The 57,671-nt window shown below is 70.5% G+C and carries 44 protein-coding genes (2 of these 44 running past the window's edge); 15 read left to right on the forward strand and 29 right to left on the reverse strand.

The genetic code is table 11. From position 1 onward, the window contains the following. Positions 1-1,614, reverse strand: partial view of a glycogen debranching N-terminal domain-containing protein gene (locus ABZT02_RS05560; RefSeq protein WP_356014478.1) — the 5' portion only. 381 nt of this gene lie to the left of the window's left edge; the window shows 1,614 of its 1,995 coding nt (coding positions 1-1,614); its start codon is at positions 1,612-1,614; the stop codon falls past the left edge of the window. Between the two features lie 599 nt (positions 1,615-2,213). Then, positions 2,214-3,956 carry a DUF4192 family protein gene (locus ABZT02_RS05565; RefSeq protein WP_356014479.1) on the reverse strand — a complete coding sequence of 581 codons (1,743 nt, stop codon included), beginning with the start codon at positions 3,954-3,956 and terminating at the stop codon, positions 2,214-2,216. A 141-nt stretch (positions 3,957-4,097) separates the two neighbouring features. On the opposite strand from ABZT02_RS05565, the gene ABZT02_RS05570 reads away from it, so the two are divergent. Further along, a complete protein-coding gene (locus tag ABZT02_RS05570; protein WP_356014481.1) occupies positions 4,098-6,269 on the forward strand; it encodes a RecQ family ATP-dependent DNA helicase in 2,172 nt (723 codons plus the stop codon). Positions 6,270-6,563: 294 nt separating this feature from the next. Continuing rightward, positions 6,564-7,196 carry a hypothetical protein gene (locus ABZT02_RS05575; RefSeq protein WP_306975458.1) on the forward strand — a complete coding sequence of 211 codons (633 nt, stop codon included), beginning with the start codon at positions 6,564-6,566 and terminating at the stop codon, positions 7,194-7,196. Between the two features lie 216 nt (positions 7,197-7,412). Here the strand turns inward: ABZT02_RS05575 and ABZT02_RS05580 are convergent, their stop codons facing one another. From ABZT02_RS05580 to ABZT02_RS05590, 3 genes are all read right to left on the reverse strand, one after another. Next, a complete protein-coding gene (locus ABZT02_RS05580) occupies positions 7,413-8,057 on the reverse strand; it encodes a hypothetical protein (protein WP_356014485.1) in 645 nt (214 codons plus the stop codon). Positions 8,058-8,125: 68 nt separating this feature from the next. Then, on the reverse strand, positions 8,126-8,827 hold the full coding sequence (locus ABZT02_RS05585; RefSeq protein ID WP_356014487.1) for a ribonuclease HII: 702 nt from the start codon (positions 8,825-8,827) through the stop codon (positions 8,126-8,128). Positions 8,828-8,909: 82 nt separating this feature from the next. Then, complete coding sequence (locus ABZT02_RS05590; RefSeq protein WP_356014489.1) at positions 8,910-9,533, reverse strand: TetR/AcrR family transcriptional regulator; 624 nt, start codon at positions 9,531-9,533, stop codon at positions 8,910-8,912. Positions 9,534-9,723: 190 nt separating this feature from the next. Between ABZT02_RS05590 and ABZT02_RS05595 the strand changes: the two genes are divergently transcribed. Further along, entirely contained in the window at positions 9,724-11,271 is a 1,548-nt protein-coding gene (locus tag ABZT02_RS05595; protein ID WP_356014491.1) for an MFS transporter, read from the forward strand. 279 nt (positions 11,272-11,550) lie between these two features. On the opposite strand, the gene ABZT02_RS05600 is transcribed toward ABZT02_RS05595, so the two are convergent. From ABZT02_RS05600 to ABZT02_RS05610, 3 genes are all read right to left on the reverse strand, one after another. Next, on the reverse strand, positions 11,551-12,456 hold the full coding sequence (locus ABZT02_RS05600; RefSeq protein ID WP_356014492.1) for an ADP-ribosylglycohydrolase family protein: 906 nt from the start codon (positions 12,454-12,456) through the stop codon (positions 11,551-11,553). A gap of 12 nt (positions 12,457-12,468) precedes the next feature. Next, positions 12,469-13,128, reverse strand: a complete 660-nt coding sequence (locus tag ABZT02_RS05605) for a histidine phosphatase family protein (protein ID WP_356014493.1) — start codon at positions 13,126-13,128, stop codon at positions 12,469-12,471. Between the two features lie 119 nt (positions 13,129-13,247). Then, entirely contained in the window at positions 13,248-13,853 is a 606-nt protein-coding gene (locus ABZT02_RS05610) for a YdbC family protein (protein WP_351990707.1), read from the reverse strand. A 148-nt stretch (positions 13,854-14,001) separates the two neighbouring features. On the opposite strand from ABZT02_RS05610, the gene ABZT02_RS05615 reads away from it, so the two are divergent. Then, entirely contained in the window at positions 14,002-14,526 is a 525-nt protein-coding gene (locus ABZT02_RS05615; protein ID WP_356014494.1) for a TerD family protein, read from the forward strand. A 4-nt stretch (positions 14,527-14,530) separates the two neighbouring features. Here the strand turns inward: ABZT02_RS05615 and ABZT02_RS05620 are convergent, their stop codons facing one another. The 3 genes from ABZT02_RS05620 to nrdR all read right to left on the reverse strand — a co-directional run bounded on the left by ABZT02_RS05620 (position 14,531) and on the right by nrdR (position 19,031). Next, on the reverse strand, positions 14,531-15,238 hold the full coding sequence (locus ABZT02_RS05620) for a DUF6215 domain-containing protein (RefSeq protein ID WP_356014495.1): 708 nt from the start codon (positions 15,236-15,238) through the stop codon (positions 14,531-14,533). A 142-nt stretch (positions 15,239-15,380) separates the two neighbouring features. Next, entirely contained in the window at positions 15,381-18,290 is a 2,910-nt protein-coding gene (locus tag ABZT02_RS05625; RefSeq protein WP_356014497.1) for a vitamin B12-dependent ribonucleotide reductase, read from the reverse strand. Between the two features lie 162 nt (positions 18,291-18,452). Beyond that, positions 18,453-19,031 (reverse strand): transcriptional regulator NrdR, encoded by a 579-nt coding sequence (gene nrdR / locus ABZT02_RS05630; protein ID WP_356014499.1) that lies wholly within the window; start codon positions 19,029-19,031, stop codon positions 18,453-18,455. Between the two features lie 562 nt (positions 19,032-19,593). Between nrdR and lexA the strand changes: the two genes are divergently transcribed. Next, positions 19,594-20,373 carry a transcriptional repressor LexA gene (gene lexA / locus ABZT02_RS05635; protein ID WP_356014500.1) on the forward strand — a complete coding sequence of 260 codons (780 nt, stop codon included), beginning with the start codon at positions 19,594-19,596 and terminating at the stop codon, positions 20,371-20,373. Positions 20,374-20,515: 142 nt separating this feature from the next. On the opposite strand, the gene ABZT02_RS05640 is transcribed toward lexA, so the two are convergent. The 4 genes from ABZT02_RS05640 to ABZT02_RS05655 all read right to left on the reverse strand — a co-directional run bounded on the left by ABZT02_RS05640 (position 20,516) and on the right by ABZT02_RS05655 (position 27,846). Further along, positions 20,516-22,534 carry an ATP-dependent DNA helicase gene (locus ABZT02_RS05640; RefSeq protein WP_356014502.1) on the reverse strand — a complete coding sequence of 673 codons (2,019 nt, stop codon included), beginning with the start codon at positions 22,532-22,534 and terminating at the stop codon, positions 20,516-20,518. Positions 22,535-22,846: 312 nt separating this feature from the next. Continuing rightward, a complete protein-coding gene (locus tag ABZT02_RS05645; RefSeq protein WP_356014504.1) occupies positions 22,847-23,695 on the reverse strand; it encodes a GNAT family N-acetyltransferase in 849 nt (282 codons plus the stop codon). A 39-nt stretch (positions 23,696-23,734) separates the two neighbouring features. Beyond that, a complete protein-coding gene (locus ABZT02_RS05650) occupies positions 23,735-25,591 on the reverse strand; it encodes an IucA/IucC family protein (RefSeq protein ID WP_356014609.1) in 1,857 nt (618 codons plus the stop codon). A 725-nt stretch (positions 25,592-26,316) separates the two neighbouring features. After that, a complete protein-coding gene (locus tag ABZT02_RS05655) occupies positions 26,317-27,846 on the reverse strand; it encodes a diaminobutyrate--2-oxoglutarate transaminase family protein (RefSeq protein WP_356014611.1) in 1,530 nt (509 codons plus the stop codon). Between the two features lie 424 nt (positions 27,847-28,270). Between ABZT02_RS05655 and ABZT02_RS05660 the strand changes: the two genes are divergently transcribed. Next, complete coding sequence (locus ABZT02_RS05660; protein WP_356014507.1) at positions 28,271-29,500, forward strand: hypothetical protein; 1,230 nt, start codon at positions 28,271-28,273, stop codon at positions 29,498-29,500. Positions 29,501-29,613: 113 nt separating this feature from the next. Here ABZT02_RS05660 and hflX read toward each other — a convergent pair whose 3' ends face one another. From hflX to miaA, 6 genes are all read right to left on the reverse strand, one after another. Next, positions 29,614-31,125 carry a GTPase HflX gene (hflX, locus tag ABZT02_RS05665; RefSeq protein ID WP_356014509.1) on the reverse strand — a complete coding sequence of 504 codons (1,512 nt, stop codon included), beginning with the start codon at positions 31,123-31,125 and terminating at the stop codon, positions 29,614-29,616. Between the two features lie 134 nt (positions 31,126-31,259). Next, entirely contained in the window at positions 31,260-32,813 is a 1,554-nt protein-coding gene (locus ABZT02_RS05670) for a M1 family metallopeptidase (protein ID WP_356014510.1), read from the reverse strand. A gap of 518 nt (positions 32,814-33,331) precedes the next feature. Beyond that, positions 33,332-35,581 carry an HD domain-containing protein gene (locus ABZT02_RS05675; RefSeq protein ID WP_356014512.1) on the reverse strand — a complete coding sequence of 750 codons (2,250 nt, stop codon included), beginning with the start codon at positions 35,579-35,581 and terminating at the stop codon, positions 33,332-33,334. Positions 35,582-35,868: 287 nt separating this feature from the next. Beyond that, the gene (gene dapF / locus ABZT02_RS05680) at positions 35,869-36,738 is read right to left on the reverse strand and encodes a diaminopimelate epimerase (protein WP_356014514.1); all 870 of its coding nucleotides are present in this window, start codon (positions 36,736-36,738) and stop codon (positions 35,869-35,871) included. 85 nt (positions 36,739-36,823) lie between these two features. Next, positions 36,824-37,327 carry a hypothetical protein gene (locus ABZT02_RS05685; RefSeq protein WP_356014613.1) on the reverse strand — a complete coding sequence of 168 codons (504 nt, stop codon included), beginning with the start codon at positions 37,325-37,327 and terminating at the stop codon, positions 36,824-36,826. A 108-nt stretch (positions 37,328-37,435) separates the two neighbouring features. Next, positions 37,436-38,374, reverse strand: coding sequence for a tRNA (adenosine(37)-N6)-dimethylallyltransferase MiaA (miaA, locus tag ABZT02_RS05690; protein ID WP_356014516.1), 939 nt, complete (start codon positions 38,372-38,374; stop codon positions 37,436-37,438). Between the two features lie 183 nt (positions 38,375-38,557). Between miaA and ABZT02_RS05695 the strand changes: the two genes are divergently transcribed. Then, on the forward strand, positions 38,558-38,881 hold the full coding sequence (locus tag ABZT02_RS05695; RefSeq protein ID WP_356014517.1) for a hypothetical protein: 324 nt from the start codon (positions 38,558-38,560) through the stop codon (positions 38,879-38,881). 24 nt (positions 38,882-38,905) lie between these two features. Continuing rightward, positions 38,906-39,175, forward strand: a complete 270-nt coding sequence (locus ABZT02_RS05700; protein WP_356014519.1) for an antitoxin — start codon at positions 38,906-38,908, stop codon at positions 39,173-39,175. A 122-nt stretch (positions 39,176-39,297) separates the two neighbouring features. Here the strand turns inward: ABZT02_RS05700 and ABZT02_RS05705 are convergent, their stop codons facing one another. From ABZT02_RS05705 to miaB, 3 genes are read right to left on the reverse strand one after another with little or no spacing between them, the layout of a single operon-like run. After that, positions 39,298-40,011 (reverse strand): class III extradiol dioxygenase subunit B-like domain-containing protein, encoded by a 714-nt coding sequence (locus ABZT02_RS05705; protein ID WP_356014521.1) that lies wholly within the window; start codon positions 40,009-40,011, stop codon positions 39,298-39,300. 10 nt (positions 40,012-40,021) lie between these two features. Further along, complete coding sequence (locus tag ABZT02_RS05710) at positions 40,022-40,318, reverse strand: hypothetical protein (protein ID WP_356014523.1); 297 nt, start codon at positions 40,316-40,318, stop codon at positions 40,022-40,024. Positions 40,319-40,354: 36 nt separating this feature from the next. Next, positions 40,355-41,881 (reverse strand): tRNA (N6-isopentenyl adenosine(37)-C2)-methylthiotransferase MiaB, encoded by a 1,527-nt coding sequence (miaB, locus tag ABZT02_RS05715; protein ID WP_356014525.1) that lies wholly within the window; start codon positions 41,879-41,881, stop codon positions 40,355-40,357. Between the two features lie 1,286 nt (positions 41,882-43,167). On the opposite strand from miaB, the gene argG reads away from it, so the two are divergent. Beyond that, positions 43,168-44,622: an argininosuccinate synthase gene (gene argG / locus ABZT02_RS05720; protein WP_356014527.1), complete on the forward strand. Its 1,455-nt coding sequence runs from the start codon at positions 43,168-43,170 to the stop codon at positions 44,620-44,622. A 70-nt stretch (positions 44,623-44,692) separates the two neighbouring features. Here argG and rutA read toward each other — a convergent pair whose 3' ends face one another. Then, on the reverse strand, positions 44,693-45,766 hold the full coding sequence (gene rutA, locus ABZT02_RS05725; protein WP_356014615.1) for a pyrimidine utilization protein A: 1,074 nt from the start codon (positions 45,764-45,766) through the stop codon (positions 44,693-44,695). A gap of 169 nt (positions 45,767-45,935) precedes the next feature. Between rutA and ABZT02_RS05730 the strand changes: the two genes are divergently transcribed. After that, the gene (locus tag ABZT02_RS05730) at positions 45,936-48,824 is read left to right on the forward strand and encodes a SpoIIE family protein phosphatase (protein ID WP_356014529.1); all 2,889 of its coding nucleotides are present in this window, start codon (positions 45,936-45,938) and stop codon (positions 48,822-48,824) included. Positions 48,825-49,006: 182 nt separating this feature from the next. Then, on the forward strand, positions 49,007-49,450 hold the full coding sequence (locus ABZT02_RS05735; protein ID WP_356014531.1) for a hypothetical protein: 444 nt from the start codon (positions 49,007-49,009) through the stop codon (positions 49,448-49,450). Here ABZT02_RS05735 and ABZT02_RS05740 read toward each other — a convergent pair. Both ABZT02_RS05740 and ABZT02_RS05745 read right to left on the reverse strand, forming a co-directional pair. Continuing rightward, entirely contained in the window at positions 49,437-50,090 is a 654-nt protein-coding gene (locus ABZT02_RS05740; RefSeq protein ID WP_356014534.1) for a response regulator transcription factor, read from the reverse strand. The two genes, ABZT02_RS05735 and ABZT02_RS05740, sit on opposite strands and share 14 nt — an antisense overlap. Continuing rightward, on the reverse strand, positions 50,090-51,037 hold the full coding sequence (locus ABZT02_RS05745) for a HAMP domain-containing sensor histidine kinase (RefSeq protein ID WP_356014536.1): 948 nt from the start codon (positions 51,035-51,037) through the stop codon (positions 50,090-50,092). Before ABZT02_RS05745 ends, ABZT02_RS05740 begins: the two co-directional genes overlap by 1 nt. A 197-nt stretch (positions 51,038-51,234) precedes the next feature. Here ABZT02_RS05745 and ABZT02_RS05750 point away from each other — a divergent pair, with 197 nt between their 5' ends. The 3 genes from ABZT02_RS05750 (at position 51,235) to ABZT02_RS05760 (ending at position 54,377) form a co-directional block, all read left to right on the forward strand. Beyond that, positions 51,235-51,720, forward strand: coding sequence for a TrkA C-terminal domain-containing protein (locus tag ABZT02_RS05750; protein WP_356014538.1), 486 nt, complete (start codon positions 51,235-51,237; stop codon positions 51,718-51,720). Between the two features lie 4 nt (positions 51,721-51,724). Continuing rightward, positions 51,725-52,939: a cation:proton antiporter gene (locus ABZT02_RS05755; RefSeq protein ID WP_356014540.1), complete on the forward strand. Its 1,215-nt coding sequence runs from the start codon at positions 51,725-51,727 to the stop codon at positions 52,937-52,939. A gap of 442 nt (positions 52,940-53,381) precedes the next feature. Beyond that, entirely contained in the window at positions 53,382-54,377 is a 996-nt protein-coding gene (locus ABZT02_RS05760; RefSeq protein WP_356014542.1) for a TAXI family TRAP transporter solute-binding subunit, read from the forward strand. Here ABZT02_RS05760 and ABZT02_RS05765 read toward each other — a convergent pair. Continuing rightward, positions 54,367-55,749: a HAMP domain-containing sensor histidine kinase gene (locus ABZT02_RS05765; protein ID WP_356014544.1), complete on the reverse strand. Its 1,383-nt coding sequence runs from the start codon at positions 55,747-55,749 to the stop codon at positions 54,367-54,369. The two genes, ABZT02_RS05760 and ABZT02_RS05765, sit on opposite strands and share 11 nt — an antisense overlap. 425 nt (positions 55,750-56,174) lie before the next feature. Further along, positions 56,175-56,861: a response regulator transcription factor gene (locus ABZT02_RS05770; protein WP_356014546.1), complete on the reverse strand. Its 687-nt coding sequence runs from the start codon at positions 56,859-56,861 to the stop codon at positions 56,175-56,177. A gap of 301 nt (positions 56,862-57,162) precedes the next feature. Between ABZT02_RS05770 and ABZT02_RS05775 the strand changes: the two genes are divergently transcribed. Continuing rightward, positions 57,163-57,671: the 5' portion of an amino acid ABC transporter ATP-binding protein gene (locus ABZT02_RS05775; RefSeq protein ID WP_356014548.1), read on the forward strand. 268 nt of this gene lie beyond the right edge of the window; 509 of the gene's 777 nt are visible here — the first part of the coding sequence; its start codon is at positions 57,163-57,165; the stop codon falls past the right edge of the window.

The raw sequence follows: 57,671 nt of genomic DNA on the forward strand, positions 1-57,671 counted from the left end.
CAGGCCCGCGACGGCGATCGCGCTCTCGTGAACTCTCACGGCACCGGTGCGATGGCCGAACGGGTTGTAACCCGCCTCCTTCGTGCCCAGTCCGCGCAGCCCCCACCCCGAATCCATGGCCGGGCTGCCGAGGAGCCGGGCGAGCTGCTCGGTCTGCACCCTGTCGAGCAGGCCGGGTGCCTGTTCACCCCCGCCGAGCAGTCCGGTGTCCAGGAGGTGGACAGCCGCGGCGCCAAGGTACGGCAGGAGGCGCCCGTCGGGAGCCCGCGCGGCCGTCGGCCGGCCACCGCTGCGGTCTTCGACCCAGAAGTCCTCACGGAAGGCTCTGCGCAGTTCGCGGGCCCACTGCCGCAGCGCCGCCCCGCCCGGTCTGTCGAACGCGTCCAACAGGTCGGCGCCGAGGACGGCTGCGCGATGCGCATGTGCCTGTGTCTCGCAGCGGACGGGGCCGCCGGGCTGTGGGTCGCACAGATAGGGCTCCTCCCCCACGGCCGACCGCAGCCAGCCCAGACACCGCTCGGCTGTCGGGAGCAGCTCTTCCGTCTCCGGTCGCGAGAGTCCCCACCGGAAGGCCTCCGCGAGGAGGGCGGGGAAGAGCAGGGTTGCCGCGGTGCCCGTACAACCGGCTGCAAGGTGAGCGCCCGCGTCCCGGCGCGGCCCGGGAATCATGCCGGACTGCGCTGTCTGCCCGCGGAGCTGGGTGCGCGCGAGGGTGCGGAGCGTCCCCGCCGCGAGGCGGGTGCCCAGTGGCAGCGTCATACGGGCCCCGACGAGCGCGTCGGCCGGGGCCAGGCCGCAGCGCCAGGGGGCTCCGGCCGCGAGGTGGGTGTCGGTGGGGTGTGCCGGGTCTCGCAGCAGCAAGGACTGGAGGTCGTCGATGCTTGTGTGCAGGAGCGGCTGGATTGCGGGGTGGTCTCCCGTGGCGCGGGCGCAAGCCAGGGGGCTGGTCGCCGCCCGCCCCACAGCTCGCACGGGGCCCGCGCCCTCCAGACGCACGCACAGTTCCAGACCGGCCGTGCCTCCTGGCGGCAGGTCGAACTCCCAGCGCAACAGGCCTGCCGATGCGAGTGCGTCGGTGGGCGGTGGGTCGGCCGTGACCGACGCCCCGCCGGCCGCGCAGGACCAGCGCAGGCCGGAGTCGTGGACGATTGCGGGCAGTTCGGGGCCCGCTCGGCCCGACGCGATCGCGCCCAAGTCCGCCAGGTCCGTACCGAGCGCCACCTCCACCGGCAGTCGCAGTGGGCGGGCGGCGGCGCTGTGCAGCATGATGCGTTCCGTCCCGTCCGCGTGGCGGGTCCGCTCCACGACGACGTCAGGGTCCGGGCCTCCGCCCGGGGAAACCCGCGCTGTGGCCACGAAACGGGCGCGATCCGCCGCGGTCGTCCGTGCCTGGACCGCGAGTGGCTCACGGCCGGCGATCCGGATCTGACACCGGGAGAGCACGCGTCGGCCCGCGCGGTAGAAGCCTTCCAGCCCTTGGCCGGTCAACTGGCCTTGATCCGTGGAGATGGCGAGGCCGGGAAGCGCCAGGGAGATGATGACCGAGTGCGCCGGGGGGAGAGCAGCTGGGCCTCGGGGGCCCGAGGAAGCGTTTTGCAGTGGCCTGGACGGCATGGGTGAAGGCGGGCGACCAGGACGATTCGCCGTTGAAGGTGGAGTCCGGCCCTGCCTCATCGGTGTGGACGAGCGGGGGACGGAGCCCGCCGACGGAGACGACTCACGATCCCACGACGGAGACGACTCACGGTCCGAGGACAGCGAGGAAGGGGCGTCCTTCCCGTCCTGTTCCGGAGTTGGGTTCGTGCGGTGTTCCGCCGCCGTCGAGATGTGGTGGGTGCCGCTCGGGAACCTCGGCTCAGGCATGCCGGTGTCCGTGGCTCGCGGCGGACCGGCGCTTCCTTTCCATGCCGTCGTCGGCGCGCCGAGGGTGGGGCGGCCGTCGCCGGTGGAGGACGGAGTCGGCTGATGCAAGGTGCGCTTCCTCTGCGCTCTGTGCGGCTCGGGTGTGTTCGGCGCCCGGTGCGGGGGCTCCTGAAGGGCATGGGCGATGCGGCGGTACGGTCCGGTAGGGGTTCCGCCACTCAGGTGAACGGGACGGGCCTGTTCGGGGTCACGCCCGCGGGCCCGGAAGCCGACCGAATGGCGGCGGCCCGCATCCGCCACCCGACGGCACAGGTGGGACCATCCGCCCGCGACTCGCCTCCAGTGGCCACTCATCCCTCCTCCTCGGTGGCACCGCCCCCGGGCCGGGTGCTTTCGGTTCGGCGCGCGTCGCTCTTGCCCGTGGAGCGGCGGACGGCACCGGGACGGGTACCGCGGGCCGGCCGGGAGCGTGGGCGGGATTCCTCGGCACCGGGCTGTCGTCCCTCCGCGGCCTGCGGACGGGCATCGGCGCGAGCGCCGGGACGCACCCGCTTGCGTCGGCGCGAGGCCGTGGGCGGTGGCGTCGGCAGCAGCGTCCGGTCGGCGCCGGAGGGGCACGGTGGCAGCGCGCCTTCGGCCCGGGACGGGCACGCAGCCACCGCGTCCTTGGCATTGCCGGGCGGTTCCATGGTTCCGTCGGAACTGGGCGAGGACACCGCCTGACTCCCTCCAGGACCCGCCGTGTCCGGCCCCATCAGATGCTCGGCCGTCTCCCCGTCGGCGGGCTGAGCGGCCTCCGAGCGCCCGTGTGCCTCACGCCCCACGCGTTCCGCGCGCAGGCAGCGGCGGATGGATTCCGGGTCGAGTCCCTCGTTGCATGCCTGGTGCAGGAGCCGGGCGAAGAGATAGCTGGGATCCGCGCCCAGGGCCATGGCCAGCGCCTCCCTGGCCTCGATCTCGTCGCCGGTGGACCAGGCGACCCATCCGGCGAGGGTGAGCGGTGCCGCCGCGTGCTCGCCATAGGGTCCGACGCACCGGCGGGCCAACGCACGCCACAGACGCAGGGCCGGTCCGGCCTCCTCGGCCTCCATCCACTCGGCCGCGCGGTCCCTGGTCGTGCGGTCCTGCAGACCGAGGATCAGGACCGCGGCGTCGTCGTGCCCCAGCAGTTCGTCGTCACGCAGGTCTGCCTGGAGCGAACCCAGCACGGGGGCTGCCTCGGCGAAGCGTGTCATCGTGCGCCTGGCCAGCCGCAGCGTCTCCTCGGCCACGTCCACCCGGCTCGCCTGGTCGAGCATCCTGGGAACCAGGGCCATGCCGGCGGTGTCCAGAGCGACTTCCTGTTCCAGCGCGGCCGCGGTCTCCCAGGGCTGCAGCCTGGCCCGCAGCTCGCGCAGTGTGCCGCGCACCTGCAGTCCCGCGTATGTGGCCGCGGCGGCGAGCACCGAGGTGCCGGGCAGCCCCATCGGGCGTCCCTCCACGGGGCAGCATTCCTCGCTCGGACAGCAGTACGACCAGTAGCGGCCGTCGGAGATGCACAACGCCTCGATCACAGGAACGTCGAGCCGGCCGCACTCCGTGCGCAGCAGCCCGGCGAGCGGGGCGAGCCGCGCCGTGATCTGCCTGCCCGTCTCACCGGGCCCCGGTTCCTGGCAGAGGTAGGCCACCATCTGCTCGGGGCGGCCGCCCCTGCGCTCGCTGCCGGTGATCAGTCCGTGCGCCAGCTGCCGGGCCACGGCCGGCCAGTCGTCCTTGTTCGCGGGAATGCCCAGCCGGGCCCGCCCTCCGAACCGGCCGCGGCCGCCCCGGTCGTGCAGGGCGACAAGGACAATGCTGTCCTCGGGCCGGTACCCGAGCAGGTAGGGCACGGCATCGGCCAGTTCGCCCGGCGTCCGCAGGGTGACTTGGTGTTCGGCGCCATGTGCGTCGAATCCGACCCGGTCGCCGATCCCCGGACTTTCGTTGTCCCGCCCGTCACCCTTCCGTCCGTCGTTGCCGTTCCGTCCGTCGTCGCCCTTTCGTCCGTCGTCGCCGTTCCGTCCGCGGTTGTTGCTGTTTGCGGCGGGTCCCGTCGTTTCGCTGTGATTCGTCATGTGCAGACGATCTCGCGGATCTTGATATTCCGGTTGGGCCTGTGGATAAGTCCGATCAGGGCCACGACAAGCACCGTCCCGTCGTCCACAGCCGGGCCGCCGCCCAGTCCCGTTGTCGGAGGCGTCCTGTTGTATGGGGGCATGACGCACACGAGCAAGACGGAGTTGCGCGAGGCTGCCGACAGGATCCTCGTCCGGCTCGTCGGGGACGGCACCGGATCGGCGCGGCTGCGCGAGGACCAGTGGCGGGCGATCGAGGCGCTGGTCGCCGACAAGCGCCGGGCCCTGGTCGTACAGCGCACGGGCTGGGGCAAATCCGCGGTGTATTTCGTGGCGACCGCCCTGCTGCGCGAGCGCGGCGCCGGGCCGACCGTGATCGTCTCTCCGCTGCTCGCGCTCATGCGCAACCAGGTCGAGGCCGCCGCGCGTGCCGGCATCCACGCCCGGACCATCAACTCCTCCAACCCGGAGGAGTGGGAGACCATCCGCGCCGAGGTCGCCGCGGGCACCGTCGACGTGCTGCTCGTGAGCCCCGAACGGCTCAACAACCCGGACTTCCGCGACAACGTCCTGCCCGAACTGTCTGCCGCCACCGGTCTTCTCGTCGTCGACGAGGCGCACTGCATCTCCGACTGGGGCCACGACTTCCGTCCCGACTACCGTCGGTTGCGCACCATGCTGACCGACCTCCCACGCGGGGTGCCGGTGCTGGCCACCACCGCCACGGCCAATGCCCGCGTCACCGCGGACGTGGCGGAGCAGCTGGGTACCGGCACCGACTCGGACGCACTGGTCCTGCGCGGCCCGCTCGACCGCGAGAGCCTGAGCCTCGGTGTGCTCCGACTGCCCGACGCGGCCCACCGGCTGGCCTGGCTCGCCGATCATCTGGACGACCTGCCGGGCTCCGGCATCATCTACACGCTGACGGTGGCCGCCGCCGAGGAGATCACCGCCTTCCTGCGGCAGTGCGGACACACCGTCACCTCGTACACGGGAAAGACGGAGAACGCCGAACGCCAGCAGGCCGAGGAAGCCCTCCTCGCGAACAAGGTCAAGGCGCTGGTGGCCACCTCCGCGCTCGGCATGGGGTTCGACAAGCCCGACCTCGGCTTCGTCGTCCATGTCGGCTCGCCCTCCTCCCCCATCGCCTACTACCAGCAGGTCGGGCGGGCCGGACGCGGTGTCGAGCACGCCGAGGTGCTGCTGCTGCCCGGCCGTGAGGACGAGGCGATCTGGTCCTACTTCGCCTCCGTCGCGTTCCCGCCCGAAGAAGCCGTACGACGCACTCTGGACGCCCTCGCGGGGGCGGACCGGCCGCTGTCGCTGCCCGCGCTCGAACCGCTGGTGGAGCTGAACCGCACCCGCTTGGAGATCATGCTCAAGGTGCTGGACGTGGACGGCGCGGTCCACCGGGTCAAGGGTGGCTGGATCGCCACCGGAGTGCCGTGGTCGTACGACACCGAGCGCTATGCCTGGGTCGCCAAGCAGCGCGCCACCGAACAGCAGGCCATGCGCGACTACGCCACCACTACGGGCTGCCGTATGGAGTTCCTGAGGCGACAGTTGGACGACGAGCAAGCTGCTCCCTGCGGCCGTTGCGACAACTGCGCCGGACCCCGTTTCACCGCCGACATCTCGCCTGCCGCCCTGGACACGGCGGGCGGCTCGCTCTCCCGCGCCGGTGTCGTCGTGGAGCCGCGCCGCATGTGGCCCACGGGCCTCCCCGCCATCGGCGTCGACCTGAAGGGCCGTATTCCGCCCGGCGAACAGGCTTTGCCGGGCCGGGCTCTCGGGCGGATGTCGGACATCGGCTGGGGCAACCGCCTGCGTCCGCTGCTCGCACCTCAGACTCCGGACGCTCCCGCCCCCGACGACGTGGCGAACGCCGTCGTAACCGTGTTGGCCGACTGGGCCAAGTCGCCCGACGGCTGGGCCTCCGGAGCCCCGGACGCACCTGCCCGCCCTGTCGGGGTGGTCACCGTTCCCTCGCGCAGCCGGCCCCAGTTGGTCCACTCGCTGGGGAGCCGGATCTCCGCCGTCGGCCGCCTCCCGTTCCTGGGGTCTTTGGCGTACACGGACCACTCCGACGATCTTTCCCTGCCACGTTCCAACAGCGCTCAGCGACTGCGGGCCCTGCATGGGGCACTCGTCGTGCCTCCGCCCCTGCGGGAGGCGCTGCAGGCAGCCGCTGGGCCCGTTTTGCTCGTCGACGACATGACCGAGACCGGCTGGACCCTCGCGGTCGCCGCCCGGCTGCTGTTGCGGTCGGGTGCCCAGGGGGTCTTGCCTCTGGTGCTGGCGGTACGCGGCTGAGCAGGCGCCGGAGGCGACGACGCTCTACGCGCGCGTACGAACGAGGCCCCAAACCGCCGGGCTCGGAGGTCCCGGGCGTCGCCCGGTAAAACACTGGGTAGGGATATAAGCCACGAAGCATCTGATTCGGGTCGGCGAGCCCAATTGCTCGTTGCCGCAACCAAGTTCGACAGGAAGAATTGAGGTCCGCTCCCCGCACGGCCTCGTCCGTTGACCGGTAGGGCTCTGCTGCGGTGCGCGCTCCCCCGAATCCGACCCCGCCCGCCGTATGGGCGCGTAGCCGAAGGGAGGACCGTGACCTTCGGATTCGCTCCGTCCTCCGCGGCGTCCACGTCGTCAACCGACCTGTCCGCCGCATCCGCCAACCCTCTGGCCCGTCTGCTCGAACCCGCCGAGTGGGCCGAGGCCGGCATCCCGCTGCTGCGCAACCCGCGCGAGGTCGTGAGCGGGCTGCACTCGCGGCACCGTCCCAAACCGGCGACCGCGATCGTGGCCGTCCTCGACCCGGACGAACGGCTGCGGGCGAGCGCCTCGTTCACGCGCCGCCCGGCACCGGCCGATGGCTGGATGTTCCGGAACACGCTGCTGGCCCAGCTGCGCCGGGTGATCCCGCACGATCTGCGGCGCCGCACTCCCGTGCGCACCGCCGTGCTGCTCTACTGCCGTGAGGGCGACGCACGTTGGACGGAGGAGGACGGGGCCTGGATGTGGGGTCTGCGTGACGCCTGCACCCTGCACGGGCTGCGCTGCGGGGCGTACATCACGCTGACGCGTGACGGGTGGCAGGTGCTCGGCGAGGGACGCGGCGGACGCCGACCGAACGCGGACTCCGCACCGGAGCCCTTCGCCACGTCTGAGTCACCGCCGCTGCTGCCGCGCACCGGCGGAGCCGCCTCGGAGGTCCTGCGCCGCGTGGCGGCTCGCTGAAGCCGAGTCCGTCCCGAGGACCCTTCTTCGGCCGTACGTCCGTGACGTACGGCCTACGAAGTGGTAGCGCGTCGGGCGCGCATGTTCCTTGCCCCGGCATGGTGCGAAGTGCGAGCCGGACGTCCGGCTCGGAGGTGGATATGCCGAAGGACTCGCCGTGCAGGTGCCGCGCGGGCGGCACCTGTCCACACCCCCGGGATGTCTTCCGAAACCGAGTCAGACGCCGACGCCCAGTACCGAGTTGATCTGCTGCGGGTCGCCGCAGACGATCAGCAGGGCACCGGCCCGGGCGTGTGCCAGCGGCAGGCCTTCGGCGACAGCCGCGACAGAACCGCCGTTGACGGCGACCACGACCACCGGACGGGACGCGACACGCGAGGCCGCGGTGGCGTCCGCGTAGAACACGTCGTCACCGGCGTCGTGCTGGGCCCAGTAGGCGGCTTCACCGAAGGACAGCTCATGGGCGGCCCACGGATGCTGTTCGCCGGTGGTGATCACCAGCACTTCACCGGGGGGACGGCCCGACTCCAGCAGGAGGTCTACGGCTTCCTCGGCAGCGTCGAGCGCACCGGCGGCCGAGGCCGGGATGAGCTGGATCTGCGGGGCCGCCGAGACCGGAGTCGGGGCGGAGGCAGGGGCTGTGGGGCCCGGCACTGCGGGCTTGGCCACGGCCACGTCATGCGGCGTCCGCTGCACCGGCGGCGCGGGCCGCAGCGGGCCGGGACGACCGGGACGCGGCGGAGCCACGGGGCGTGGACCGGGTACGGGACGGGGGGTCGGCGCGGTGCGGCCGCTGGCCGGAGTGGCGCGGGGACCCTGGGCACTCTCGTGAATCTGAGGCTCCTCGGGAATGAGAGGCATGGGCTGATGTTTATCAAACGTTGGTGCGGCTCGCGTCAGCGGGTGGCACATCAGTGCGAGCGGAATCGTCAGAAATCGAACCCGAGCTGGCCCTCGATCTCCGGAACGCTTCCGTCCGCCCAGCTGCGGGCCTTCTTGAGGTGCCGCCACTGAGGCAGCGCATCAAGATACGCCCACGACAACCGGTGGTACGGGGTGGGGCCCCGAACCTCCAGCGCGGCCTTGTGCACGGGCGACGGATACCCGGCGTTGGCCGCGAAACCGAAGTCTGCATGGTCGACACCCAGTTCGGCCATCATTTTGTCGCGCTGAACCTTTGCGATCACCGAGGCCGCAGCGACCGCCACACAGGATTGGTCGCCCTTGATCACGGTCCGGACGTTCCAGGGCGTTCCGAGATAGTCGTGCTTCCCGTCGAGGATCACCGCGTCCGGACGGACCGGGAGTGCCTCCAGGGCGCGCACGGCGGCGATCCGCAGGGCGGCCGTCATTCCGAGGGCGTCGATCTCTTCGTGACTCGCGTGCCCCAGGGCGTACGACGTCACCCACGTCCGCAGTTCCTCTGCGAGTTCGGTACGGCGTTTGACGCTGAGCAGCTTGGAGTCGGTGAGGCCTTGGGGCGGTCGGCGCAGTCCGGTGACCGCCGCGCAGACGGTGACAGGGCCGGCCCAGGCACCTCGCCCCACCTCGTCGACACCGGCGATGATCTTCGCTCCGGTCGTGGCACGAAGAGAGCGCTCGACAGTGTGAGTAGGCGGTTCGTACGGCATGGCGCCCTTAGCGTACGCCGCTCGGATCGCCCTGCGACACCCCGGTTTCTCCGGACGGCGTCGAGACGTCCACGAAGAGCACTCACGGTCCGCTCGACCGCAGCAGCGGCAGCACGAACTGGTCGATCATCTCTTCGATATCCCGGTCACCCCATTCGCTGCCGCGCATCTTGGAGCGATACATCATCATGGCTGGGATGGCGTCGAAGACATAGTCGTTCGCCGCGTCTGGGCGCACCTCACCTCGCTCTATTCCACGGGTGATGATCTCGCGAAGCAGCTCGACACTCGGCTCCACGACCCCGTGAAAGATCACGGCATGGAAGCGCTCCGCCTGAGCCTGGTCGCATTCGTGAATGACAGAACGCAGTGCGAAGCCGGGGCGCGAGAACATCGCCTCGCGCGCCTGACGGCACAGTTGGAGCAGATCTTCGCGCACACCTCCAAGATCGGGGGCCTCCTCGAAACGCGGCAGTCCGGCCCGAAGTGCGTCCGCGACGAGGTCCTCCTTGGACGGCCAGCGGCGATAGACGGCGGCCTTGCCGGTCTGGGCCCTTGCGGCGACGCCCTCCATCGTGAGGCCGTTCCAGCCGACCGTGCCGAGCTGCTCCAGCGCGGCGTCGAGGATCGCACGCTCCAGCACGGCGCCGCGCCTACGGAGGGAGGCCGTCCGAGCGGGGGCGGCCGTCCAGCGCGAGGTAACCATCTGTGTGTCTCCAGCGAACGGGGAAGCGGGGGGGATTGCGGGGAGGGGTGGGGCACCGCGCGGCAACTCAGGGGGATACGCCGCGCGCCAACAAACTTAAGTGAACGCTTGCGTTCACTACTGGGGACTCACTACCGTTGACGCAACAGTGAACGCGACCGTTCACTAAAGCGCTTGTGGGGGACCCATAGTGACAACCTCTCAATTGATCAAGGATCAGAAACCAGGTGTGGCCCGCCGGGAAGGGCGACCTGGCATCGCGCTCGCCGTCATCGCCGCCTGCCAACTCATGGTGGTACTCGACGCGACGATTGTGAACATCGCGCTGCCGCACATTCAAGACGCTCTCAAGTTCAGCACCACCGACCTCACATGGGTCGTCAGCGCCTACACGCTCACCTTCGGCGGCCTGCTGCTTCTGGGTGGCCGTGCGGGTGACATCCTCGGGCGTCGCCGGGTCTTCATGGCCGGCATTCTGCTGTTCACCTTCGCCTCTCTGCTCGGCGGTCTCGCCCAGGAGCCCTGGCAGCTGCTGGCCGCCCGTGTCCTGCAAGGAGTGGGGGGCGCGATCGCGTCGCCGACGTCGCTGGCACTGATCACCACCACGTTTCCCGAGGGTCCCGAGCGGAACCGGGCCTTCGGTGTCTTCGCCGCCGTCTCCGCGGGCGGCGGTGCCATAGGCCTGCTGGCCGGAGGCATGCTCACCGAGTGGCTCGACTGGCGATGGGTGCTCTTCGTCAACGTGCCGATCGGCGTGCTGATCGCCATCCTCACCCCGCTGTACATCAGCGAGTCCGAACGGCACGGCGGCCGCTTCGACGTCGCGGGCGCGCTGACCTCCACGGGAGGCATGGCCCTGCTGGTCTACGGCTTCATCCGCGCCGCCGACGAGGGCTGGCGGGACAGCCTGACCATCGGGTCCTTCGGCGTCGCCGTGGTGCTCCTGCTCGCCTTCGCGTTCATCGAGTCGCGCGCCAAGGAGCCGATCACCCCCTTGCGGATGTTCGCCGACCGCAACCGCTCGGGCACGTACGTGATCATGCTGAGTCTCGCTGCCGCGATGTTCGGCATGTTCTTCTACATCGTGCTCTTCGTCCAGAACGTCCTGGACTACACCCCGATCGAGGCCGGTCTCGCCTTCCTGCCCGTGACCGTCGTCATCGCGCTGGGCGCGGGCCTGTCGCAGCGGTTCCTGCCGGTGCTCGGCCCCAAGCCGTTCATGCTCGCCGGATCGGCGCTCGCGGTGACCGGGCTCGCCTGGCAGGCCCTGATCAGCTCCGACAGCTCCTACGTCGGCGGAGTTCTCGGCCCCATGCTGATCTTCGGCTTCGGCATGGGCCTGAACTTCGTGACGCTGACGATCACCGCGGTCTCCGGCGTCGCCCAGCACGAGGCCGGCGCGGCCTCCGGGCTGCTCAACACCACGCAGCAGGTAGGCGGTTCGCTCGGCTTGTCCATCCTGACGACGGTGTTCGGGTCGGCCAGCAAGGACGAGGCGGAGAAGCAGCTGCCGCATTTCATGGCTGACGGTTCGGCGGAGCAGAAGGCGGAGTTCGCCAAGACGCACCAACTGCCCGCCCCGTGGGGACACGAGGTGCTCGCTCAGGGCATCTCCTCGGGCTTCGTCGCGGCTGCCTCGATGGCCGTACTCGCCCTGGTCAGCGCCTGGTTGGTGATCAAGGTCCGCAAGAGCGACCTGGAGGCGCTCGCCGGCACGGCGGGCCCGGGTCTCGGCTGATGGAGCCGGGCTCACGATGAGCCGCGGAGGACCGGACCGGGTCCGGAGGATCGACGGCGAGGACGACGGTCCGGTCATCCGCACCAGAAGAACCGCGCGCACCAGGGCGAACAGCGGCAACCAGCCCATGACCGCACCACGCCCCTCTCAGTGCCTTCTGCGTGCCCCGGCCCATCCGTCGCACGGCAACTGTCACGACAACGAGCACCCGATTACGCAGAGTTCCCAACAGGCACGGAGAGTTTCGACATTGTGATCAGGGGGCCGCCCCCGGGGCTTCTACTCCGACACCTGCAACCACTCCGGAAACGCCTCGGTGCGTTCCACCCACTTGGCGGGCGGAGCTCCGACCTTCCCGCCGGCGATCACACCGCCGACGATGGCGCAGGTCGTGTCGACGTCGCCGCCGACCTGCGCGGTTGTCCAGAACGCCTCTTCGTAGTCGCCCAGCGACCGGGCGGCGGACCAGATCGCGAACGGCACGGTGTCGTGGGCCGTCGTGCGGCGCCCGCAGCCCAGCACGGCCGCGACGGTGGAGGCGTCGCCGTAGTCGAGCATGTCGCGGGCTCGCCGCAGTCCCGCGGCCACGGCACTCTTCGGGACGAGTGCGATGACGCCGTCCAGAAGCGCACCGGGACTGGGCGGACCGTCGGGGGCGGCGGCCAGCGCGGCGGCCGCGGCGACGGCCATGGCGCCGACGACGGCCTCACGGTGCTGATGCGTGGGATACGCCGAGATCTCCGCCTGGTGGGTCGCCTGCTCCGGGTCGTCCGCGTAGAAGGCCCCGAGGGGCGGGATGCGCATCGCGGCACCATTGCCCCAGGAACCCTGCCCGTTGAAGAGGGCCGCGGCGAGCTCACGCCAGTCACCGCCCTCGCGGACCAGCCGCAGCAGCCGGTTGACCGCGGGGCCGTAGCCCCGGTCGAAATCGTGGTGTTCGGCGAAGGAGTGGGCCAGGGCGTCCTGGTCGATGCGGTGGTGGCCGGCCAGGACGGCCACCACGGAGCAGGCCATCTCGGTGTCGTCCGTCCACTGCCAGTGGCCGGGCGGCAACTCGCGGTTCTTCAGCAGGGGGTAGTTCACCGGCACGAAGAACTGAGAGCCCAGCGCGTCTCCCACGGCAAGGCCGCGCAGACTGGCCAGGGCGCGGCTCAGCCGCCCGTCGGATGAGGAGTCAGCGGTCATCGGTCTGCCACTCTAATCAGTGATCCCGTACGGTTCCGGCTCTCGCCAGCGCTGGAAGGGCCGGTCAAGGGCGTACTTGCCGTCGTCCCCGAGAACGAGCATCCGCATCTCCGCGTTCCCCGGATTCGACAGCGACTCGAATTCGGCGACCGTCCAGTGGAACCAGCGCATGCAGAACAGCCGCATGGCCAGGCCGTGCGTCACGATCAGGACGTTCGGCGGATGGTCGGGCGCCTCGAAGCTGCGGAACAGGCTCTCCAGGAAGCCGCCGACCCGGTCGTACACGTCGGCCCCGGACTCGCCCTGGGCGAAGCGGTAGAAGAAGTGCCCGTAGGCGTCGCGGTACGCCTTCTGGAGACGTACGTCGTCGCGGTCCTGCCAGTTCCCCCAGTCCTGCTCCCGGAGCCGGGGTTCCTCGCGCACCCGTATGAGCTCGGGGTCCAGGTGGAAGGCGCGAAGGGTCTGGTGTGTACGGCGGTACGGAGAGACGTACACACTGACCTGTTCGCGGCCCAGCACCTCCCGCAGCCGTTTTCCGGTCTCCTCCGCCTGCCGCCAGCCCCGTTCCGTCAGGGCCAGGGCATGGTCGGGCTCGCGTTCGTACACGGTGTCATCAACATTGCCCGTTGACTCCCCGTGCCGGACAAGGACGATTCGCCGTGGTCGTGCCATGCCAAGACCCTAGATCGGGTGGGGCCGTATCCAGCACTCGTACGGGCTCCATACGGCGTAGGTCACACATTTCCCGCACCATCGGCCACCCAGAGGCGCACGCATGGTGAGTACGGATTTCAAACCGTCCACGCCGGTTCAAGGTCCAGGATGTCGCCCGTGAGCGCGGCGACATCGGCCTCGGTCTGGGCTCTCAGGGCGAGCCGCTCCACACGTTCGGTGCGGTACTTGCCGTGCTCGGCGGCCGACCGCCACATCGAGAGCACGAGGAACTCGTTCCCAGGGGCCTCGCCGAACAGGCCGCGAATCATGCCGGGCGAGCCGGCCATGGCCGGATTCCAGACTTTCTCCTGCATGAGAGTGAAGTGCTCCGCGCGCTCCTCATGGACGCGGCAGTGCGCGAACCGCACCAGGTCGGCGTCGGTGAAGCGAGGCTCGAAGCCCGTCTTCACATCGAAGCGGTAGTCGAACAGCTTGACCTGGATGTCCTTGAACGTGCCTGACTGGGCCGCCGCGAGCCGGTCGTGGGAACGCGCCATGAAGGAGTCGTAGAAGGAACGGCTCTCCCAGAAGGAGAAGATGTGCGCCACACCCTGCCGCCCCCGGCTCCAGCCTCCGCCCTGTCCCCGAAACCCCGGCTCTCCCAGAAGCCCCGCCCACTTTCGCTGCCCCCGCTCGAAGCCGCGGCGGTCCACCACGGTGCAGCGAATCCACTTGACCAGCACCGCGCCATGGTAAGGCCACGGAGCGTGGCGCCGGTCACGCTCGGCGGCGAAGGTGACCCACGAGTGACAGACTCGCGTGGCAGGATGGACAACCGGTCCTGCCTGACCGGCAGTTCGGGCCGTGGACACAGGGGGAAGGGGAGATCCGGTGAGCGGCATCAACAAGGGGATCCGCAAGGTCGAGGTCGCGCTCAAGTGGGATCCGAGTCCGGCGGGGCAGCCGCCCACCGACCTGGACATCGTCGCAGCGACCTACGTGGCGGGCGATCCGTACGGCGATCCCGCCTATGTCGTGCACTTCGACAGCCGTTCCCCCGACGGCACCATCTATCTCAACCGGGACAGCAAGGACGGCAAGGGCTTCGGCTGGGACGAGGTCATGACCCTCGAACTCGACCGACTGGACGCCCGGTACACGCGCGTGGTCGTCGGCACCGTCATCCAGCAGCGCTCCGCGCACCGCACCTTCGTCGGTGTGATCAACCCGGCCCTGCGCATACGGGAGGGCTACACGGTCCTGACCGAGGACGACTTCGGCGGCGTCCTCGGCGCCACGGCCGCGAGGATCGCGGAGTTCGTACGCCAGGAAGACGGTTCCTGGGACTTCCACCCGGGGATCAGCGGCTTCGAGGACGACCCAGCGACGTTCACCCGGACCATGGGCCGGGCGTGACCTGTCAGCCGGCGGTCCAGCCCGGGACCGTCGGCAGCACCGTTTCGGCGATGCGGAACAACGCGAGGTCGTCGGGCGGGACGTCGTCCTGACGCCATATGGAGACCTCGTAGAAGCCGCCGCCGTCCTTGGTGTCCTTGGCGACCAGCAGGCTCCGGGCGATCCCGCCGGGGCCGGTGTCGACCTTGCCCCCGCCGAGGTTGAACGTGAGGGCGATGGTCCGGTCCGAGTAGAGGACCGCCGGATGCCCGCCTATGGTCCTTTTCTGCGCCGAACCCCCCAGGAAACCGGCCATCTCGGCCACCGGGATGTCGTCGTCGGACGTCGAGAGGTTCACGGTGTAGGTGGACAGCTGGACCTCCGCCTCGGGCGTGACCGTCTTGGTGCCGTCGGCCCAATTGCCCACGCTCTCGTTGCCGCTGGCGTTCATCGCGTACTCGGTCGGCGTGCCGAGCAGTGTCGGCAGGTCCGCACGGTTCAGCGCCGTGCACAACTGCCCGCCTGATACGGGCTTCGACGGCCGGGCGCCGTCCGATGTGTGGCACTCGGCCGGCTCGGGGTCGCTGGACTTCTGCTGAAAGGTCCCTGACAACGCGAGAGCAGCGAGCCCCCCGACCACCACCAGTGCAGCTATGGCCTGGCCCCACTCGTTCGGGCCCTTCTCAGGCTGCCCGACGCTCTCCGAGGCATCGGCAATCTGCTGCTCTGTCATGTTCCCCGTGTCCCCACCCTGCCGTTCGCGCCCGTCGTGCGCTGGGGGAGCCTAACGTGTGATCGTCTCGTGGAGAAACGGAAAAAGCCGAAGGCGGTGCAGTCGATGTCCGGCTGCACCGCCCTGGATGGTCTAACTCAGATCAGCTGCAACCGCTGGTCGAGCCGCAACCCTCGCAGATGTAGCAGGAACCGGCCCGCTGCATCTTCGTACCGCAGGAGAAGCACAGCGGGGCGTCCGCCTGGATGCCCAGCTGCATCTCCACCAACTCGGCGCTCGTGTGGGCCTGCTGCGGGGCAGGCTTGACCGCCTCGACCTCGGCCTTCGGCGTGGCGACCGCCTTCAGCTCCTGGGTGCGCGGCGCCGACTGGGCCAGCCCCTCGACGTCGACCTCCTCCTCGGTCGGCTCGTAGGAGCCGGTCTCGAGGTGGCGCTGACGCTCCTCGGCGGAGTGGATGCCGAGCGCGGACCGCGTCTCGAAGGGCAGGAAGTCGAGCGCAAGGCGGCGGAAGATGTAGTCGACGATCGACTGCGCCATCCGCACGTCCGGGTCGTCCGTCATGCCGGCCGGCTCGAAGCGCATGTTGGTGAACTTCGAGACGTACGTCTCCAGCGGCACGCCGTACTGGAGGCCCACCGAGACGGCGATGGAGAAGGCGTCCATCATGCCCGCGAGGGTGGAGCCCTGCTTGGACATCTTCAGGAAGACCTCACCGAGACCGTCGTCCGGGTAGGAGTTGGCGGTCATGTAGCCCTCGGCGCCGCCGACCGTGAAGGACGTCGTGATGCCGGGACGGCCCTTGGGAAGGCGCTTGCGGACCGGGCGGTACTCGATGACCTTCTCGACCGTCTCGCGGATGGTCGCCTCGGCCTTCTCCGTGACCGCGTCGGCCGCGGACTTCTCCTTCTCCTTGGTCTTGGCGGAGAGGGGCTGGCCGACCTTGCAGTTGTCACGGTAGATGGCGAGCGCCTTGACGCCCATCTTCCAGGCCTCGAAGTAGACCTCCTCGACGTCCTCGACGGTCGCCGACTCCGGCAGGTTGACCGTCTTGGAGAGCGCACCGGAGATCCAGGGCTGGATCGCGGCCATCATGCGGACATGGCCCATCGCGGAGATGGAGCGCTCGCCCATGGCGCAGTCGAACACCTCGTAGTGCTCGTGCTTGAGGCCGGGGGCGTCGATCACGTTGCCGTTCTCGGCGATGTGGGCGACGATCGCCTCGATCTGCTCCTCCTGGTAGCCCAGGCGGCGCAGGGCCTGCGGGACGGTGCCGTTGACGATCTGCATCGAGCCGCCGCCGACCAGCTTCTTGAACTTGACCAGGGCGAGGTCGGGCTCCAGGCCGGTGGTGTCGCAGGACATCGCCAGACCGATGGTGCCGGTCGGGGCGATGACGGACGCCTGGGCGTTACGGAAACCGTTCTTCTCGCCGAGGCGCAGCACGTCCTGCCAGGCCTCCGTGGCGGCGGCCCAGATCGGCGTGTCGAGGTCGTCCATGCGGACGGCCTTGCCGTTCTCGTCGGAGTGCTGCTTCATGACCCGCAGGTGCGGCTGCGCGTTGCGGGCATAACCGTCGTACGGGCCGACGACCGCGGCGAGTTCGGCGGAACGCTTGTACGAGGTACCGGTCATCAGGGAGGTGATGGAACCGGCGAGGGCGCGGCCGCCGTCGGAGTCGTAGGCGTGGCCGGTCGCCATCAGCAGGGCGCCGAGGTTGGCGTAGCCGATGCCGAGCTGGCGGAACGCGCGTGTGTTCTCGCCGATCTTCTGCGTCGGGAAGTCCGCGAAGCAGATGGAGATGTCCATCGCGGTGATGACGAGCTCGACGACCTTGGCGAAGCGCTCGACCTCGAAGGACTGGTTGCCCTTGCCGTCGTCCTTCAGGAACTTCATCAGGTTCAGCGAGGCGAGGTTGCAGGACGTGTTGTCCAGGTGCATGTACTCGCTGCAGGGGTTCGAGCCGTTGATACGGCCGGACTCCGGGCAGGTGTGCCAGCGGTTGATGGTGTCGTCGTACTGGATGCCCGGGTCGGCGCACGCCCAGGCGGCCTCGGCCATCTTGCGGAACAGGGTCTTGGCCTCGACCTCTTCGATGACCTCACCGGTCATACGGGACGTCAGACCGAACTTGCCGCCCGTCTCGACGGCCTTCATGAACGTGTCGTTCACGCGGACCGAGTTGTTGGCGTTCTGGTACTGGACGGACGTGATGTCGTCGCCGCCCAGGTCCATGTCGAAGCCCGCGTCACGCAGGGCGCGGATCTTCTCCTCTTCCTTCACCTTGGTCTCGATGAAGTCCTCGATGTCAGGGTGGTCGACGTCGAGGATGACCATCTTGGCGGCGCGACGCGTGGCGCCACCCGACTTGATCGTTCCGGCGGAGGCGTCGGCACCGCGCATGAAGGAGACGGGACCCGAGGCGTTGCCGCCCGAGGACAGCAGTTCCTTGGAGGAGCGGATGCGGGAGAGGTTCAGGCCGGCACCGGAGCCGCCCTTGAAGATCATGCCCTCTTCCTTGTACCAGTCGAGGATCGACTCCATGGAGTCGTCGACGGACAGGATGAAGCAGGCGGAGACCTGCTGCGGCTGGGGCGTGCCGACGTTGAACCACACAGGGCTGTTGAAGCTGAAGATCTGGTGCAGGAGGGCGTACGCCAGCTCGTGCTCGAAGATCTCCGCGTCTGCGGGCGACGCGAAGTACTTGTAGTCCTCGCCGGCCTTCCGGTACGTCTTCACGATGCGGTCGATGAGCTGCCTGAGGCTCACCTCGCGCTGGGGGGTGCCGACGGCACCGCGGAAGTACTTGCTGGTGACGATGTTGACCGCGTTCACCGACCAGAAGTCGGGGAACTCGACGCCACGCTGCTCGAAGTTGACCGAGCCGTCGCGCCAGTTGGTCATGACGACGTCACGAAGCGCCCATTCCACCTCGTCGTACGGGTGCACGCCGGGGGTGGTGTGGATGCGCTCGATGTGCAGGCCCTTGTTCGCAGCCGCCTTGGTGCCCTTGGCGCGGGAACTCCGTGCCGGACCGCTCGCCGTCTCTGTCATGCCGCCTCCCTGTACGGGCGTAAACGCCCTGAAGTGCCCCGTTGTTCCCGTGGCACGATGTTCTGTCTGGTATTGCGGGCACCCACTTGCTACCGCCCGCAACAGGTCCTGGTTCGCCGCCGTCCGGCCGATCCGGGGTGCTGGCCCGGTCCGGCCCGCCGATCAGTCGGCGGCGCGGGCGGGCTCGGGGACTTGAGCAGTCCCTCCGGGCCCGCGATCGTCTTCCTGGCTCCCCACGACGGCCTCGTCGCCGCCCACAGCCTCTCCACGGTCCTCGTCGTCCGCGGCGGGGGGTCCCGTGTCTTCCCTCAGTTCCGCGATCGCGGCATCGAAGTCCTCGAGCGAGTCGAACGCCCGGTAGACGGAGGCGAATCGCAGATATGCGACGAGATCGAGCTCCTGCAACGGGCCGAGTATGGCCAGCCCCACGTCATGGGTGGTCAACTCGGCGCTTCCGGTGGCCCGCACCGCCTCCTCGACCCGTTGGCCGAGCTGGGCGAGCGCGTCCTCGGTGACAGGCCGCCCCTGGCATGCCTTGCGCACACCGTTGATGACCTTGGTACGACTGAAAGGCTCGGTCACTCCGGACCGCTTGACCACCATCAGCGAGCACGTCTCCACTGTCGTGAAACGACGGGAGCAGTCCGGACACTGGCGGCGCCTGCGGATCGACGTGCCGTCATCGGTCGTACGACTGTCGACGACGCGGCTGTCGGGGTGCCTGCAGAAGGGGCAGTGCATGAACTCCCAACCCTCCTCACAGCAGACTCAATAGCCTCGCTGAGCCCCATGGCCCCTCGAAGCAGCCCCCAGCATAGGCGATCGCGGCGGGCGCGGAGACCCGGGGGACCACAACTTCTGGGCTGCTGTAGCAATCCAAGCACTACATGTAGGGATTGGCACGGCATACACGCCGCACACGCATGTCGCGCCCGTATTGGCATGTGCCATACGACCGTCCCGACGCCCGGCGAACACGAACGCACAGCCGTATCGCTGCGGCGCATGCGGAGATACCGTGAGCGCCACAAGGAGGGGACGTGGGATTCCCGCACAGATGGGAGCCGGTACCCGGCCGACGGGACACTGGATGGCAGACTGGGGCAACAACCCGCGAGGTAGCCGTCCGGCGGTGAAGAGTACAGCAATGGGCCCTTTTGTTCGGCAGGCGGCGCGTTAGCCATACACCCAGACACATGATCGCGTCAGGCGCTCCGCGATTTTTCACTCGAACGTGTGTTTGGCGCAACCTTTCGAAAGCAACTACCGTTGTCCAGCAGGGAGACCATCGAGAGGGGCCGACGTGACCACGACCGCAGACAGTGCCACCATCACTGCCCAGGACCGTTCCCAGGGCCGACTCGAGCCGGTGCATGCGATGAACGAAGCCGTGAATCCCGAGGGACAGAAGCGCTCCCTGCCGGGGCGGCCTCCAGGCATCCGTGCAGACAGCTCGGGACTCACCGACCGGCAGCGACGGGTGATCGAGGTCATCAGGGACTCTGTGCAGCGGCGCGGCTACCCGCCGTCCATGCGGGAGATCGGCCAGGCGGTCGGCCTGTCCAGCACCTCGTCCGTCGCACATCAGTTGATGGCACTGGAGCGCAAGGGCTTCCTGCGCCGTGACCCGCACCGCCCGCGTGCGTACGAGGTGCGCGGCTCGGACCAGGGGGCCTCGGTACAGCCCACGGACACCGCGGGCAAGCCGGCCGCGTCGTACGTCCCGCTGGTGGGCCGGATCGCCGCCGGTGGCCCGATCCTCGCCGAGGAATCCGTCGAGGACGTGTTCCCCCTCCCCCGTCAGCTCGTCGGCGACGGTGAGCTGTTCGTCCTGAAGGTCGTCGGCGACTCGATGATCGAGGCCGCGATCTGTGACGGCGACTGGGTCACCGTGCGCCGCCAGCCCGTCGCCGAGAACGGCGACATCGTGGCCGCGATGCTCGACGGCGAGGCTACCGTCAAGCGCTTCAAGCGCGAGGACGGCCATGTCTGGCTCCTCCCCCACAACTCCGCGTACGAGCCGATCCCGGGCGACGACGCGACCATCCTCGGCAAGGTAGTTGCGGTTCTGCGGCGCGTCTGAGCACCGCGGCCGGCCTCGCCGACCCGACCGGGCCCCGGAACCTCTGCGCCGGTTCCGGGGCCCTGCGCTGTCCGGCGCCGGTGACGGATCGCTGCGCATCGCGCATGTTGGTCTGACCCGGCGCCGGGTCAGACCAACATGCTCACCCGAGCTCCGCCTGGGCTTTCTCAGCTTCGGCGGCGAGCTCCGCCGCTTCCGTGGCCTTCGCCGCGGCGTCGATCGCCGCCAGAGACTTCCGCACCTGATTACGGTCCGTGGTGTACCAGAAGTCGGGCAGTGACGCCTTGAGATAGCTGCCGTACCGCGCCGTGGCCAGCCGCTGGTCCAGTACGGCGACCACGCCACGGTCTCCCGAGGCCCGCACGAGGCGGCCGGCGCCCTGGGCCATGAGCAGGGCGGCGTGCGTGGCCGCGACCGCCATGAAGCCGTTGCCGCCCGCGTCCTCCACCGCCTTCTGGCGGGCGCTCATCAAGGGGTCGTCGGGGCGCGGGAACGGAATCTTGTCCATGACGACCAGCTGGCAGCTGGGGCCGGGCACGTCGACGCCCTGCCAGAGCGACAGCGTGCCGAAGAGGCAGGTCTTCGGGTCTGCCGCGAAGTTCTTGATCAGTTCGCCGAGGGTCTCCTCGCCCTGGAGGAGAATCGGGAACTCAGGGATACGGGATCGCAGTTCCTCGGCGGCCAGCTGGGCCGCTCTCATGGAGGAGAAGAGCCCCAGGGTACGGCCGCCGGCCGCCTGGATGAGCTCCGTCAATTCGTCGAGCATGTCCACCCGGTCACCGTCGCGCGCGGGGCGCGAGAGGTGCTTGGCGACGTAGAGGATGCCCTGCCGGGGGTAGTCGAAGGGCGAACCGACGTCGAGGCCCTTCCACTTCGGCAGGTCCTCGCCCTCGGTTCCTTCCGGAGCGAGCCCCAGGGACGCTCCTACGCCGTTGAAGTCGCCGCCCAGCTTCAGGGTCGCCGAGGTCAGGACCACGGAGCGGTCCGCGAACAGCTTCTCCCTCAGCAGGCCGGACACCGACATGGGGGCCACGCGCAGGGACGCGCCGAAGCGATCGTGGCGCTCGTACCAGACGACATCCCACTCCGAGCCGTTCGTGATCCGCTCTGCCACGTCATGGACCGACTCCACGTAGGCAAGCGCTTGTTTGCGCACCGCGTCCTCGTCCTGGACCGACTTGTCGCGCGTCGCTCCGATCGCGGAGATGACCGTACGAGCGGCGTCGCGCAGGGCCATCAGCGCGTAGCCGAGGTCCTCCGGGATCTCCTCCAACCGGCCGGGCAAGGCAAGCTCCATCAGGCGCTCGAAGCCCTCGGCTGCGGTCTGGAGCTGGTCGGCCGCCTTTTCGTTGACGAGCTTCGCGGCTCGGCGCACCGCACGGTTGACCTGGCCGGGGGTTAGCTCACCGGTGGCGACGCCGGTGACCCGGGAGACCAGCTCGTGCGCCTCGTCGACGATGAGCACTTCGTGCTGCGGGAGGACGGGAGCGCCTTCGATGGCGTCGATCGCGAGCAGCGCGTGGTTGGTGACGACGACCTCGGCGAGCTTGGCGCGCTCGCGGGCCATCTCGGCGAAGCACTCGGCGCCGTAGGCGCACTTCGTCGCGCCCAGGCACTCCCGAGAGGACACGGAGATCTGCGCCCAGGCGCGGTCGGAGACACCCGGCGTGAGGTCGTCGCGGTCACCGGTCTCGGTGTCCTGCGACCAGTCCCGCAACCGCAGCAGATCCTGGCCCAGCTTGCTGGTGGGTGCGGCGGCCTCGAACTGGTCGAAGAGGCCCTCTTCCTCGTCCTGCGGGACGCCTTCGTGGAGGCGGTGCAGACACAGATAGTTCGACCGGCCCTTGAGCATCGCGAACTCCGGGCGGCGGCGCAGCAGCGGGTGCAGTGCCTCGACCGTGCGCGGCAGGTCGCGCTCGACGAGCTGTCTCTGCAAGGCCAGGGTGGCCGTCGCGACGACGACCCGCTCCCCGTGCGCGAGCGCGGGCACGAGATAACCCAGCGACTTTCCGGTACCGGTGCCGGCCTGCACCAGCAGGTGGGAACCGTCGTCGATCGCGCCCGCGACGGATTCGGCCATGGTCACCTGGCCGGGGCGCTCCGTGCCGCCGACGGCAGTGACGGCAGCATGCAGGAGTTCGGGGAGTGAGGGCTTCGTCATAGCGCGACCACCCTACGGCCCGGCACTGACAAAGGGGTGATCAAGGCGGGGACGAGGGGCGGGATCAAGGCCGGGAGCTCCTCGGAGATGTAGCGGTTGGAGGCCGGGTCGGCTCGACTCGGCTCGACTTCGGCCGGGTCTGGCCCGGTCGGGGACCGGCTTCGCTCCGACGACGGCCGGAATTGGCCGAGGCGTCGGGGGGCGGTGGAGCGGAACTCGCGTGATTCCAAGCCATCGAAAAAAGTCTTGCGGCGGGTGGGAACCGACTCGGCACGAGCGGTGTACCAGAAGTGATTGCGAGATGACGCACTGCTACAGCAAACCTCGCAGGGACCGGTCTCGGATCATGAGGGCCGCCCGCTTGGCGGGCAGGTCCACCTCGGCGGAGAAGCGGAATCCTGCGCTCAGAAAGGCGGTGACGGACGGGATGTTGCGAAGGTCGGGTTCCGCGATGACGCGGGCACAGGCGGGTCGCTTGTCGAGGGCGAGATCGGCGACGGCTCTGAGAAGTGTGCTGCCGAGACCTCGCCCCCGATCGGCGACAGCGCCGATGAGGAGATGGATACCGGTGTCATGCGGTCTGGCCGGATAGTGGCGGGCCAGCGGATCCAGGTCCGCCCGGTAAATCTCCCAGTAGCTCATCGGGGTGCCCTCCAGCACCCCCAGGCAGGGAACGCTGCGTCCGTCGTCGGCCAGCTGGGACCGCAGGTGGTCCTCCGTCACCTTCTGGGGCCCGGCCAGCTCCCAGAACGCGGCCACCGCGGGGTCGTTCATCCAGCGGCAGACGAGGGGGAGGTCCCGCTCGACGCGTACGGGCACGAGCTGGAACACGCCCGCCGGAGTCGTGATCGGTCCCCAGTCGGCGACGCCGTCGAGCAGGTCGTAGCGGGCCTGGGACAGTGAGGCGGGCGGTTCTGTGCTGTCGTCCCTGCTCCGTTGCCCATGCCCGGCTCCGGCATCGGTGGCGTCTGCGTCGGGCCGCTCCGTCTCGAAGAGTGCGAGGAGTTCGTCCGGCAGGCGCAGGTCCAGGGTGTCCTCGTGGTCGGTGCTCCGGTCGGCGCCACGGACGGTGCCGTCCTCACCCGGGGCGGGACAGGCTCCAGTGCCGACGTCGGGCACGGGGGCGGAAACGGCGTCGGCAGTCGCGTCGGCGGGAGACACGCAGGCGCTCCTCTCAGGAGAAGGGGTGGGTCATGTTCCTCAGGAGTGAAGGGGGTTGGCGATGGTGACGTAGACGGACTGGGTGTCGACCGGGCCGACGAGTTCGTCCAGGCCGTGCACGCGGGTCAGCAGGTTGGCCTTGCAGCGCAGGACAGGTGAGTCGAGCAGGCACCCGGGCAGCGTGGAGCGCAGTCGGGTGGGTCCGGAGGCCACGCCGGCGAGGAACCGGCGGAAGGCGGCGAGCAGCAACCGTTCGTCGGCCAGGCGCTGGGAGCCGAACGCACCGATGAGTCCGAGGACGTTGTTGATCGCGAGGTAGTAGGCGAAACGCTCGTCAGTGACTTGGTCGGAGACGAAGGTGTCACTGTGGGCGCCGATGCCGGGCAGCCGGCCATCCAGTTCCGCCCGCCGGGACTCACGGAAGTAGTAGCCCTGGTTGTCGCGGTAACGGCCGCCGGCGGGCCAGCCGTCTTCGTCCAGCAGGACCAGAGTGTTCTGCTGGTGTGCCTCCAGCGCGATTCCTGCCTCGCCGTCGAGCCACAGCACCGGGCGGACGACGTGTTCCAGGTAGCGCAGGAACCACTCGGCGGCGACGGCGCCTCGGGGGCGCCCGGTGCGGGCAGCGAGCCGGTTGACGATCACGGCCAGCCGGGACCGCCAGCCCGGGCGGTCCGTCTCCAGGCGGTCCGTCACCGGGCAGTCCACCTCCGGGCGGTTGCACCTGTCCGGGACGTCCCTGTCCGGACGGTCCTCGGTGGTGCCGGCTCGGGCGTGAGGGCGTGGTGAGACTAGTCCGGCGATACAGGAGACGTCGTGCGAGGTGCTGAACGGGTTGTGCCGGATCACCACGTCGATTCCGGGGACAGGATCGCCGTCGGGCCCGTCGATGGCCAGCCATGCCGGGTCACGCACGATGTCGAACGCCGGGTGGGCCGCCTGCCACTCCCTGGACAGACCGCTGCGCAGAAGCCGGTGCACCTCGACACCACGGTGGAGTTCCTTGCGGAGGTTCTCGCGGCGGGAGTTGGTGATGCGCAGGCCCAGGGAGAGCTTGAGCATGGCGGATGCGCCGGAGCGATGAACGGTGCGTACGGAGGAGGTGGGGTACCAAGGGGAGCCGTGGGCGCCCAGGTCCTGGAGCAGTCCGGTATCGAAGAGGGGGGCAGTCTGGGGGCGGTTCCGGACCTCGCGGAGTTGCCAGGGGTGCAGCGGCAGGGCTGTGCGTCCGTCGGGCAGCGGCAGGTCGGGGCCGGCCAGGCGCTGCGTGAGCTGGGCGGCGGCGACGGGACGGCCGCGTTCGGTCCAGGCCGAGTCGGTGGCGAGGAGGGAGGGATCGACGGCGAGCCAGTGCAGGGGGAAGGAGCCGCGCAATTCGGGTGAGTACAAGGCTGCTTCGGCTTCGGAGAGACCTTCGCGGCTCTTGGGGGCCGGGTGCAGAGGATGGCCGAGGACGAGCGACTGTTCGGCGGTGAGGAAGAGGTCGGGGCCGTCGTCGGGGTCCTTGCGGCGCTCGCGGACGAAGGTGGCGGTGCGGCGGACGGAGTCGGCCACACGGGCCACGAGTTCGGCACCGCCTGCGCAAGCGGGGATTTTTGCGGCCGGCGACTCACGGGTGAGCAGTGCCGCGACGGTGACCGCGTCGACCGGCGGGGCTTGTTCGGGGGCGTCGGCGAGACGGGGGAGGCCGAAGCGGTGCCAGCCCGTCGGGGACCAGTAGTGGACGGGGACGAGGAGGGATGTCCCACTCGCGGTGAGGGGGATGCGGAGGGTGCCGCCCGCGGGCGCGGGCAGATCGGTCTCGCGGACCCAGCAACGCAGCAGATTCTCCACGGTCGCGGCTTCGGCCGCAGTGTGTGGGTCGGGATGGCTGAGGGGGTCGGTGGCAGCACCGCGCAAGCGTTCCCGTTCGGGCGGACCGCTCTGCGAAGGGGTGCGGGCGGGGCGGGAGCGGCGCTGCGGGGAGGGCGATGTGTCGGAGTGGTTGCGCGGGTGCGTGGGGATGGGGTCGTGGGGGGTGGGGGTGGTGTTCACGTTCCGTGTTCCTAGGGGGTGGTGCTGCCTCGGAGAGGCTGCTGTCTCGTGGGTGGTGGATCGAAGTTGTTGTGCCGGTACCGGTGCCTGTGCCGGTGCCTGTGCCGGGGCGGGTTGGTGGAGTCGCGTGGAGGTGAGTGGTGTTCGCAAGGGAACCGGTGAGCAATCGACGTGATCGCCAGGGCTGTTCGGAGTTGCCGGTGAGCAGGACACGGCTCGGCCTGAGGCGTGAGGGGTGGCGGCGGCTGCGGGGCGGGGCCGGACCCCGGCTTCTGTCCTCGCCCCGATTCCGCCCCGGGTCTCGGCCTCGGCTCCAGCTCCGGCCACAACCCGGTTCCGGCCCTCGACCCCGACCCCAGCTCCAATTCCGGCTCCGGCTCCGAGTGCCAAAGTCCCAGCGGCTTCGGAACGGGCGGTCACTCCGGCCGAGGGCGGGGCTGCGACCCCAGGCCCTTGTGCCACTCCAACCGAAACACCGGCTCCTGCCGCTCCATCCGCGTCAGCCAACACACCAGGTGCTGCCGTCCAACCACCGCCACCCGACCCGCCGGCTTCTGCCGCTCCATCGGCTCCCACTGTCACCTCGGCAGCTACCCAGCTCCCTCGCCCCCGCTCCCGCCCCGCCGTCGATGCTGTTGCTGGTGCCTCCCGCCACCGGGGCCATGGCTGCGGGCGACCGCTGCCACGGCGTCGGCGAGTCTGTCGAGGACGGCGGTCACCTGTTCGTCGGTGATCGTCAGGGGCGGGAGCAGGCGGACGACGCTCGCGTGACGGCCACCGAGCTCGACGATCAGGCCGCGCCGGAGGCACTCCCGCTGGACGGCGGTGGCGAGTTCCGGGGAGGCAGGGCGAGGAGACGGGACGGCACCAGGCGTCACCGCGGCGCTCGCACCACCAGCATTACTTGGCCCATCCGTGCACAACCCAGCGGACCTATCAGCGTCGTTGGCCCCACCGGCCCTCCCCTCCCCCGCCCTCTCACCCTCCGCCTCCACCATCTCAACCCCGATCATCAACCCCCGCCCTCGCACATCACCGATCACGGGAAACTCCCGGGCCAGCGACCGAAGTTGGTTCAGCATCCGTGCCCCCAGGGTTGCCGCGCGCGCTGTGAGGTCGTTCTCGCGGACGTAGGCCATGGTGGCCGTGCCCGCGGCCATGGCGAGTTGGTTGCCGCGGAAGGTGCCGGCGTGCGCGCCGGGTTCCCAGACGTCGAGGTCGTCGCGGTAGACGATGACGGCGAGAGGCAGGCTGCCGCCGATGGCCTTGGAGAGGACCATCACGTCGGGGGTGATGCCGCTGTGCTCCACGGCCCAGAAGGCGCCGGTGCGGCCGACCCCCGTCTGGACCTCGTCGGCGATGAGCGGGATCGAGCGGTCGGCCGTGATCTGGCGCATGCGCCGCATCCACTCGTCCGGGGCCGGAAGGACCCCGCCCTCGCCCTGGACGGGTTCGAGGATCATCCCGGCGGGCAGCGGCACCCCGGATTTGGGGTCGTCGAGGATGGATTGTGTCCAGCGGGCGGCGAGTTCGGCGCCGTGCGGACCACCGACCCCGAAGGGGCAGCGGTAGTCCTGTGGATAGGGCAGCCGGGCGACCCGTACGTCGAGTGCGTCACCGGACGCTTCGAGCGCGCCGGAGGTCATGCCGTGGTAGGCCCCGGCGAAGGCGAGCATGCCGTTGCGGCCGGTCGCGGCGCGTACGAGCTTGAAGGCGGCCTCCACCGCGTCGGTGCCGGCCGGGCCGCAGAACTGCACGCGTGCGTGGTCGGCGAGCCCGGGAGGGAGGGTGCGGAACAGTTCGGTGGTGAAGGCGTCCTTGACGGGGGTCGCGAGGTCGAGGACGTGAAGGGGGGCGCCCGAGTCGAGGACCTTGCGGATGGCGTCCAGGACGACGGGGTGGTTGTGTCCGAGGGCCAGAGTGCCTGCGCCCGAGAGGCAGTCGAGGTAGCGGCGGCCGTCGGCGCCCTCGATGGTCAGGCCACGTGCGCGTACAGGGACGATCGGAAGGGCGCGCGCGTAGGTGCGCGCCGCCGACTCGCGGGCCGACTGGCGTCGCAGGATTCCCTCGTGCGCGGAGCGGGCCGCCGACGGTTCCTCGACGGCGGGGTGCCCCGCCATGACCTCGCCGGGTGCGGTCTCGGTCACGGCCATGGTTCTCCCGTCGTCGCGCTGTGCAGGGGCAAGCGGTTCCTTCGCGGACTCGCCCGCTCCGAAATACGGAGCCCCGGGATCCTTCGCTCGACATCTCGGCACATCGATGCCCCGACTGTCGGGAAAACTCCGGGGGTTGGGGCGCGGGGACCGAACCGTCCGCCGGCAGCAGGCCCCCATCGCTACCAACCCCGGACCGTTCGGCGGGTTACGGGTTGTCTGAAGATCTTTGGCATGACGGAACTGTTGCGGTTCCGGCGTAAGTCCCCCATAGCGGGCGCATAGTGAGTGAATCCGTTCCAGGGCGCGGTGCCGAAAGGTGAACTCGCGGGGCGTCTGCGGGAAGTACCCGGATGCGGCGCCGAGCGTCCACACCAGGGGGAGGCAGAGCATGCGATCCGAACCGCTGTCGTTGACGGCTCGCGGCGAAGGCGGAGAGGGCCCGCGCCGCAGAACCTCCCCGGTGCTGGCCGCCATGGCCCTCGCCGCGGTGCTGGCGCTGACCGCCGGTGGCTGCGGCTCGGGCGACCCGGACGCGAACGCGCAGGCCTCCACCTCCACCACGCCGGGGGGAGACGGCAAGATCACGATCCCGGACGACATCAGGGACCGGCTCAAGGAGCATGGGATCGATGTCGACAAGTGGAGGAACGGCGCCTGGAAGGACTGGGACAGGGACGACTGGCTTCGCGAGGCCCAGGACTACGTCAACCCCATCATCGAGGGCCTGTGGGACCCGGAGCGTATGCGGGAGGCCGAGGATCCTGACCGGGGTGTCCAGGAGAGCGACCTCTCGGGTGACCAGGGTGTGACCGACCCGGAGCCGGCGCCGGTGGACGCGAAGGCCGTATCGCCTACGTACCACGACAACGTTCCCGGGGCGGGCAAGGTGTTCTTCGACTCCCCAGATGGCACGATGGTCTGTTCGGCGACGGTCGTGGCGGACCCGGCCCGCCCGGGTAGGTCCGACTTGGTGTGGACGGCGGGGCATTGTGTGCACGCGGGCAGGAGTGGCGGTTGGTACCGCAACATCGCGTTCGTGCCGTCGTACAACGACCAGGCCCTCAAGGCAGAGGAGTTGGCGGGTGCGACCGAGGACGAACTCGCTCCGTACGGCGTCTGGTGGGCCGACTGGGCGGGGACCTCGGACCAGTGGATCGCGCGAGGCGGTCCGACCGGCGGGGACGGTGCCCCGTACGACTTCGCCGTCATCCATGTGACGCCGGAGGAGGGCGGCACCGGCAAGTCTCTGGAGGAGACGATCGGTTCGGCCGTGCCGGTGAACTTCGCTGCGCCGGCGGCGCCGCGGGTGGGGAGCATCACGGCCGCCGGGTATCCGGCGGCGGCGCCGTTCGACGGGGAGGCGCTGTACCAGTGCCAGGACAGGCCCGGACGGCTGTCGATCAACGCCTCGGATCCGACGATGTACCGGATCGGCTGCACCATGACCGGTGGTTCGTCCGGCGGCGGCTGGGTCGCGACCGGTGCGGACGGCGAGCCGGCACTGGTGTCCAACACCTCGATCGGTCCGGTGAGCGCGGGCTGGCTGGCCGGGCCCCGCCTGGGTGAGGTGGCCGAGGGCGTGTACGACTCGGTCAGTCGGAAGTTCGCGGGGCAGTGACGGCTTCGGCGAGCTGAAGCACACGGGCCGATCGCGACCGCCGGTGGCCTGGACGCGCGCGAGGCCCGCCCCTCGCGAAAGGGACGGGCCTCAAGCCTGCTGGGCTACGGCGTTCAGGCCACCGAAACCGGCACGGGCACCGGCACCGGCACGTACGGCGTCAGATCCGCGGCCAGCTCCTCGTGCACCCGGACCTTGAGCAGGGTGCCCTCCGCCGTGTGCTCCTCGGAGATCACCTCGCCCTCGTCATGGGCGCGGGCGACCAGCTTGCCGTGGGTGTACGGCACGAGGGCCTCGATCTCGACGGACGGCCTGGGCAGTTCGTTGTCGATCAGCGCGAGCAGCTCGGTGATGCCCTGGCCGGTACGGGCCGAGACCGCGATGGAGCGCTTCTCGATCCGCATCAGCCGCTGGAGCGTCAGCGGGTCGGCCGCGTCGGCCTTGTTGATCACGACGATCTCGGGCACGCCGGTGGCGCCGACGTCCCTGATCACCTCGCGTACGGCGGCCAGCTGCTCCTCCGGGTTCGGGTGCGAGCCGTCCACCACGTGCAGGATGAGGTCGGACTCGCCGACCTCCTCCATGGTGGAGCGGAACGCCTCGACCAGGTGGTGCGGCAGGTGCCGTACAAAACCGACGGTGTCGGCCAGCGTGTACAGGCGGCCGCTCGGAGTCTCCGCCCGGCGGACGGTGGGGTCCAGGGTCGCGAACAGGGCGTTCTCGACCAGGACGCCCGCCCCCGTGAGGCGGTTGAGCAGGGACGACTTGCCGGCGTTGGTGTAGCCCGCGATGGCGACCGAGGGCACCTTGTGGCGCTTGCGTTCCTGGCGCTTGATCTCGCGGCCGGTCTTCATGTCCGCGATCTCCCGGCGCATCTTCGCCATCTTCTCGCGGATCCGACGCCGGTCCGTCTCGATCTTGGTCTCACCGGGACCACGGGTGGCGAGGCCGCCGCCCTTGCCGCCGCCCATCTGACGGGACAGCGACTGACCCCAGCCGCGCAGCCTCGGCAGCATGTACTGCATCTGCGCGAGCGCGACCTGCGCCTTGCCCTCACGGGACTTGGCGTGCTGGGCGAAGATGTCGAGGATCAGGGCCGTACGGTCGATGACCTTGACCTTGACGACGTCTTCGAGGGCGATGAGCTGGCCGGGGCTGAGCTCACCGTCGCAGATGACGGTGTCCGCGCCTGACTCGACGACGATGTCACGCAGCTCCAGGGCCTTGCCGGAACCGATGAAGGTGGCCGCGTCGGGCTTGTCGCGACGCTGGATCACGCCGTCGAGCACGAGTGCGCCCGCGGTCTCCGCGAGGGCGGCGAGCTCCGCGAGGGAGTTGTCCGCATCCTGCACGGTCCCCGTGGTCCAGACGCCGACGAGGACGACCCGCTCCAGCCGGAGCTGGCGGTACTCGACCTCGGTGACGTCCTCGAGTTCGGTGGAGAGGCCGGCGACGCGGCGCAGGGCCGCGCGCTCGGAGCGGTCGAACTGCTCGCCGTCCCGCTCTCCGTCGATCTCGTGGCTCCAGGCGACGTCCTCTTCCATCAGGGCATCGGCCCGAAGACCTTCGGCGTAGGTGTGCGCGAAGCGCTGCGTGTCCTGGGAAGAAGATGAAGAGGAGGTCATTGGATCCTTACGTCGATGGAGATTCAGATTCGGCGGTCATGTCTCTCAACGCACGAGAACCCCGGGAGATTCCCGTGTCCCGCGCCGCGCCGACCTGAAGATGGTCGCACGGCACGGGGCGTCTCGTCACTGCCTTATTTCACCCGTGCGGCGGCGGGTGCCACGGCCTTCCAGTCCGGGTGGCCGGGCATCGGCGGGGTCTTCTCGCCGTAGAGCCAGCCCTGGAGGAAGCCGCCGAGGTCGCGTCCGGAGATCTCGGAGGCGAGGTGCACGAAGTCGGCGGTCGACGCCGTGCCGTCCCGGTGTTCCTGCACCCAGGCCCGTTCCAGGCTCTCGAAGGAGCTGCGGCCGATCTCCTGGCGCAGGGCGTACAGGACCAGGGCGGCGCCGTCGTAGACGTTCGCCCGGAAGATGCCGATCTTCTGGCCGGGCTTGGGTGGCTTCGGCGCGGCGGGCGGGCCGCCGGCAGCCCGCCAGCGGTCCGAGGCGCCGTACGCGGCCTTCATGCGGGCCTTCAGGGTGTGGCCGGCCTTCTCCTCCGCGTACTGGGCCTCGTACCAGGTGGCGTGTCCCTCGTTCAGCCACAGGTCGGACCAGGTGCGGGGGCTGACGCTGTCGCCGAACCACTGGTGGGAGAGCTCATGGACCATGATCGACTCGACGTACCACTTGGGGTAAGAGGGCTCGGTGAAGAGATCCTTCTCGAAGAGCGAGAGGGTTTGAGTTTCCAACTCGAAGCCGGTGTCGGCGCTGGCCATGAGGATGCCGTACGTCTCGAAGGGGTACGGCCCGACCTTCTTCTCCATCCAGGCGAGCTGGGCGGGGGTCTTCTTGAGCCAGGGTTCGAGCTCGGCGCGGTCCTTTGCGGGCACGACGTCCCGGACGGGCAGTCCGTGCGGTCCGGTGCGGTGCAGCACGGTGGACCGGCCGATGGACACCTGCGCGAGCTCGGTCGCCATGGGGTGCTGGGTGCGGTACGTCCAGGTGGTCGCCCGGCCGACGCGGTCCACCTCCGTCGGCAGTCCGTTCGCGACGGCCGTGTAGCCGTCGGGTGCGGTGACGCGGATGGTGAACATCGCCTTGTCGGAGGGGTGGTCGTTGCACGGGAACACCAGGTGGGCGACGTCGGCCTGATTGGCCATGGCGAGCCCGTCCGCGGTGCGTACCCAGCCGCCGTCCCGGTCCGCGGCGGAGACAGGGTCGCTCGTGTGCCGGACGGTGATCCGCATCCAGCTGCCACCGGGCAGCGGTTCGTCGGGGGTGACGACGAGGTCCTCGCCTGCGCCGGTGAAGGCCGCGGGCCGTCCGTCGACCTCCACCGACCGGACCTCGCCGTGCGCGAAGTCGAGGTTGATGCGGTCGAGTTCGGTCGTCGTCCAGGCGTCGATCGTGGTGACGGCCGTGAGCGGCTTGCTGTTGCTGCCGGGATAGGTGAAGGAGAGGTCGTACGACGCCACGTCGTAGCCGGGGTTGCCGAGGTGCGGGAAGAGGCGGTCACCCACGCCGAGCGGAGTGGCCGGGGCGCTCGCGGCGAGCAGACAGACGGAGACGGCGGAGGCGAGCAGCGCGGCAGCCTTGCTCCGTCGGGCGTTTCCGGTACGGCGCCGGAGGGCGTCGGGTCCGGGCCGGTGAGCGTGGTGTGGGTGGGCGAGGGCGGGAGCGGCGTGAGTGCGGAGGGTGAGCGGCATGCACCACCGCTACCAGCGCGCGCGTGCGCCACGGCGACGACTCGCGACCGGCCCACTCGAACGGGGTCCTGCGATCCCGATGAGGAGACGCGTGCGGTCCTGCGACACGCCACGCGCGCGTGGCATGGGCATGCGGTCATGGCATACGGCTCATTCAAGTTCGCGTAGGAACGCCACGCGCGTGTGAGGCCGTGTCAAATCAACGATCCTCACCCGCACGCAAAGCCCACGGCCGTATCCCCACACGCGCTGCGAGGTCCTGCGGACTCCGCACCCGGGTCGACACGGTCCCGTGGGGTCGACACCATCCGGCCGCTGCTCCCTGAGCCACCGGCCCGCTGGCCGCAGCCCCTGACGCCTCACCCCCGGGTGGGACGAGCCTCTGAGGCGTCGATTCCGGGTGGGACGAGCCTCTGAGGCGTCGATTCCGGCCTGCGCGGCAGGCTGAGGCACCGATCCCGGCCGACCCGGCCCCCGGGCACTGATCCCGATGGGCGCGGGTCTCCGAGGCTCCTGCGTCAGGCCCCGGGCGGCGTCTGTGCCCTGCTCACGTCGTACACGCCGGGCACGTTCCGCATCGCCCTCATCAGGGCGGGCAGCAAGGCCGCGTCCGGCAGCTGGACCGTGTACGTGTGGCGAACGCGCTGCTGGCTGGGGGGCTCGACGGTCGCGGAGACGATCTCGGCGCCCTCGCCGGCCATGGCTTCGGTGAGGTCGGCGAGGAGGTGCGGGCGCCCGAAGGACTCCGCGAACAGCGTGACCCGGCACTCGGCGGTGTCGCCCCAGCGCACGCCGACCTCCCTGCGCCCCTTCATGCGGGCCACCGCGGCGCACTCGACCCGGTGCACGGTGACCACTCCTCCGCGCACGGCGAAGCCGGTGATCTCGTCGGGCGGTACGGGCGTGCAGCAGCCGGCCAGCCGTACGGTCGCGCCGGGCTCGTCGACGAGGGCGACAGCGGCGCCAGGGCGGGCGGCGGCCTGATCGTCGGAGATCTCCGCCTCGGCGGTGTTCCGGCCCGCGCTGTCGGGCGTGTCGGCGGCCGACGGCTCTGCGACGGAGGCCCGGAACGAGTTCGCGTCCCTCCGCGCGGTCTGCGAGTCCCCGGGCATCAGGCCCGCCGTCCCGCCTTCCGGCCTGCCCCGCTCCTCGGCCTCGTCCGGCGCCTCGTGCGAGGGATGCGTGGCGATCCACCGCTGGATGGCGATCCGCGCCGCGGGGGTGTGTGCGTGCTCCAGCCACTCCTTGGAGGGTTCGGCGGCCGGGTCCTGTCCCATGAGGAGCTGGACGGTGTCGCCGTCCTTCAGGACGGTGCTCAGGGTCGCCAGACGGCCGTTGACGCGCGCACCCAGGCACGCGTGCGCGTCCTCGCCGTACTGCGCGTATGCGGCGTCCACACAGGTCGCGCCCTCGGGCAGACCCAGGGTGCCGCCGTCGGGCCGGAAGACGGTGATCTCGCGGTCCTGGGCGAGGTCCTCGCGCAGGGTGGACCAGAAGGTGTCCGCGTCCGGCGCGGCCGCCTGCCAGTCGAGGAGGCGGGAGAGCCAGCCGGGCCGGGTGGGGTCCACCCGCTCCTCGTCGGCGCCCCCGCTCTGCTCCTCTGAGAGGTCCGAAGGGGACGCGTACGGATTGCCGAGCGCGACCACGCCGGCCTCGGCGACCTTGTGCATCTGGTGGGTGCGGATGAGGACCTCGACGACCTGGCCGTCGCCGCGGGCCACAGCGGTGTGCAGCGACTGGTACAGGTTGAACTTCGGTACGGCGATGAAGTCCTTGAACTCCGAGACGACCGGCGTCATACAGGTGTGCAGCTCGCCCAGGACGGCGTAGCAGTCCGCGTCCTCGCCGACCAGGACCAGCAGGCGGCCGAAGTCCGCGCCGCGCAGTCGACCGCGCTTGCGGGCCGTCCGGTGCACGGAGACGAAGTGCCGTGGCCGGATGACGACTTCGGCCGGGATGCCGGCCTCGCGCAGCACCCCCCGCACCTCGTCGGCGATCTCGGCGAGCGGGTCGTCCGCGCGGGAGGCGTTGTCGACGATCAACTCGCGCGTGTGCTTGTACTCCTCGGGGTGGAGGATCGCGAAGACCAGGTCTTCCAGTTCGGTCTTGAGGGCCTGGACGCCGAGGCGTTCGGCGAGCGGGATGAGGACGTCGCGGGTGACCTTGGCGATGCGGGCCTGTTTCTCGGGGCGCATCACGCCGAGGGTGCGCATGTTGTGCAGCCGGTCGGCGAGTTTGATCGACATCACGCGGACGTCGTTGCCGGTGGCGACGAGCATCTTGCGGAAGGTCTCGGGCTCGGCTGCGGACCCGTAGTCGACCTTCTCCAGCTTGGTCACGCCGTCGACGAGGAAGCGGACCTCCTCGCCGAACTCCTCGCCGACCTGATCGAGCGTGACCTCGGTGTCCTCGACGGTGTCGTGGAGCAGGGAGGCAGTCAAGGTCGTGGTCTCGGCGCCGAGTTCGGCGAGGATCAGGGTCACTGCGAGCGGGTGTGTGATGTACGGCTCACCGCTCTTGCGCATCTGGCCGCGGTGCGAGGACTCGGCCAGGACCCAGGCGCGGCGCAGGGGTTCCAGGTCGGCGTCGGGGTGATGGGCGCGGTGGGCCTCGGCGACGTGGCCGATGGCGTCGGGCAGCCGGTCGCGGGCGGCGGGGCCGAGCAGCGCGGCGCGGCCGAGACGGCGCAGGTCGATCCGCGCCCGCCAACGGGCGGCCGGGCCTGCTACCGGACCTGGGGTCGCGGGGTTCGTCGCCTCCGCACTCATGGGCACCTCCGGCTGCGTGGACCGGCGGACGGGGTGCCCCATGGCGGACACGGCTCAGGGGATGGCATCTGTCCCCCGTCCGGGCCGGTGCTTGATGCTACCGAGCCCATCACGCCCGACTGACCGCCTCTCGGCGAGCGTGAAACGGATCACCCATTCGAGCGAAGGTTTGTAGGTTTACGATTTCGCGCCACCTGACCTGCGACTGGCTGTGGTTCTGCATCGCACAAGGGGTCGGAGGTTGCGGTTCCATGCCTTCGGATCCCTGATTGTTGCGATTCATATGGTCACCGAATCGCGCTTTCAAGCCAGTCGGCGTCGATCTCACCCTCCGCGACGATCACCGCCGGGCCGGTCATCTCGATCTCGCCGTCGGGCCGTTCGGTGATCACCAGGGTGCCGCCGGGCACGTCGACGGTGTACGTCGCGGGGCTGCCGGTGGCCGCCGGGTCGGTGCCGTCCCTGCGGGCCGTGGCCACGGCGACGGCGCACGCGCCCGTGCCGCAGGACCGCGTCTCGCCCGCCCCGCGCTCGTGCACGCGCATGGCCACGTGGCGGGGGCCGCGGTCGACCACGAACTCGACATTGACCCCGCTCGGGTAGGCGGCGGCCGGGCTGAAGGGCGGCGGGGAGTAGAGATCGCCGGCGTGCGCGAGGTCGTCCACGAAGGCGACGGCGTGCGGGTTGCCCATGTTCACGTTCCGGGCGGGCCAGCTGCGGTCGCCGACGCTCACCGTGACGTCCCCCTCGGGCAGCTGCGCCTTGCCCATGCCCACGGTGACGTCGCCGTCCTTCGCGATGTGCACGGTCTTCACGCCCCCGCGCGTGGCCACCGCCAGGTCGCCCTCGGTGACGTGACCGGCGTGCTGGAGGTAGCGGGCGAAGACGCGTACGCCGTTGCCGCACATCTCCGCGATGGAGCCGTCGCCGTTGCGGTAGTCCATGAACCACTCGGCCTCCCCGGCCATGTGCGTGGCCTCGGGGTGCGCGGCGGACCGTACGACGTGGAGCAGACCGTCACCGCCGATGCCGGCCCGGCGGTCGCACAGGGCGGCGACTGCGGCGGGGGGCAGGTCGAGGGCGTTCTCGGGGTCCGGGACGATCACGAAGTCGTTCTCGGTGCCGTGGCCCTTGAGGAAGGCGATCCTGGTGCTCATTCTTCGATCGTAAGGGAGGCGGGGTTTTCGGCTGCGGGCCCGGTGAGGACTTGCCGCGCAGTTCCCCGCACCCCTGGAGGGCGCTTCAGCGCAGCCTGGCCACGCGCCAGACCGCCAGGACCACCACCACGGCCACCAGCAGCACGTATCCGATCACGATCCGCCAGTCCGCCCGCCGACCGGAGCCCCGCTGCGGCAGGCCCGGCCACGTGTAACCAACGCGGCGCGCGGCCATCATGCCCCAGCCGGCCGCGCAGGAGCAGATCAGCAGGCCCAGCATCGCGATCACCGCTCCGCTGTCGCCGAAGTCGAAGGCCAGCGGGAAGGCGAACATCAGGGAGCCCACCGCGGCCAGCGAGACGATCGGGGCGAGCTGCCAGATCCGCAGGCGGCGCTGCGGGCGCAGCTCGACCTCGACCTCTTCCCCGCCCGGGAACATCTCCTCGGGCTCGGGGCCGTCGGCGGTCACACCGCCCTGGGTGTCGTCGGGCCCGTCGGGGCTCAGACGCTCTGCGTCCTGCTCCGGTTCACCGCTCTCCACGGTGAGGGGCTCGGTGCCTTGTGCGGTGTCGCGAGGGCCGGCCTCCATCGCCACGCGCCCTCCCAACTCGGACTCCACTTGGTCGATCGAAGCTCGATGATGGCACGGCGCCGGAGGCCGGGATGACGGCCGGAGCGTCCCGATGCCATGACGTGATCAGGCTGTGACCGGTCGTTCGACCAACGTCAGTGCGAGCTGCGGAAGTTCTGTGAGATGCGCCGCAGCCCCACTCAACCAGTGCACCCGCGGATCGCGCCTGAACCATGAATCCTGACGGCGCGCGAAGCGTTTCGTGGCACGGATGGTCTCGGCCCGCGCGTCCTCCATCGTGCACTCCCCCGAAAGCGCCGCGAGCACCTGCTGGTACCCGAGCGCGCGCGAGGCTGTGCGCCCCTCGCGCAACCCTCGCGCCTCCAGCTCCCGCACCTCGTCCACGAGGCCCGCCTCCCACATCCGGTCGACCCGGCGCGCGATGCGTTCGTCGAGCTCGGGCCGGGCGACGTCGACGCCGATCTGGACGGTGTCGTAGACGGAGTCGTGGCCGGGAAGGTTGGCGGTGAAGGGTTTGCCGGTGATCTCGATCACTTCGAGAGCCCGGACGATACGGCGGCCGTTGCTGGGCAGGATCGCCTGCGCGGCCCCGGGGTCAGCGGCGGAGAGCCGGGCGTGCAGCGCGCCGGAGCCGCGCAGGGCGAGCTCCTCCTCCAGCCGGGCCCTGACCTCGGGGTCGGTACCGGGGAACTCCAGGTTGTCGACGGCCCCGCGGACGTACAGTCCGGAACCGCCGACGAGGATCGGCCAGCGGCCCTCGGCGAGCAGTGCGTCGATCCTGGCGCGGGCCAGCCGCTGGTACTCGGCGACGGACGCGGTGACGGTCACGTCCCAGATGTCCAGGAGGTGGTGCGGGACGCCGTCGCGTTCCGTGGGCGTCAGCTTGGCGGTACCGATGTCCATCCCTCGGTAGAGCTGCATGGAGTCGGCGTTGACGACCTCGCCTCCCAGTCGCTGGGCGAGGAAGACGCCCAGATCGGACTTTCCGGCCGCAGTGGGTCCGACGACGGCGATGACGCGGGGGGCGGGGGGTGCGCTGCTCACCGCCCCAGTCTCGCAAACCTCGGGGCACCACCTCGAACGAGTTACGTGACGGCCCGGCCCCGGCATCGTTGCCAGTTGCGTGGTTTCCGCTGCCCTGTCCCTGAAGGCGGCGCTCCGGATGGCGCAAACGGGCGCACCGGATGACGCGGGATTCCCCCCGCACGAGTAACGTATGGAGTGGATATGGGCGTTTTCGCACGACTTCTTCGCAGGTCGAAGGCCACGGAGGAGGCGTCAACCGCCGAGACGCAGGCGGACATCCCGACGGCCGAGTCCGCGGCGGAGGAGGCGGCAGAAGCGAAGGGATCCACCGACGCCGAGGCCGGGACCGAGACCAGGGGTGAGACGCCGGTCGAGGTGACCGCGACCGCCGCGGCCGAGGACACGGACGGGTCGACGGCGACGGAGACCGTCGAGGAGGCTGCCGCCGAAGGCGTCGAGATCCCCAAGCAGCAGTCCGCCGAAGAGGCGGCCGACCATGAGGCCGGCGAAGGCGCCCGCAAGTAACTGCCCCGCGTGGGAAGGTGAACGATGGGTCTCCTGGACAATTTGAAGGCCAAGCTCAGCCCGGCCAAGGACAAGGTCTCCGGCCTCGCGCAGCAGCACGGGGACAAGGTCCAGCACGGTCTCGACAAGGCCGCGAAGGTCGTGGACGAGAAGACCAAGGGCAAGTACAGCGGCAAGATCCAGTCGGGCACGGGCAAGGCCAAGGACGCCATGGACCGACTCGCGCACAACGACGGCACGGGGGGACCGGGGGGCGGCAGCGCGCCGCCGGCCTCACCGCCGCCGGCTTCCTGAACGGCAGCACGGCACACCGGCGGACGGCCACGGGGCAGGACCCCCGGGGCCGTCCGCCGTTTGCCGGGCCCCGCCAGGACTCCGCCGCCGACCCCACGCCCTGCGCGTCTCCTCCACGGCTGTCAGGACCAGGTCGCGACCAGGTACCCCACGCCGTACGGCGCGTCCTCGTACAGCAGCGACCCACCGAGGTTCGCGCCCTCGGCGGCGCCCGCGAGAATCTGCCAGCAGGCCCGGCCGGAGGCCTTCAGTTCGTACGCCAGCTCCGCGTCCAGCGCTCGCAGGGCCGCCACGTCGGCCGCGCCCAGTGCTCGCGCGACCTCCGCGTCGAAGGGGGCCGCGCGCTCGTCGAGGTAGCCGGGTGCCTTCAGCGTGCGGCAGGCGCTGGCGTCGCCCATCACCAGCAGTGCCACCCGCTCGGCCCGGGCGGCGATGTCCCTTCCGGTCTGGATACACCGCTCGGGCTCCAGAGGTTCCCCCACGCCGAGTCCCTCGATCGGGGCATCCGACCAGCCGGTCCGCTCCAGCAGCCAGGCGGCGACGGCAAGGGAGGCAGGGAGCGGACGCTGCGGGGCGGGCTCCCGCTCCGGTCCGAGCCGTACGTCCACATCGACGCCGAAGCCGCGGAACGACCCCCGGGCGCCCTGCGGATGCGGGCCGCGTCCGCTCCGATCGGCGGGCCCCACGACGACGAGGCGGTCGGGCCGGGCCGCCGCGAGCACACCCAGCGCGTCCGTGCAGACGGCGCGGGCCCCGTCGAGCTCGGGCGCGGCCCCTGCGGCGACCGGCGGCACGAGAACGGGCGGACAAGGGCAGACAGCGGCTGCTACAAGCATGATCGGCAGCCTACTTCCAGGCCCACGGCCAGGACTCGGGATGCGTGCTCCACGCCAGTTCGCCCAGCCGGTACGTCACGCGAAACGTGGCCATCATGCCCTCGATGTTCGCGTAGTAGGCGTCCCCGTCACCGATCCGGTAGACGTGCCGACGCCTCTGGCGCAGAGCGATGCCCGGACGATGGGTGCAAGCGATCTCGTACAGGCGGGCGCGGGCCTCCTCCCGGGTGCCCTCGAAGTGCGCCACCTCGTCGACCTCGTGATGGTCCCCGTTACTGCGGTCGACCAAGACCACCCAGCGCCCCATGCCCCGCCCCTCCTGCGTGACCGGCAGCGTGTGCGCTCAGTGCGCCGCGCAGCCGCCCGTGACCACCGGCAGCGGCTCGGGAACCCCGATCTTCGGCAGGCCCAGCATGACACCCGCGGACGTGGCGGCCTCGGCCGCGTTCCGCTTCTCCCACGCGTCCCCCGCGCGCGTGCGGCGCACGTCGAGGACGGCACCCTCGGCGAGGAGGTGGTGCGGGGCGGCGTAGGTGACCTCGACCGTGACCACGTCGCCCGGACGGACCTCCTGGTCCGGCTTGGTGAAGTGGACCAGGCGGTTGTCGGGGGCGCGGCCGGAGAGGCGGTGGGTGGCGCCGTCCTTGCGGCCCTCGCCCTCGGCGACCATCAGCTCCAGGGTGCGGCCGACCTGCTTCTTGTTCTCCTCCCAGGAGATCTCCTCCTGGAGGGCGACGAGACGCTCGTAGCGCGCCTGCACGACCTCCTTGGGGATCTGCCCGCCCATGGTCGCCGCGGGGGTTCCCGGACGCTTGGAGTACTGGAAGGTGAACGCGTTCGTGAAGCGGGCCTCGCGGACCACGTGCATGGTCTGCTCGAAGTCCTCCTCGGTCTCGCCGGGGAAGCCCACGATGATGTCGGTCGAGATCGCGGCGTCCGGCATGGCGGCGCGGACCTTCTCGATGATCCCGAGGTAGCGGTCCTGGCGGTAGGAGCGGCGCATCGCCTTGAGGACCGTGTCCGAGCCGGACTGCAGGGGCATGTGCAGCTGCGGCATGACGTTCGGGGTCTCCGCCATCGCCGCGATCACGTCGTCGGTGAAGTCGCGGGGGTGGGGAGACGTGAACCGGACGCGCTCCAGGCCGTCGATGGAGCCGCACGCGCGCAGCAGCTTGCTGAAGGCCTCACGGTCACCGATGTCGGAGCCGTACGCGTTGACGTTCTGGCCGAGCAGGGTGATCTCGGAGACGCCCTCGCCGACCAGCGCCTCGATCTCGGCGAGGATGTCGCCGGTGCGGCGGTCCTTCTCCTTGCCGCGCAGCGCCGGGACGATGCAGAAGGTGCAGGTGTTGTTGCAGCCGACGGAGATCGACACCCAGGCGGCGTAGGCGCTCTCGCGCCGGGTCGGCAGCGTGGACGGGAACGCCTCCAGCGACTCGGCGATCTCGACCTGCGCCTCCTCCTGCACGCGCGCGCGTTCCAGCAGGACGGGCAGCTTGCCGATGTTGTGCGTGCCGAAGACGACGTCCACCCAGGGCGCCTTCTGCACGATGGTGTCCCGATCCTTCTGCGCGAGACAGCCGCCGACCGCGATCTGCATACCGGGCCGCGAGGCCTTCCGCGGCGCGAGGCGGCCGAGGTTGCCGTAGAGCCGGTTGTCGGCGTTCTCGCGCACCGCGCAGGTGTTGAAGACGACGACGTCCGCGTCGCCGTCGGAACCCTCGGGGGCGGCCACGTATCCGGCCTCCTCCAGCAGCCCTGACAATCGCTCGGAGTCATGGACGTTCATCTGGCACCCATAGGTGCGCACTTCGTACGTTTTCGGAGATGAAACGTCCACTGCCGGGCTCCGGTCGCTGCTGATGGTCATGGCTCAAGGGTAGGCGCTTGCGGAGGATGCGAGGCCCGGCCGCATACGGCCCCCACGGGAAGGCTGTGAGCCCGGGCGCCGGTTCCCGGCCGGGCACGAACGTCGTGGTGCGGGAGAGCAGCGCCATGCTGCCGGTCGGCCGGTCGGGGTGGACGGGCCGGTGCGCGGGGGTGAGGTCGGTGTGAGTCCGTCGCCGGGGACCACCTCCAGGTCGGTGACGGCGAGTCCGCGCCGTGCAGCCGAGCACCGAGGATCCGGCCGCCGTGATCTCGTCGAGCAAACCGGAGTCCGTGATCAGGCAGCCGCCCCGGCCGTCTTGTGCACGGGATGACCGAGTCCGTCGCCGGGGACCACCTCCAGGTCGGTGACGGCGAAGTCCGCGCCGGGCAGCAGGCCGCGGGGCCGTGCGGCGGCCGGGCCGGGGGTGATCAGTGCCCCTCATGTCATCAGGCAGTCGCCGAAGAGGGCCACGGTCAGCCGGGCGCCCTCGGGCCTCCGTGAGCGCGCGGGGCGCCGATGGCGCCGTGGAGCGGGAGCGCGGCTGGTCGAAGAGGGTCGGGGCAAGGAGGCTGACGCCGTTCCGGCTGACCCGTCCGGGCGCCCCGGCCGCGTCGAACTCCCCCTCGAACGGGGGCAACGCGCGCGCGTGCTGCCGTCGACGGCCACCGGTGAGGTGATCTGGGCGCGGGCCTGGTCGGCCAGGGCGGAGACATAGCGCTCGGACCAGTCAGGGTCCTCTTCCTCTTCCTCTTCCTCTCCGAGGAGATTCAACGCCGTCTCCGTGAGCGCGATGTCGTACCGGCGCCCGGATCGCAGCCCCTGGCGTCGACGCGGCGGCCCTCCACCATGACGGTCGGTGTCGGCGCCGCCTTGCGGGAGGCGGCGAGGCCGGAGACGTGCTGCCCCAGGGCCCGTACCGGGCGCCCTCGACGCAGCGCGCGAAGGACGCCTCGGCGATGCCGGCCCCCTTGCCCGAGGCGATCAGCCGGGCCCCACTGAGCCGGGGCCCTGTTCAGCGGGCTGCCTGGCAAACGGAACGGTGGCGAACGGAACGGTGGCCAGCAGGGCGGTGGCCAACAGGACGGTGGGCGACCGCTCGCATCTCCCGGGCGTCGAGGTGGGCGACCGGTCGGTAGCTCGGCGCCGCCGCTGAGCGTGCCCCCGCCGCCGCAGCAACCGCAGCGCGTTCTCATGGATCACAACAGAACCGCACCGATGACGTGAATCACGTGCGGGGCAGAACCAGGGACTTTGCATGACCATACGCGGTGATGCATAATCTTCCTATGTCCAAGGTCCTCACGTCCCTCCCCGCCGGCGAACGCGTCGGCATCGCCTTCTCCGGCGGTCTCGACACCTCCGTCGCGGTCGCGTGGATGCGTGACAAGGGCGCCATCCCCTGCACGTACACCGCGCACATCGGCCAGTACGACGAGCCCGACATCGACTCGGTGCCCGACCGCGCGAAGACCTACGGTGCCGAGATCGCGCGCCTGGTCGACTGCCGGGCCGCGCTGGTCGAGGAGGGACTGGCCGCGCTCACCTGCGGGGCGTTCCACATCCGCTCGGGCGGGCGGGCGTACTTCAACACCACGCCGCTGGGCCGTGCCGTCACCGGCACGCTGCTGGTGCGGGCGATGCTGGAGGACAACGTCCAGATCTGGGGCGACGGTTCGACCTTCAAGGGCAACGACATCGAGCGGTTCTACCGCTACGGCCTGCTCGCCAACCCCAACCTGCGGATCTACAAGCCCTGGCTGGACGCGGACTTCGTGACCGAGCTCGGCGGCCGCAAGGAGATGTCGGAGTGGCTGGTCGCGCACCAGCTGCCGTACCGGGACTCGACGGAGAAGGCGTACTCCACCGACGCCAACATCTGGGGCGCCACGCACGAGGCCAAGACCCTGGAGCACCTCAACACCGGCATCGAGACCGTCGAGCCGATCATGGGCGTCAAGTTCTGGGACCCGTCGGTCGAGATCGCGCCCGAGGACGTGACGATCGGCTTCGACCAGGGCCGCCCGGTGACCATCAACGGCAAGGAGTTCGGCTCCGCCGTCGACCTGGTCATGGAGGCCAACGCCATCGGCGGCCGGCACGGCCTGGGCATGTCCGACCAGATCGAGAACCGGATCATCGAGGCGAAGAGCCGCGGCATCTACGAGGCCCCCGGCATGGCCCTGCTGCACGCCGCCTACGAGCGTCTCGTCAACGCGATCCACAACGAGGACACCGTCGCCCAGTACCACAACGAGGGCCGGCGCCTGGGCCGTCTCATGTACGAGGGCCGCTGGCTGGACCCGCAGGCCCTGATGATCCGCGAGTCGCTCCAGCGCTGGGTCGGCGCGGCCGTCACCGGCGAGGTCACCCTCCGTCTGCGGCGCGGCGAGGACTACTCGATCCTCGACACCACGGGCCCGGCGTTCTCGTACCACCCGGACAAGCTGTCGATGGAGCGCACCGAGGACTCGGCCTTCGGCCCGGTGGACCGGATCGGCCAGCTCACCATGCGCAACCTGGACATCGCGGACTCGCGCGCCAAGCTGGAGCAGTACGCCGGCCTCGGTCTGATCGGCACCGGCAGCCCCACGATCGGCGCCTCCCAGGCCGCCGCGACCGGGCTGATCGGCACCATGCCGGAACTCCCCGAGGGCGGCGCCGAGGCGATCGCCTCCCGCGGCGAGGTCTCGGAGGACGAGGCCCTGCTGGACCGGGCGGCGATGGAGTTCGGCACGGACTGACACACGTCCTGAGAGTGAGCGAGGCCGGTGCGACCCCGCACCGGCCTCCTCTCATGCCCGCCCCATCTCCTCAGACCCGCCCCTCCCGCGACCGCATCAACGGCTGGATCCGCGTCCCGAACGTCTCGATCCCGTCGAGGAAGTCGTCGAACACCAGCATGATTCCCTTGGTCCCCTCGACCCCGGCGATCTCGTCGAGCATGCGCGCGACCTCCTCGTACGACCCGACGAGCGTGCCCATGTTGAAGTTCACGGCGCCCTCAGGCAGCACGATGGTGCGGGCCGTGGAGGAGTCGTCGGCGGTGGTGTCCGTGGCCGACTCCCCCGCCATGTAGGCCAGCGCCGCGTGGTCGGCGCCCGCGTGGTAGTCGTGCCACTTCGCGCGGGCGGCCTCGTCGGTCTCGTCGGCGATGACCATGAACAGGGACAGTGCACCGACGTCCCGGCCGGTCTCCCGCGCCGCGTCCACCAGCGTGGCCGCGCTGTCCGCGAAGGCGAGCGGGGTGTTCACGCCGCTGCCCAGGATGAAGTTGTAGTCGGCGTGCCCGGCGGCGAACCGCATACCCGTGCCGCTCTGCCCGGCGGCCACGATGTCGATGTGCCCGCCCGTCGGCCGCGGCGAGAGCACGCAGTCGTCCATCTCGTAGAACTCGCCCTTGAAGTTGCTGACTCCCTCGCTCCACAGCTCCTTCATCACCGTCACGTACTCGACGGCCCGCGCGTACCGGTTGCCGAAGTGCTCGTCGCCGGGCCACACGCCCATCTGCGTGTACTCGCCGGGCGCCCAGCCGGTGACGATGTTGACGCCGAACCGTCCCGGAGCGATGGAGTCGACGGTGACCGCCATGCGCGCGACGATCGCCGGCGGCAGGGCGAGGATCGGCGTGGAGGCGTACAGCCTGATGCGCTCGGTGACCGCGGCAAGCCCCGCCATCAGCGTGAACGACTCCAGGCAGTGGTCCCAGAACTCGGTGTCACCGCCGAAACCCTTGAGTTTGATCATCGAGAGGGCGAAGTCGAACCCGTGCTTCTCGGCCTTCTGCACGACCGCCTTGTTGAGCTCGAAGGTCGGCATGTACTGCGGGGAACTCTTCGAGATGAGCCAGCCGTTGTTGCCGATGGGGATGAAGACACCGATGTCCATGCCGCTCCTCATGATCGGAGACTGCCCGGTCCGACGGCACGGTACACGGCCGGCGTTTCGGCAACTTCCCGTGAAGCAAAGTGAGTTGAGGTAAGGGAATGCCGAGAAACAGCTCGTCGGAAACGGTGAAGCAGGTTTCGATCGGAAACAGGAACGATAAGTTCCCTCCATGAACGCGCGGCTCGCTCTCCTCGGCACGGTCACCCCTGGTGCGACGGAGAGCGAGGTCTTCCGGCTGGCGCTCGGGCACGCGGTCGGTGAGCTGAGCGCGCTCGGCGCGACCATGCACCTGCGCGGCCCGATGTCCGCCCTGCGCCTGGTCTCGTCCGCCGGTCTGCCGCCTGCCCTCACCCGCTCCTGGGAGATCGTCGACCAGGAGGGCCCTCTGGCCCCGGCTCGCGCGCTCCAGCAGGGCAAGGGCGTCTGGGTACCGCTGCCCCAGGACGCGGCCGAGGAGGTCCCGTGGCCCGGCACCGGCCTCGCCGCCCTGCCCGTGTTCAGCGGCCGGCGCAGCATCGGCGCGCTGACCGTCCTGGCCGGCGAGCAGGGCGAACCCACCCCGGAGCACTGGGACTTCCTGCGGGGCGTCGTCGCCTGGACCGAGGACCGCATGGCCCAGGCCCCGCCGCCGTCCGGCCCCCCGCAGGCGGAGCTGAACCGTGAGCGGCTGCGGCACGCCCTGAAGGAGGTCCGGGTCGGCTCCTGGGACTGGGCCATCCACAGCGGCGAGCTGACCTGGGACGAGGCCGCCCTGGAGCTGTACGGCACCCGTCCCGCCGACTTCAGCGGCCGGGTCGAGGACTGGATGCGGATCGTCCATCCCGACGACCTGGCGCCCACCCTGGCTGCGGTCGAGAGGGCGATCACCGGCCACGGCGCCTTCGAGGCCGAGTACCGCGTACGGCGCCTGGACGGCACCTGGGGCTGGACACGGGCCCGCGGCCGGGCGACCTACGACGAGCGGGGCGAGCCCCTCCGGTTGATCGGGGTGGGCTGGGAGAGCAACGAGTCGCGCACCGCGCGGGACGCCCTCAGCAGGGCCCTGCGGCACATGAGCGACGGCTTCCTCGCGGTGGACGACGAGTGGCGGATCACCTTCGCCAACCTGGAGGCGGAACGCTTCCTCGGCTTCTCCGAGGAGGAGTTGTTCGGACGCCTGCTGTGGGACCTGCCGGCCACCCGGCAGGTGCCGGGGCTGAAGGAGAGCTGTCTGGAGGCAGGGGCCGAGGAGAGGTCCACCGGGTTCGACGTCTACATCGCGGACTGCCGGCGGCGGCTGCATGTGCGGCTGGTGCCGGGGCCCGACGGCCGCACCCTCTACTTCCAGGACGTCACGGAGAAGCGCCGGCTGGCACAGGAGCGGCAGGCGGCGGAGCGGGCCGCGGCCGAGCGGGCGGTGCGGATCGCCGAGCTGACCACGGAACTCGCCAAGGCGACGACCTCCCGGGACGTGGTCGACGCGGTCGCCCGCCGGGTGCTGCCGCCGTTCGCCGCCTCCGGGCTGATGGTCCAGGTCAGCGAGGGCGACCGGCTCCACCACGTCGGTGCGGTCGGCTATCCCCGGGACTTCGTGGCCCTCCTCGACAGCCGCCCGCGGGCATCGACCGGCGACCCCGCCTGGGACACGATCGCGTCCGGCCTCCCGCTGTTCATGTCGTCACCGCAGGAGTACGCCACCCGCTACCCCGAACTGGCCGACTTCCCCGCTCGCGGCGAGAAGAAGTCCTGGGCGTTCCTGCCGCTGACGGCGTCCGGGCACACCTTCGGCGTCTGCGCGGTCTCCTTCGACCGGCCCCGGGTCCTCGACGACGAGGAACGCGCCCTGCTCACCACGATCACCGCCCTGGTCGCCCAGTCCCTGGAACGGGCGCGGCTCTACGACGCCGAGCACACCCGGTCCCGGGAACTCCAGCGCAGCCTGCTCCCCCAGGCGCTGCCCGACCTGCCCGCGTGCACGGCGGCCGCCCGCTATCTGCCGGCCGGGCCGGGCGCGGACGTGGGCGGCGACTGGTACGACCTCATCCCGCTGTCCGGCGGACGGGTCGCACTGGTCGTCGGCGACGTGATGGGCCACGGCCTGCCGGAGGCGGCCACCATGGGCCGGCTGCGCACCGCAGTGCACACCCTGGCCGACCTGGAGCTGCCGCCCGACGAGATCCTCGGCCACCTCAACGACATCGTCGGCGGCATGAGCGAGGCGTCGTACGCCACCTGTCTGTACGCGCTCTACGATCCGACGACCGGGGTCTGCTCCATCGCCCGGGCCGGCCATCCACCGCCCGCCCTGGTACGGCCCAACGGAACCGTGCACTTCCCCGAACCGGACGCAGATCCCCCGCTGGGCGCGGCCAAGCCGCCGTTCGAAACGGCCGAACTGGAGGTGCCCGAGGGCAGTCTGCTGGTGCTGTACACCGACGGGCTGGTCGAATCGGCGAAGCGGGAGATCGACGAGGGCATGGCCGAGCTGGCGCGGCTGCTGGGCGCCGCCCACGCCGACGGGACCGCCGCCGACCTTGAACGTCTGTGCGACAGGCTGACGGCCGGTCTGCTGCCGGCGGACCAACAGGCGGCCGACGACGCGGCGTTCCTGGTGGCCCGCCTGCACGCGCTGCCGGCCGACCGGATGGCCGTCTGGTCCCTGCCCGAGGACCCGAAGGCGGCGAGCCAGGCCCGCGGCCACGTCCGTGCACAGCTCGCGGCCTGGGACCTGGACGACCTGTCCCCCACCACGGAACTCCTGGTCAGCGAGCTGGTGGGCAACGTGGTCCGGCACGCCCGCGGACCCGTCCGGCTGCGTCTGCTGCACACCACCGAGCTGATCTGCGAGGTCTACGACGGCAGCCAGACCATGCCCCGTATCCGCCACGCCACGGAGACCGACGAGGGCGGCCGGGGCCTCCAGCTCATCTCGGCGCTCTCCAGCCGCTGGGGCGCCCGCTACACACCCACGGGCAAGTGCATCTGGACCGAACAGTCCCTGCGGGGCCCGGCCGAGCCGTCGGACGTGCTGTTCCTGAACCCCGCGGACTTCGACGACGACTGGGAGGCGCTTCTGTGACGAGGCGGACCACGCGCTTCCGTCACGATGCGCCTCTGTGACGACGCGGACGACGCGCTTCTGTCCCGATGCGCTTCTGTGACGACGCGCGCCCGTTCGGCCCAGCTCCACGGGCCGGATGCCGGGCGCGTCCCTAGGGTCGCGGTGACGGCTGTTCAGGCCCCGCCCGAAAGGCACGACCCATGGCAATACGCATCGCGCTCACCGCCGCAGCACTGTCCGTCCTGGCCACCGCCGGACCGCTGACCGGCATCGCACACGCCCAAGACGACCTGGACTGCGCCGACTTCGCCTTCCAGGAGGACGCGCAGGCGGAGTTCGACCTCGACCGCAGCGACCCCAACCGGCTCGACGAGGACCGGGGGCGGGACGACGGCATCGCCTGTGAGGTGCTGCCGCGAAGGGACACCGCCGCCGTGAGTGTCGCCACGCCGCTCATCACGCCCCTCGTTACGCCCCTTCCCACGCTCGGTGTCCAGGGCGGGTCCGGAGGCAGTGTGGGCCCGGCCGGCTTCGAGCGGGCGATCGGGGTGGCACTGGCCCTTGGCGGGGTCGGCCTCGCGGGCGCCTATGTGGTGCGGCGGCGTCGCAGCACGCGCCCGCACGCCCGCCTCAAGGATCGATGAGCCCCGCCCGTATCGCGTACCGGGTCAGCTCCAGGCGGTCCCGCATCCCCAGCTTCGCCAGCAGGTTCGCGCGGTGCCGCTCCACCGTCTTCGCGCTGATGAACAACAACTCGCCGATCTCCCTCGTGGTGTGTCCCTCGGCGACGAGCTTGAGGATCTCCTCCTCGCGTTCGGTGACGGCCCGCGCGGGCAGGTCGTCACCGCGGTGCAGCCGGTCGAGGTAGGAGCGGACGAGGGCCCGCTCGGCGCCGGGGTAGACGAAGGACTCGTCGCGTACGGCGGCCCGGCACGCCTCGACGAGATCGCGGTCGGCGACGGACTTGAGAACGTATCCGCTGGCCCCGGCCTTGAGCGCCTCGAAGAAGTACTGCTCGTTGTCGTACATCGTCAGGATCAGGATCCGCAGGTCCGGCAGCCGCCGGGACAGCTCACGTGCCGCCTGGAGCCCGGTCATCCGCGGCATGGCGATGTCCAGTACGGCGAGATCGACCTCACGCGCGCGTGCCAGCTCGACCGCCTCCGCCCCGTCGCCCGCCTCGGCCACGACCGTGAGGTCCGGCTCCCCCTCCAGGATCAGCCGTACCCCCCGCCGTACGAGAGTGTGGTCGTCGGCGAGCAGCACCCGGGTCGGCGCCGCCATCAGCGCACCCCTGCCGCGACCGGTATCCGCAACCGCACGTCCGTCCCCCGCCCGGGCCCCGGCTCCACCGAGAACACCGCCCCGACCAGCAGCGCCCGCTCCCGCATCCCCTGGATCCCGGCCCCCTCGGGTGCCCCGCCCAGCCCCTTGCCGTTGTCCCGCACGAGGAGTTCGACTCCCCCCGCCACCGACTGGAGCCTGACTTCGGCGCGGTCGGCGACGGAGTGCCGCGCGGTGTTGGTCAGACCCTCCTGGGCCACCCGGTAGACCACCAGTTCCGACTCCTCGGTCAGCCGGGGCAGATCGCCGCCGACGTGATGGCGCACGGTCAGCCCGTGCGTGGTGAACTCGGCCGCGAGAGACCGCAGGGCACTCGGCAGCCCCAGCTCCTCCAGCACCCCGGGCCGCAGCCGCCGCGCGATCCGACGGATCTCGTCGAGCCCGGCCCGGGTCGCCTCCTGTGCCTGCCCCACTTCCTCCCGCAACTCCACCGGCGCCCGGTCGGCGACCCGCTTCAGCTGGAGCAGAACCGCGGTCAACGTCTGCCCGACCTCGTCGTGCAGCTCACGCGCGATGCGATGCCGCTCCCGCTCCTGGGCGGAGAGCGCGTGGGCGGCGCCGGTCGCCCGTTCGGCCTCCAGCCGGTCGAGCATGGTGTTGTACGTCGTGATCAGCGCGGCCGTCTCGGAAGGACCGGAGACGGGGGCCCGCACCCCGGGGCGCAGCAGATCGGCGACGGCCATGGCGCTCCCGAGTCGCTGCAGCGGGGTGAGCCCGACGCGCAGCACCACCGCATTGGCGGCCAGCAACAGGGCGAGCCCTCCGAGGACGACCACGGCCTCCCCCTGCCGGACGGGCGTCGACACGGTGACCGGCCCCAGCAGCAGCGCGGCGGCGACGACGAGGCCCGCGGCATTGAGCGAGAAGATCCGCCAGAACAGCGACACGGTCCGGCCTCCGCTCCTCTCCCCTTCGCACGACTCCCCCTCGCACGACTCCGCTGCGCACGACGTCTCCGCAGCCAGCGTCGCCGGGCCCGGCCGCTCGCGTATATCCGTCACGTCACCCATATCGCCACCGTACGGGGGCCTGGCAGCATGCGAACCCGGCACCCGTGATCACACGCACCACAAGGGGAAGAAACGTGTCTGCTCCACGCCTGAGGGCAACGCCGCTGCCGGGGATCGGGGTCCAGTACGACCTCCTGACCCGCGAGGACCGCCATCTCTCCGTGGTGGCGCACCGCGACGGTGCCCGCACGGTGAGCCTGTACCGGGCCGACGACCCCGACTCCTGCGCCCAGTCGCTGCGCCTGACGGGTTCCGAGGCGGGCGCCCTGATCGACGCGCTGAAGCCCTCCCACCACAGCCCGAGCCTCCTCTACACCTCCGACCTGGGCCTGGTGGCCGAGCGCATCGAGGTGGCCGCCGGCTCCCGCTGGAACGGCCGGGTCCTGGGCGACACGAAGATGCGCACGGACACCGGCGCGTCCGTCGTGGCGGCCCTGCGCCGGGCCGAGGCGATCCCGTCGCCCGCACCGGACTTCCGTCTGGCGGGCGGCGACATCCTCATCGTCGTGGGCACCCGCGAGGGCGTGGACGCCGCGGCGGCGATCCTCGGGCGGGAGTGAGCGCGTGCACTCCGCGGTCCTGCTGATCGAGTTCGGCTCGATCATCCTCGGCCTGGGACTCCTCGGCCGTTTCGCCGCCCGTTTCCGCCTCTCCCCCATCCCGCTCTACCTGCTGGCCGGCCTGGCCTTCGGCGAGGGCGGCCTGCTCCCGCTGGGCGCCAGCGAGGAGTTCGTGTCGATAGGCGCCGAGATAGGCGTCATCCTGCTCCTCCTGATGCTCGGCCTGGAGTACACGGCCGGGGACCTGGTCACCAACCTCAAGGCCCACTACCCCTCCGGCCTGGTCGACGGCGCCCTCAACGCCCTCCCGGGAGCGGCGGCGGCGCTGCTGCTGGGCTGGGGCCCGGTGGCGGCGGTGGTCCTGGCGGGCGTCACCTGGATCTCCTCCTCGGGCGTCATCGCCAAGGTCCTCGGCGACCTGGGCAGAGTGGGCAACAGGGAAACCCCGGTGATCCTCAGCGTCCTGGTCCTGGAGGACCTGGCGATGGCGGTGTACCTGCCCATCGTCACCGCGCTGGTGGCGGGCGCGGGCCTGCTGGCCGGAAGCCTGACCCTGGCGATCGCTCTGGGGGCGGCGGGCCTGGTCCTCTTCGTGGCGGTCCGCTACGGCCGCCTGATCTCCCGCTTCGTCTCGAGCGACGACCCGGAGAAGCTTCTCCTGGTGGTCCTGGGCCTGACGATCCTGGTGGCAGGAGTGGCGCAGCAACTTCAGGTCTCCGCAGCCGTAGGCGCGTTCCTCGTCGGCATAGCCCTCTCAGGAGAGGTGGCGGAGGGCGCCCACACCCTCCTGAGTCCCCTGCGGGACCTCTTCGCCGCGGTCTTCTTCGTCTTCTTCGGCCTCCACACGGACCCGGCGAGCATCCCACCGGTCCTGCTGCCGGCCCTCGCCCTGGCCCTGATCACGGCAGCCACGAAGATCGCCACCGGCTACTGGGCGGCCCGCCGAGCCGGAATCTCCGCCAAGGGCCGCTGGCGCACGGGCGGCGCGCTGGTGGCCCGCGGCGAGTTCTCGATCGTCATCGCGGGCCTGGCGGTCTCGGCCGGCATAGAACCCTCCCTCGGCCCCCTGGCCACGGCCTACGTCCTCATCCTGGTCATCCTCGGCCCCCTCACGGCCCGCTACACGGAACCACTGGCCACGAGACTGACGGCCCGCCGCGAGTCCGCGAAGACGCCGGGGAGCGCTTCGCGGGTGCCGGTCGGTGGGGACGGCGCCTGAGGGGGTGCCGGGGATGTCGTGGGGCGGGTGCGGGCCCGTCGTACCTGATCGCGCAGTTCCCCGCGCCCCTGGGTCGGTCACGTGTACGCGCGTGGGCGGGTGCGGGCCCGTCGTGGCTGTCGGCGATGCGCTGCAAGGTGGTGTGGGTTGATCGCGCAGTTCTCCGCGCCCCTGGGTCGGTCACGTGTACGCGCGTGCAGACGCAACACACCCGCACGCGCTGCACAAGCCCCCACCGGGGCCGCGGCTGCGCCGCAGGCTTTCAGGGGCGCGGGGAACTGCGCGACCAGCCCCACCGGGGCTGCAGCTGCGCCGCAGGCATTCAGGGGCGCGGGGAACTGCGCGGCCAGCCCCCACCGGCCCGCAGGCACCCCACAACCGAACCCGCCCCACCGCCGGAGGCAACTGGCCAGCCCGCCACACGCCCTGGCAGGATCACCGCATGCCCAAGCCGTTCCCCCGCCTCAGCCGCCGCCAGGCGCTCCAGAGCGCGGCCGCCGCCCTCGTGGCCCTCGGCCTGCTCCTGTGGTGGCTGCTCCCGCTGGGTGAGAGCCCCCCGACCGGCACGATCACCTTCAGCACGGGCACCAAGGCAGGCGTCTACCAGAAGTACGGCGAGCTCCTCCGCAACGAGATCCACAAGGACATGCCGGACCTGAAGGTGAAGCTGGAGACCAGCGCGGGCTCCCAGGAGAACGTCAGACTCGTGGCGATCGGAAAGTCCGACTTCGCCATCGCCGCGGCCGACGCCGTGGAGACCTACCAGCAGAACGGCGACCCGGGCGCCGACCGCCTCCGCGGCGTGGCCCGCCTCTACGACGACTACGTACAGCTCGTCGTCCCCGCCGACTCGGAGATCCGCACCGTGGCCGACCTGAAGGGCAAGCGCGTCTCCATCGGCGTCGCCAACTCCGGCGTACGACTGATAGCGGACCGCGTGCTCAACGCCGCCGGCATCGACCCGGACAAGGACATCCAGCCGAGGGCCGAGGGCATCGACACCGGCCCCAAGCTCCTCGGCCACGGACTGGACGCGTTCTTCTGGTCCGGCGGTCTGCCCACCGACGGTCTGAAGCAGCTGGCCGAACGCTCCGCGTTCCGTTTCGTCCCGATCGAACCCTCCCTCGTGGCGAAGCTGCACGCCGAGGGCGAGCCCACCCGCTACTACCGCGCCACCAACATGCCGGCGTCGGCGTACCCGTCCGTCCAGAACGGCAGGACCGTCCCGACCATGGCCGTCTCCAACCTGCTGATCACCCGCAAGGACATGGACGTCAAGCTCACCGAGTGGCTCACCCGGACCGTGATCAAGAGCAGGGACGGCATCGGCCACGACGTCCACTCGGCCCAGCTGGTGGACGTACGCACGGCGATCTACACCGACCCGGTCCCCCTCCACGAGGGTGCCCGCCGCTACTACCGCTCGGTCAAGCCGTAGGACGGCTGCGGGGCACGGACACGGTCACCACCAGGCCGTGCGGCTCGTGGTGGCCGTACGAGATCGCGCCGCCCCCCGCGGCCAGCAGTGCCCGCGAGATGGACAGTCCGAGACCGGACCCCTTGATGTTCTGATGCCGCCCGCTGCGCCAGAACCGGTCGCCGACACGCGCGAGTTCCTCGTCGGTGAGCCCGGGTCCGCGGTCGGCGACGACGACCGTCGAGGTGTCCCCGTCCGCGGCGACCGTGACCTCGACCGTCTCGTCCTCCGGCGTGAACTTGAGCGCGTTGTCGATGACCGCGTCGAGGGCGCTGGAGAGGGTCACGGGGTCGGCCCAGGCGGTGGTGGGCGGGCAACTCCCCACCAACCGCACTCCCTTGGACTCGGCGGTGGGTGTCCAGGCGGCGACCCGCTCGGCGGTGAGTTCGCCGATGTCGGTGACTTTCAGATCCGCCTCGGTGTGCTCGGCGAGCGCGAGGTCGAGGAGGTCGTCGAGGACCTGGGCCAGCCGTTTGCCCTCCGCCTGCACGGAGGCGATCTCGGGGTTGCCCTCGGGGAGTTCGAAGGCGAGCAGTTCGATACGCAGCAGCAGTGCGGCGAGCGGATTCCTCAACTGGTGCGAGGCGTCGGCGACGAAGGCCCGCTGCTGCTCCAACACGTCCTCGACGTTGTCCGCCATCTCGTTGAACGAGCGGGCCAGGCGCCTGAGTTCGGGCGGCCCCCCGGCGACCGCGACCCGGGACTTCAGGGCTCCGCTCGCGATCGAGTGGGTGGTGGCGTCGAGGACCCGCACAGGTCTCAGCACCCACCCGGTCAGCCGTAGCGCGGCGCCCACGGCCAGCAGCATGGCGGCGAGTTCGCCCGCGAAGATGACGAGCCAGTCCTGCAGGATCCGCGAACGCATGGGTCCGGTGGGCGAGTCGGTGACGACGACCGCGACGACGTCGCCGTCCCGGATCACCGGAGAGGCGACGACCAGCCGGCCCCGCTGCCAGGGCCACACCTGCTTGGGGTCCTGGCTGCGGCGGCTGAGCAGGGCCTCACCGAACGCGTCACGCACCTCGCCCTCCCGGGGGAGGAACCACCCGCGGGGCGCCGTGGCCATGGGTACGTCGCCGTCGTAGAAGACACCGACGCGGATGCCGTAGACCTTGTAGTAGCTGGCGAGTTCACTCTCCAGGGTCTCCAAGCGCTCGTCGGAGGCGTCGGTGACGAACTGGGCGAGCGCGGCGAAGTGCGCGGTGTCGTCGATCCGGTCGACGACGACCTTCTGCTGCTGCGCGGAGGCCACACCGATGGCGAGCGGCACCCCCAGGGCCAGCAGCACGGCGGCCATGAGGACGATGAGCAGCGGAAGAAGACGGGTACGCACGGGCCCCGCCTACGCCCCGGCCCGAAGCCGCGAGCCCCGGCACACGCGAGTACTCCCGTGCGACACGACGGCCACACGGCTCACCCGAGTACGCCCGTGCGACACCACGACCACACGGCACACACAGAAGCTGCGCTTCGGGTTCCCGCCCGCGCCCGGCCTCAGCCGTACCGCCCCCCGGCACGTCCGACCGCGGTCACCCGGACCACCCCGGCCCCTCGCGGCGAGCTGCCCCCGGCCACCGCCGCACACGCGGGCATCCTTGCCGCCCCGCTCACCCGCGTCCACAGCCACCGTCCCTCGCCCGACCCGAATCCCTCCCCCTGAGCCTCGCACAGCTTCTCGCCCCGCCTTCACCCAGAACCCCACAGCAGCCGCTGAGCCCCACGCCCCAAGGCGCCACCCCGCGCCCGGCGCGGGCCCTCTCACACCCCCGGCGCCACCAACCGGTACCCGACCCCCCGCACCGTCTCGATCAGCGCGGGCATCCGCAGCTTCGCGCGCAGGGACGCCACATGGACCTCCAGCGTGCGTCCGGTGCCCTCCCAACTGGTGCGCCAGACCTCGCTGATGATCTGCTCCCGCCGGAAGACCACACCGGGCCGCTGGGCGAGCAGCGCGAGGAGGTCGAACTCCTTGCGGGTGAGCTGAACGACCGTGCCGTCCACGGTGACCTTGCGGGTCGGCAGCTCGATGCGTACGGCACCGAGGACCAGCGCGGTGTCCCCGCCGCCGGACGCGTCCTCGTGGACGGTGCGCCGGCTGACGGCATGGATGCGGGCGAGGAGCTCCCCCGTGTCGTACGGCTTGACCACGTAGTCGTCGGCGCCGAGGTTCAGCCCGTGGATGCGGGAGCGGACGTCGGAGCGCGCGGTGACCATGATCACCGGGGTGCTGGTGCGCTTGCGGATCTTGCCGCACACCTCGTACCCGTCCTGGTCCGGCAGACCGAGGTCGAGGAGGACGACCCCGAAGCCGTCGACCTCCGGGACGAGCGCCTGGAGTGCCTCCTCGCCGCTGCGGGCGTGCGTGACGGCGAAACCGTGCCGGGCGAGCACCGCGGACAGCGCGGCGGCCACGTGGTTGTCGTCCTCGACGAGGAGAAGTCTCACCCCGGCCCCCTTTGATCCATCGGACGTACTATCCGAATATGCAATGAACAGGTACAACTGTGCGTACACACGTGCGCGTGCGCACCGTGCAGTCATGCTGATGGATGAGGACAGCGTCAAGAGGGTTCCGGTTGCGCCGGGGTTCCGTTACCCGGCCGATATGCCCACAGGTCGCAAGTGCTACGACACGTGTCCGATTGCTATCGGATCGTGATGCTCAGATTCCCCTCAAGACTGATGACGCTGGTCGCATGGGGTCACTACTGTCCTCCGAAACCGAGGAGGACGGAGCCAGAGAGCGATGACCGAAGTATCGGTGGCCAAGGAAGACGTGGCCGCGACCGACGAACTGGTCGTCCTGAAGAGCGTCAACAAGCATTTCGGCGCGTTGCACGTACTCCAGGACATCGACTTGACGATCGCCCGCGGCGAGGTCGTCGTGGTCATCGGGCCCTCCGGGTCCGGGAAGTCCACCCTGTGCCGCACCATCAACCGCCTGGAGACGATCGACACGGGTTCGATCGTCATCGACGGCAAGCCGCTGCCGCAGGAGGGCAAGGAACTGGCCCGGCTGCGCGCCGACGTCGGCATGGTCTTCCAGTCCTTCAACCTCTTCGCGCACAAGACCGTGCTCGAGAACGTGATGCTGGGCCAGATCAAGGTGCGCAAGGCCGACAAGAAGAAGGCCGAGGAGAAGGCGCGCGCCCTGCTCGACCGGGTCGGCGTCGCCACGCAGGCGGACAAGTACCCCGCCCAGCTGTCCGGCGGTCAGCAGCAGCGTGTCGCCATCGCCCGGGCCCTGGCGATGGA

The organism is Streptomyces sp. NPDC005402 (assembly GCF_040606575.1).
Classification (GTDB): domain Bacteria; phylum Actinomycetota; class Actinomycetes; order Streptomycetales; family Streptomycetaceae; genus Streptomyces.

What these genes read in the sequence shown, in the direction of transcription:
- ABZT02_RS05655 (WP_356014611.1), bottom strand. Translation starts at nt 27,846, where the DNA reads ATGGCGGGGCACCCCGCCGTCGAGGAACCGTCGGCGGCCCGCTCCGCG.
- ABZT02_RS05705 (WP_356014521.1), bottom strand. Translation starts at nt 40,011, where the DNA reads ATGCTTGTAGCAGCCGCTGTCTGCCCTTGTCCGCCCGTTCTCGTGCCG.
- ABZT02_RS05580 (WP_356014485.1), bottom strand. Translation starts at nt 8,057, where the DNA reads ATGCCTCTCATTCCCGAGGAGCCTCAGATTCACGAGAGTGCCCAGGGT.
- argG (WP_356014527.1), top strand. Translation starts at nt 43,168, where the DNA reads ATGTCCAAGGTCCTCACGTCCCTCCCCGCCGGCGAACGCGTCGGCATC.
- ABZT02_RS05600 (WP_356014492.1), bottom strand. Translation starts at nt 12,456, where the DNA reads ATGACCGCTGACTCCTCATCCGACGGGCGGCTGAGCCGCGCCCTGGCC.
- ABZT02_RS05685 (WP_356014613.1), bottom strand. Translation starts at nt 37,327, where the DNA reads ATGGAGGCCGGCCCTCGCGACACCGCACAAGGCACCGAGCCCCTCACC.
- ABZT02_RS05740 (WP_356014534.1), bottom strand. Translation starts at nt 50,090, where the DNA reads ATGGCGGCGCCGACCCGGGTGCTGCTCGCCGACGACCACACTCTCGTA.
- miaB (WP_356014525.1), bottom strand. Translation starts at nt 41,881, where the DNA reads ATGACCATCAGCAGCGACCGGAGCCCGGCAGTGGACGTTTCATCTCCG.
- ABZT02_RS05590 (WP_356014489.1), bottom strand. Translation starts at nt 9,533, where the DNA reads ATGGTTACCTCGCGCTGGACGGCCGCCCCCGCTCGGACGGCCTCCCTC.
- ABZT02_RS05760 (WP_356014542.1), top strand. Translation starts at nt 53,382, where the DNA reads ATGCCCAAGCCGTTCCCCCGCCTCAGCCGCCGCCAGGCGCTCCAGAGC.
- ABZT02_RS05620 (WP_356014495.1), bottom strand. Translation starts at nt 15,238, where the DNA reads ATGACAGAGCAGCAGATTGCCGATGCCTCGGAGAGCGTCGGGCAGCCT.
- ABZT02_RS05625 (WP_356014497.1), bottom strand. Translation starts at nt 18,290, where the DNA reads ATGACAGAGACGGCGAGCGGTCCGGCACGGAGTTCCCGCGCCAAGGGC.
- ABZT02_RS05695 (WP_356014517.1), top strand. Translation starts at nt 38,558, where the DNA reads ATGGGCGTTTTCGCACGACTTCTTCGCAGGTCGAAGGCCACGGAGGAG.
- ABZT02_RS05640 (WP_356014502.1), bottom strand. Translation starts at nt 22,534, where the DNA reads ATGACGAAGCCCTCACTCCCCGAACTCCTGCATGCTGCCGTCACTGCC.
- hflX (WP_356014509.1), bottom strand. Translation starts at nt 31,125, where the DNA reads ATGACCTCCTCTTCATCTTCTTCCCAGGACACGCAGCGCTTCGCGCAC.
- ABZT02_RS05660 (WP_356014507.1), top strand. Translation starts at nt 28,271, where the DNA reads ATGCGATCCGAACCGCTGTCGTTGACGGCTCGCGGCGAAGGCGGAGAG.
- rutA (WP_356014615.1), bottom strand. Translation starts at nt 45,766, where the DNA reads ATGGACATCGGTGTCTTCATCCCCATCGGCAACAACGGCTGGCTCATC.
- ABZT02_RS05565 (WP_356014479.1), bottom strand. Translation starts at nt 3,956, where the DNA reads ATGACGAATCACAGCGAAACGACGGGACCCGCCGCAAACAGCAACAAC.
- ABZT02_RS05735 (WP_356014531.1), top strand. Translation starts at nt 49,007, where the DNA reads ATGGCAATACGCATCGCGCTCACCGCCGCAGCACTGTCCGTCCTGGCC.
- nrdR (WP_356014499.1), bottom strand. Translation starts at nt 19,031, where the DNA reads ATGCACTGCCCCTTCTGCAGGCACCCCGACAGCCGCGTCGTCGACAGT.
- ABZT02_RS05700 (WP_356014519.1), top strand. Translation starts at nt 38,906, where the DNA reads ATGGGTCTCCTGGACAATTTGAAGGCCAAGCTCAGCCCGGCCAAGGAC.
- dapF (WP_356014514.1), bottom strand. Translation starts at nt 36,738, where the DNA reads ATGAGCACCAGGATCGCCTTCCTCAAGGGCCACGGCACCGAGAACGAC.
- ABZT02_RS05585 (WP_356014487.1), bottom strand. Translation starts at nt 8,827, where the DNA reads ATGCCGTACGAACCGCCTACTCACACTGTCGAGCGCTCTCTTCGTGCC.
- ABZT02_RS05570 (WP_356014481.1), top strand. Translation starts at nt 4,098, where the DNA reads ATGACGCACACGAGCAAGACGGAGTTGCGCGAGGCTGCCGACAGGATC.
- ABZT02_RS05730 (WP_356014529.1), top strand. Translation starts at nt 45,936, where the DNA reads ATGAACGCGCGGCTCGCTCTCCTCGGCACGGTCACCCCTGGTGCGACG.
- ABZT02_RS05710 (WP_356014523.1), bottom strand. Translation starts at nt 40,318, where the DNA reads ATGGGGCGCTGGGTGGTCTTGGTCGACCGCAGTAACGGGGACCATCAC.
- ABZT02_RS05670 (WP_356014510.1), bottom strand. Translation starts at nt 32,813, where the DNA reads ATGCCGCTCACCCTCCGCACTCACGCCGCTCCCGCCCTCGCCCACCCA.
- ABZT02_RS05605 (WP_356014493.1), bottom strand. Translation starts at nt 13,128, where the DNA reads ATGGCACGACCACGGCGAATCGTCCTTGTCCGGCACGGGGAGTCAACG.
- ABZT02_RS05675 (WP_356014512.1), bottom strand. Translation starts at nt 35,581, where the DNA reads ATGAGTGCGGAGGCGACGAACCCCGCGACCCCAGGTCCGGTAGCAGGC.